Annotated in this window: 46 protein-coding genes (1 of these 46 running past the window's edge); 33 read left to right on the top strand and 13 right to left on the bottom strand. The window is 36.9% G+C overall.

What is annotated here, in order from left to right:
* Together QE109_RS04915 and QE109_RS04910 are read left to right on the top strand one after the other, a co-directional pair.
* Window positions 1–677, top strand: partial view of an MFS transporter gene (locus QE109_RS04915; protein ID WP_281093291.1) — the 3' portion only. The gene continues 538 nt to the left of window position 1, outside the view; only the last 677 of its 1,215 coding nucleotides appear in the window; its start codon lies beyond the left edge, outside the window; it ends in the stop codon at window positions 675–677.
* Window positions 664–1,254 carry a GNAT family N-acetyltransferase gene (locus QE109_RS04910; protein ID WP_281093290.1) on the top strand — a complete coding sequence of 197 codons (591 nt, stop codon included), beginning with the start codon at window positions 664–666 and terminating at the stop codon, window positions 1,252–1,254. Before QE109_RS04915 ends, QE109_RS04910 begins: the two co-directional genes overlap by 14 nt.
* Window positions 1,255–1,302: 48 nt before the next feature.
* Here QE109_RS04910 and QE109_RS04905 read toward each other — a convergent pair whose 3' ends face one another.
* Window positions 1,303–1,602, bottom strand: a complete 300-nt coding sequence (locus QE109_RS04905) for a DUF4870 domain-containing protein (RefSeq protein WP_281093289.1) — start codon at window positions 1,600–1,602, stop codon at window positions 1,303–1,305.
* Window positions 1,603–1,712: 110 nt separating this feature from the next.
* On the opposite strand from QE109_RS04905, the gene QE109_RS04900 reads away from it, so the two are divergent.
* From QE109_RS04900 to QE109_RS04890, 3 genes are read left to right on the top strand one after another with little or no spacing between them, the layout of a single operon-like run.
* Complete coding sequence (locus tag QE109_RS04900) at window positions 1,713–2,168, top strand: GNAT family N-acetyltransferase (RefSeq protein WP_281093288.1); 456 nt, start codon at window positions 1,713–1,715, stop codon at window positions 2,166–2,168.
* The gene (locus QE109_RS04895) at window positions 2,155–2,874 is read left to right on the top strand and encodes an AzlC family ABC transporter permease (RefSeq protein ID WP_281093287.1); all 720 of its coding nucleotides are present in this window, start codon (window positions 2,155–2,157) and stop codon (window positions 2,872–2,874) included. The genes QE109_RS04900 and QE109_RS04895 overlap by 14 nt, the downstream gene beginning before the upstream one ends.
* Window positions 2,867–3,178, top strand: coding sequence for a branched-chain amino acid transporter permease (locus QE109_RS04890; protein WP_281093286.1), 312 nt, complete (start codon window positions 2,867–2,869; stop codon window positions 3,176–3,178). Before QE109_RS04895 ends, QE109_RS04890 begins: the two co-directional genes overlap by 8 nt.
* A 147-nt stretch (window positions 3,179–3,325) precedes the next feature.
* On the opposite strand, the gene QE109_RS04885 is transcribed toward QE109_RS04890, so the two are convergent.
* The 4 genes from QE109_RS04885 to QE109_RS04870 are packed head-to-tail and all read right to left on the bottom strand — an operon-like array spanning window position 3,326 to window position 7,912.
* Window positions 3,326–4,753 carry a monomeric [FeFe] hydrogenase gene (locus QE109_RS04885; protein ID WP_281093285.1) on the bottom strand — a complete coding sequence of 476 codons (1,428 nt, stop codon included), beginning with the start codon at window positions 4,751–4,753 and terminating at the stop codon, window positions 3,326–3,328.
* Window positions 4,754–4,774: 21 nt separating this feature from the next.
* Window positions 4,775–5,932, bottom strand: coding sequence for a SpoIIE family protein phosphatase (locus tag QE109_RS04880; protein ID WP_281093366.1), 1,158 nt, complete (start codon window positions 5,930–5,932; stop codon window positions 4,775–4,777).
* A gap of 10 nt (window positions 5,933–5,942) precedes the next feature.
* On the bottom strand, window positions 5,943–7,670 hold the full coding sequence (locus QE109_RS04875; protein ID WP_281093284.1) for a [Fe-Fe] hydrogenase large subunit C-terminal domain-containing protein: 1,728 nt from the start codon (window positions 7,668–7,670) through the stop codon (window positions 5,943–5,945).
* Window positions 7,667–7,912, bottom strand: coding sequence for a (2Fe-2S) ferredoxin domain-containing protein (locus QE109_RS04870; protein WP_281093283.1), 246 nt, complete (start codon window positions 7,910–7,912; stop codon window positions 7,667–7,669). The genes QE109_RS04875 and QE109_RS04870 overlap by 4 nt, the downstream gene beginning before the upstream one ends.
* 375 nt (window positions 7,913–8,287) lie before the next feature.
* Here QE109_RS04870 and QE109_RS04865 point away from each other — a divergent pair, with 375 nt between their 5' ends.
* Window positions 8,288–8,986: a lysoplasmalogenase family protein gene (locus QE109_RS04865; protein ID WP_281093282.1), complete on the top strand. Its 699-nt coding sequence runs from the start codon at window positions 8,288–8,290 to the stop codon at window positions 8,984–8,986.
* A 57-nt stretch (window positions 8,987–9,043) separates the two neighbouring features.
* Here the strand turns inward: QE109_RS04865 and QE109_RS04860 are convergent, their stop codons facing one another.
* On the bottom strand, window positions 9,044–9,898 hold the full coding sequence (locus QE109_RS04860) for a DUF4438 domain-containing protein (RefSeq protein WP_281093281.1): 855 nt from the start codon (window positions 9,896–9,898) through the stop codon (window positions 9,044–9,046).
* A gap of 252 nt (window positions 9,899–10,150) precedes the next feature.
* On the opposite strand from QE109_RS04860, the gene QE109_RS04855 reads away from it, so the two are divergent.
* The 8 genes from QE109_RS04855 (at window position 10,151) to QE109_RS04820 (ending at window position 18,384) form a co-directional block, all read left to right on the top strand.
* The gene (locus tag QE109_RS04855) at window positions 10,151–10,930 is read left to right on the top strand and encodes a formate/nitrite transporter family protein (RefSeq protein WP_281093280.1); all 780 of its coding nucleotides are present in this window, start codon (window positions 10,151–10,153) and stop codon (window positions 10,928–10,930) included.
* Window positions 10,930–11,763 carry a deoxyribonuclease IV gene (locus QE109_RS04850; RefSeq protein WP_281093279.1) on the top strand — a complete coding sequence of 278 codons (834 nt, stop codon included), beginning with the start codon at window positions 10,930–10,932 and terminating at the stop codon, window positions 11,761–11,763. The genes QE109_RS04855 and QE109_RS04850 overlap by 1 nt, the downstream gene beginning before the upstream one ends.
* A gap of 50 nt (window positions 11,764–11,813) precedes the next feature.
* Complete coding sequence (locus QE109_RS04845; RefSeq protein WP_281093277.1) at window positions 11,814–12,971, top strand: DEAD/DEAH box helicase; 1,158 nt, start codon at window positions 11,814–11,816, stop codon at window positions 12,969–12,971.
* Window positions 12,972–13,020: 49 nt separating this feature from the next.
* Entirely contained in the window at window positions 13,021–15,282 is a 2,262-nt protein-coding gene (locus QE109_RS04840) for a DNA topoisomerase (RefSeq protein WP_281093276.1), read from the top strand.
* Window positions 15,283–15,609: 327 nt separating this feature from the next.
* Window positions 15,610–16,824 (top strand): MFS transporter, encoded by a 1,215-nt coding sequence (locus QE109_RS04835; RefSeq protein ID WP_281093275.1) that lies wholly within the window; start codon window positions 15,610–15,612, stop codon window positions 16,822–16,824.
* Between the two features lie 97 nt (window positions 16,825–16,921).
* The gene (locus QE109_RS04830) at window positions 16,922–17,356 is read left to right on the top strand and encodes a rhodanese-like domain-containing protein (protein ID WP_281093274.1); all 435 of its coding nucleotides are present in this window, start codon (window positions 16,922–16,924) and stop codon (window positions 17,354–17,356) included.
* Between the two features lie 61 nt (window positions 17,357–17,417).
* A complete protein-coding gene (grxC, locus tag QE109_RS04825) occupies window positions 17,418–17,675 on the top strand; it encodes a glutaredoxin 3 (RefSeq protein WP_281093273.1) in 258 nt (85 codons plus the stop codon).
* A gap of 1 nt (window position 17,676) precedes the next feature.
* On the top strand, window positions 17,677–18,384 hold the full coding sequence (locus QE109_RS04820) for an MBL fold metallo-hydrolase (RefSeq protein ID WP_281093272.1): 708 nt from the start codon (window positions 17,677–17,679) through the stop codon (window positions 18,382–18,384).
* A gap of 81 nt (window positions 18,385–18,465) precedes the next feature.
* Here QE109_RS04820 and QE109_RS04815 read toward each other — a convergent pair whose 3' ends face one another.
* Window positions 18,466–18,858 (bottom strand): DUF2871 domain-containing protein, encoded by a 393-nt coding sequence (locus QE109_RS04815; RefSeq protein ID WP_281093271.1) that lies wholly within the window; start codon window positions 18,856–18,858, stop codon window positions 18,466–18,468.
* 190 nt (window positions 18,859–19,048) lie between these two features.
* Here QE109_RS04815 and QE109_RS04810 point away from each other — a divergent pair, with 190 nt between their 5' ends.
* Both QE109_RS04810 and QE109_RS04805 read left to right on the top strand, forming a co-directional pair.
* Window positions 19,049–20,065: a pirin family protein gene (locus QE109_RS04810; RefSeq protein ID WP_281093270.1), complete on the top strand. Its 1,017-nt coding sequence runs from the start codon at window positions 19,049–19,051 to the stop codon at window positions 20,063–20,065.
* 50 nt (window positions 20,066–20,115) lie between these two features.
* The gene (locus QE109_RS04805; protein WP_281093269.1) at window positions 20,116–22,701 is read left to right on the top strand and encodes an EAL domain-containing protein; all 2,586 of its coding nucleotides are present in this window, start codon (window positions 20,116–20,118) and stop codon (window positions 22,699–22,701) included.
* On the opposite strand, the gene QE109_RS04800 is transcribed toward QE109_RS04805, so the two are convergent.
* Both QE109_RS04800 and QE109_RS04795 read right to left on the bottom strand, forming a co-directional pair.
* Window positions 22,647–23,456 carry an alpha/beta hydrolase fold domain-containing protein gene (locus QE109_RS04800; RefSeq protein WP_281093268.1) on the bottom strand — a complete coding sequence of 270 codons (810 nt, stop codon included), beginning with the start codon at window positions 23,454–23,456 and terminating at the stop codon, window positions 22,647–22,649. The two genes, QE109_RS04805 and QE109_RS04800, sit on opposite strands and share 55 nt — an antisense overlap.
* A 15-nt stretch (window positions 23,457–23,471) precedes the next feature.
* Window positions 23,472–24,137: a helix-turn-helix transcriptional regulator gene (locus QE109_RS04795; RefSeq protein ID WP_281093267.1), complete on the bottom strand. Its 666-nt coding sequence runs from the start codon at window positions 24,135–24,137 to the stop codon at window positions 23,472–23,474.
* Between the two features lie 201 nt (window positions 24,138–24,338).
* On the opposite strand from QE109_RS04795, the gene QE109_RS04790 reads away from it, so the two are divergent.
* Window positions 24,339–25,718, top strand: coding sequence for a tryptophanase (locus QE109_RS04790; RefSeq protein ID WP_281093365.1), 1,380 nt, complete (start codon window positions 24,339–24,341; stop codon window positions 25,716–25,718).
* Window positions 25,719–25,796: 78 nt separating this feature from the next.
* Here the strand turns inward: QE109_RS04790 and QE109_RS04785 are convergent, their stop codons facing one another.
* Window positions 25,797–26,924, bottom strand: coding sequence for an HD-GYP domain-containing protein (locus tag QE109_RS04785; RefSeq protein ID WP_281093266.1), 1,128 nt, complete (start codon window positions 26,922–26,924; stop codon window positions 25,797–25,799).
* Between the two features lie 197 nt (window positions 26,925–27,121).
* On the opposite strand from QE109_RS04785, the gene QE109_RS04780 reads away from it, so the two are divergent.
* Window positions 27,122–29,119 carry a methyl-accepting chemotaxis protein gene (locus tag QE109_RS04780; RefSeq protein WP_281093265.1) on the top strand — a complete coding sequence of 666 codons (1,998 nt, stop codon included), beginning with the start codon at window positions 27,122–27,124 and terminating at the stop codon, window positions 29,117–29,119.
* A 72-nt stretch (window positions 29,120–29,191) separates the two neighbouring features.
* On the opposite strand, the gene QE109_RS04775 is transcribed toward QE109_RS04780, so the two are convergent.
* On the bottom strand, window positions 29,192–29,788 hold the full coding sequence (locus QE109_RS04775) for a hypothetical protein (protein WP_281093264.1): 597 nt from the start codon (window positions 29,786–29,788) through the stop codon (window positions 29,192–29,194).
* A gap of 135 nt (window positions 29,789–29,923) precedes the next feature.
* Here QE109_RS04775 and QE109_RS04770 point away from each other — a divergent pair, with 135 nt between their 5' ends.
* The 12 genes from QE109_RS04770 (at window position 29,924) to QE109_RS04715 (ending at window position 47,280) form a co-directional block, all read left to right on the top strand.
* Window positions 29,924–32,008, top strand: a complete 2,085-nt coding sequence (locus tag QE109_RS04770) for an efflux RND transporter permease subunit (protein ID WP_281093263.1) — start codon at window positions 29,924–29,926, stop codon at window positions 32,006–32,008.
* Window positions 31,989–33,515, top strand: a complete 1,527-nt coding sequence (locus QE109_RS04765) for a hypothetical protein (protein ID WP_281093262.1) — start codon at window positions 31,989–31,991, stop codon at window positions 33,513–33,515. The genes QE109_RS04770 and QE109_RS04765 overlap by 20 nt, the downstream gene beginning before the upstream one ends.
* Window positions 33,516–33,768: 253 nt before the next feature.
* Complete coding sequence (locus QE109_RS04760; RefSeq protein WP_281093261.1) at window positions 33,769–35,592, top strand: alpha-amylase family glycosyl hydrolase; 1,824 nt, start codon at window positions 33,769–33,771, stop codon at window positions 35,590–35,592.
* Window positions 35,593–35,702: 110 nt separating this feature from the next.
* Entirely contained in the window at window positions 35,703–36,947 is a 1,245-nt protein-coding gene (locus QE109_RS04755) for an ABC transporter substrate-binding protein (protein ID WP_281093260.1), read from the top strand.
* A 157-nt stretch (window positions 36,948–37,104) separates the two neighbouring features.
* The gene (locus QE109_RS04750) at window positions 37,105–38,010 is read left to right on the top strand and encodes a carbohydrate ABC transporter permease (RefSeq protein ID WP_281093259.1); all 906 of its coding nucleotides are present in this window, start codon (window positions 37,105–37,107) and stop codon (window positions 38,008–38,010) included.
* Entirely contained in the window at window positions 38,010–38,870 is an 861-nt protein-coding gene (locus QE109_RS04745; protein WP_281093258.1) for a carbohydrate ABC transporter permease, read from the top strand. Before QE109_RS04750 ends, QE109_RS04745 begins: the two co-directional genes overlap by 1 nt.
* Window positions 38,871–38,923: 53 nt before the next feature.
* Complete coding sequence (locus QE109_RS04740; RefSeq protein WP_281093257.1) at window positions 38,924–39,943, top strand: LacI family DNA-binding transcriptional regulator; 1,020 nt, start codon at window positions 38,924–38,926, stop codon at window positions 39,941–39,943.
* A gap of 2 nt (window positions 39,944–39,945) precedes the next feature.
* The gene (locus QE109_RS04735; protein ID WP_281093256.1) at window positions 39,946–40,884 is read left to right on the top strand and encodes a carbohydrate kinase family protein; all 939 of its coding nucleotides are present in this window, start codon (window positions 39,946–39,948) and stop codon (window positions 40,882–40,884) included.
* A gap of 18 nt (window positions 40,885–40,902) precedes the next feature.
* Entirely contained in the window at window positions 40,903–41,988 is a 1,086-nt protein-coding gene (locus QE109_RS04730) for an ABC transporter ATP-binding protein (RefSeq protein ID WP_281093255.1), read from the top strand.
* A 37-nt stretch (window positions 41,989–42,025) separates the two neighbouring features.
* Window positions 42,026–44,932 carry a beta-phosphoglucomutase gene (gene pgmB / locus QE109_RS04725; protein ID WP_281093254.1) on the top strand — a complete coding sequence of 969 codons (2,907 nt, stop codon included), beginning with the start codon at window positions 42,026–42,028 and terminating at the stop codon, window positions 44,930–44,932.
* 193 nt (window positions 44,933–45,125) lie between these two features.
* Entirely contained in the window at window positions 45,126–45,848 is a 723-nt protein-coding gene (locus QE109_RS04720; protein WP_281093253.1) for a response regulator transcription factor, read from the top strand.
* A complete protein-coding gene (locus QE109_RS04715) occupies window positions 45,829–47,280 on the top strand; it encodes a sensor histidine kinase (RefSeq protein ID WP_281093252.1) in 1,452 nt (483 codons plus the stop codon). The genes QE109_RS04720 and QE109_RS04715 overlap by 20 nt, the downstream gene beginning before the upstream one ends.
* Here the strand turns inward: QE109_RS04715 and QE109_RS04710 are convergent.
* Complete coding sequence (locus QE109_RS04710; protein ID WP_281093251.1) at window positions 47,263–48,315, bottom strand: YeiH family protein; 1,053 nt, start codon at window positions 48,313–48,315, stop codon at window positions 47,263–47,265. The two genes, QE109_RS04715 and QE109_RS04710, sit on opposite strands and share 18 nt — an antisense overlap.
* Window positions 48,316–48,499: 184 nt before the next feature.
* On the opposite strand from QE109_RS04710, the gene QE109_RS04705 reads away from it, so the two are divergent.
* The 3 genes from QE109_RS04705 (at window position 48,500) to QE109_RS04695 (ending at window position 56,859) form a co-directional block, all read left to right on the top strand.
* On the top strand, window positions 48,500–51,532 hold the full coding sequence (locus QE109_RS04705) for a ligand-binding sensor domain-containing protein (RefSeq protein WP_281093250.1): 3,033 nt from the start codon (window positions 48,500–48,502) through the stop codon (window positions 51,530–51,532).
* Window positions 51,533–51,571: 39 nt separating this feature from the next.
* Complete coding sequence (locus tag QE109_RS04700; RefSeq protein WP_281093249.1) at window positions 51,572–55,060, top strand: hypothetical protein; 3,489 nt, start codon at window positions 51,572–51,574, stop codon at window positions 55,058–55,060.
* Between the two features lie 89 nt (window positions 55,061–55,149).
* Window positions 55,150–56,859, top strand: a complete 1,710-nt coding sequence (locus tag QE109_RS04695) for a methyl-accepting chemotaxis protein (protein ID WP_281093248.1) — start codon at window positions 55,150–55,152, stop codon at window positions 56,857–56,859.
* Window positions 56,860–56,973: 114 nt separating this feature from the next.
* Here QE109_RS04695 and QE109_RS04690 read toward each other — a convergent pair whose 3' ends face one another.
* Window positions 56,974–57,582 (bottom strand): 50S ribosomal protein L25, encoded by a 609-nt coding sequence (locus tag QE109_RS04690; protein WP_281093247.1) that lies wholly within the window; start codon window positions 57,580–57,582, stop codon window positions 56,974–56,976.
* Window positions 57,583–57,671 lie beyond the last annotated feature (89 nt).

Here is a 57,671-nt window from a genome sequence, read left to right as displayed (position 1 = left end):
TAGTTACTATTTTCTTAAAAGGTGATAAGAAACCCGAAAGAAGAAAAACTTCCGTGATCAAAGGGAGTAGTAAATGGAAAGAGATTTTTGCAGTTGGGATAATGCTATTGATGGCAATGCTATTTTTACAAAGAGTGATTAGAACCGTATTTTCACCATTTATTCCCTTATATGTACAAGAATTGACGCATACAACAGTAGGAGCAGCTTCAACAACTGGTAGCATCAATGGATTGATTGGTTTTGTGACTGCAATAGCTGCAATTATGATTAGTCGATTGGGCGATAAGTACGATAAGATGAAGATGATTCGCATTATGTTATCATTGGCACTTGTTGATGTTCTAATTCTCAATTTGACAAGTGGGATGACTAGTTTTGTAGTTTTTTACACACTTTTATTTTTTATTATTGGAGGTATAGAGCCGCTTATCACTTCACAAACCGCTGAGATGACAAGTCCTGATAAGAGAGGAACACTCTTTGGAATTCAAGGTTTAGTGGGGTCATTGGGGTGGATGGTGTCACCAGTACTTGGAACATATGTATCAATACAATTTGGAATCAAACAAATTTTCTGGGTACTTTTAACTTTTATATGTCTAAACCTGTGTACTGCTTTTATCGTTAAAAAGTATCGAAATAAACAGGAGGTATTCAATAATGATTCATTATAGATTAGGGAATATAGCGGATCTTATTGCCATTTATCCGAGTTATGCAAGTGAGTTTCCAGAAGCGGAAAGGAAGAGTATCGAGCAGTTAAGTCTTTTGTTAGAAAGAGGTGATTATAAACTCCTTATTGCTGAAGATATACAGTTTGAACAGTTAGAGCGACTTGGATTCGCCATGATCTATCATCCGAAGAATCAGTCGTTTATTTGGCTAGATTACTTGGTGATGGAGAGAAAGTTTCAAGGAAAAGGCTATGGATCTATTTTCTTTCAATATATCATGCAGTGTTTTAACGGTGTGAAAGGGATGTATATCGAAGTTGAAGTGCCTGATGGCAGTGATATAAATCAGTCTCGAAGAATAAGCTATTATGAAAAACTTGGTGCACAAAGACTAGCCATTCAATATTTTCTGCCAACGCCGACTGATATGATGCCGATGTACCTTTATTATTATAGCAATGAAGGCGCTAAACCTGTCTTTTTGTTAATTGAAAAACATATAGAAATGGCTTTAACCTATATACATTATGATCATCCATCACTGGCTCGTGTTTTTGATGCTATTACGTCATTATAAGTAAAAAAAACACCAATAATGGTGTTTTAATTGTATAAGTGCTTTAATTTATTTAAGAAGTTTGATTCCTCCAATAATTGGTAATTCCTTTTGTTCACCATTAAGTGCATTGATGATCCCCATAATAGCAAGCACAAGTACCAATAAGCCACCGATTGGTGCAATGATAAACCAACCGAGAAATGGTATAATAGAACCAACAACACTTACTGCAATTGATAGTAGTAATAGAACTAAACCTTGATTGGCATGAAACTTACCAAATTCTGAATCTTTATCTACCAATAAAGGAATAAAGAATAAAATATATGCGACGGCACCAATTAGATTATTATTTTTATTTTCCATGTTTTTACCTCCTAAATGTTTATAATTCTTATATACCACATTTTATTATGTTGAAACTATATTTATATTAAAAAGGAAATCAAGTGTGCGAATCTGAGGAGGAGTTGTATATGATAAAATTAAAAAAAGCACAAATCGAAGATGCTGAGATGTTGACAAAGATCGCAGTTGATTCAGAAGCCACTTGGGGGTTTGATGATGAGTTTATGAATCTTTTTGAGATATTATATGATGTAACACCTGATTTTATCTCATCACAACTTGTCTATGAGCTTTATGATGAAGACCAGTGTGTTGGATTTTTTGGAATTGTCAAAGAAGAGTTAATTAGCATTTTAGAATTTTTCTATATTTCCGCTGATTTTATCCGTAAAGGATATGGAAAAATAATGTGGGAAAAGTTAGTAGAAGTTTGTAAAGAAAATCAAATTTCATTAGTTGAATTTGTAACAAGTCCTGAAGCGATGCCTTTTTACCAATCGCGAGGTGCAATCTTGATGGAAAACGTCATTTCGATGGTAATGCCAAAGAGAGAGATTCCTAAAATGAGATTTGAAATCAGATAAGGGAGGGGTCTATATTAAACGCATCCTAAAAATTGCGATACCATATACAATTCCTGTAATGTTGGGTTATATATCAGTCGGAATGGCCTATGGCTTATTAATAGTTAAATCAGGTTTATCACTGTGGGCAGGCCTAGCAATGAGTGTTTTTTTATATGCAGGAGCGATGCAGTTCGTTGCGATTCAAATATTGATTGCACCTATAAATTTGATTCAAGTCGCTTTGATGACTTTATTTGTCAACATCAGACATTTGTTTTATGGCTTGTCTTTTGTTGATACGTTTAAATCATATGGTTGGAAAAAACAATATTTAATATTTGGAATGACTGATGAAACATATTCATTATTATGTGGTGTTTCAGCGCAAGAAGAAATAGAACAAGAGACTTTGTTTTTTACAATATTGATTTTAAATCAATCATATTGGATCGTTGGCACTGTATTAGGTGCTTTGGTAGGAAATATGATCCACTTTGATACAACAGGGATCGATTTTGCGATGACTGCACTTTTCGTTGTAATTTTTATTGAACAATGGTTGGCAAATAAAAACCATCTTCCTGCAATAACTGGGGTTCTATCTGCCATTATTGCAATCAAAATATTTGGACCATCACAGATGGTACTACCAGCGATGGTCATGATGTTTAGTTTTTTGCTGGTAGTTCGAAGATATAAGAGTGGGGGTGATAACCGTGGTTAAGTGGTATGCAATTGCGGTTATGGCAATTGTGACATATTTGATTCGTCTTGCACCTTTTGTGCTTTTTAGAAAAGGTAAAAAAACCCCAAAATGGGTAGCCTATATGGGCAGTGTTTTACCACCTGCTGTGATGGGCATGTTAATCATCTATAGTTTGAAATCAGTGAACATTAGTGCGATAGATGAAGTTATACCAGTAGCTACTGCAATAACAATAACAACTGTTCTTCACCTTTGGAAACGCAATAATCTTGTAAGCATCTTAAGTGGAACCGCAGTGTATATGATGTTGATTCAGATATAAAATGAAGATTTAGATGTTAATGTAAAATGTTAAAGGAGTTATACAGTATAGATATAACCACAGGGATGAGGTGGTATCTATAAGTGTAACTCCTTTTTGTATGTAGACTTGGGGACGCCTACATGTCCTTCATCTTAAAGATGAGTTCTATATTAATGAGATATTTGCGGTGTTAAAGATGCGTAGTGCATCATCTGGTGTGGGCTCAATTGCAAGTTTAGCATAGCTTTCTATAGACTTTATATCCTTTGGACCATGATGCATGGTAACGGGACCTTTGATACAACCGCCTTTACATGCCATGCCTTCTATAAAATCCACTGTATGTTTCTTGAATTTTAGCAATTTCAAAGCTTTTGAACATGCTGCAATACCGTCACAAGTTTCTACTTGTAGGTCTACACAACCTTGTTCTGATAAATGGTTTAAAACAGATGAAGACACGCCGCCTGATGATGCAAACTTTCTTCCATAGTAGGAAGCGTTGTTGAGGGGTTGTGGGGTTAAGGCGTTCAAATCGATAGATTTTGCATCGATCATGGCGGCTATTTCTTCAAATGTTAGTACAAATTCGGTATCTAGCGCTCTTTGTTTTTCGAGCTTTTTACCGATGCAAGGTCCAATGAATACAACTTTTGCTGTAGGATCAATACTTTTAATCAAACGAGCAGTTGCGGTCATAGGCGACACAGTATGTGAAATGTTGTCTATAAGCTCAGGAAATTTTTTGTGGATGAATTCCACAAAGCTAGGACAACAAGAACTGGTAAGTGTTTCTCCGTTGATTTTCATCTGTATAAGTTCGGTAGCTTCATGTCTTGTGACTAGATCGGCACCGAGGGCAACTTCTACTACATCTCTAAAGCCTATAAGTTTTAAACCAGTAATAACTTGACCAAGATCTACATAGTCAAACTGAGAGGCAAAAGCTGGAGCTAGCATGGCATATATGTTTGATTCTTTGTCACTGAGTGCTTTAATAACTTCGGTGATTTCTGATTTATCTTGAATAGCTCCGAAAGGACAATTGTAAACACATGCCCCACAAGAGATACATTCATCATAATTTATAACAGCTTTCTTTCTACTATCTATATGGATTGCATCGACTGGACAATCACGTCTACAGGGTCTCATCACATCAGCGATGGCATTGTAAGGGCAGCTTTCTTTACATTTGCCACACTCTATGCATTTATGGTGGTCGATTTCTGCTCTACCTTTATTGATACTTATCGCATCTACCGGACAAGCTCCTTGGCAACGATGTGCCAAGCATCCGCGGCATGTTTCTGTGACGACATATCGGTCGACAGGACATTGATCACAAGCGGATTCTAAGACTTCAACAACACCTGGCACAAATGGATTTCCACCCATTGCGAGTTTAACACGATCAGCAGTAATTGCGCGTTCGTGAAAAATACAGCAGCGGTATTTCTCATCCGGACCAGGGTTTACATTGACTGGTATGAGTGCAACATTCTCATCCAAAGTACCTTCAAAAGCATACTTTGAGACTTCTTTTAAAACTTCGTGTTTAATCAATTGTACTTGGTTTTCGAACTTTCTCATAAATTCACCTGCTTGTTCATGTTAATCGGTATAAAATATTTGAACAAATTTCCCCATTTTTTTTAATTCTTTTTCTATATCTCTAATGATGTTGATTTTTATACTTAAATCCTTTGGAAAATCAGGATTTTGATGTGCTGGATTAATAGCTCTACCAACCCAAAAATGAACGTGTGTGCTTTCTTCGATTAATAGTTTTAAGAGTTTAGTGACACCATCTTTTTTATTAAAGATAGGCTCTTCACAGCATTCGTTGATCGATTGTAACTTTGTAAGTGCCATCTTCAGTGTTAGAACACCTTCAGTTACGAGATCAATGCCCTTTATTTTTGCAGTTGGTGGTATGAATGGATCAATATATTCAATATCAGTAACAATCTCTCGATCGAGTTCACGAGATAGAATATTTGCAGCTGTTCCTCCACATACGATTTTACGACCTGATTGATTCATAAAGTTTTTAATCGTAATGGTATCTTTTGCCTTGTGATCAGGTGGTCCAGTTAAAATCTGAGCAATTTCTGGCTTTCGAACGCGCATGGTGACAACAGTTGCATCATCTCCAGGTCTTCCGTCATAAAGCCGATTACACGTTTCAAGAAGCCTTCTATTTAGCTTATCTGCAGAACTAATTTCCTGCTCTGCAATGAAGCTACCAACATGCTCCCATTCCCATCCATGGTTTAGCATCACACCAACCCCTGCATGGATCACACCGTCAGAACAAAGTGTTATTTCATCGTTTAACTTAAGTTCGAATTCTGTAACCCAAACGTTTTTATCTCCAGATCGAATCATGGATTTTTCTGGTGATATCAATTCGCCATCTCTTACGATAAAAGCTGGTGGGTTGTCATATTCAATAATGCGCGCATTGAGACAATCGTCAATATCTAAAATTGAAAAAGTAGAGTAACCAATTTTTCTCACATTACAGATGGGTAATGTATTGGTAATTGTATCTATTGTCTCTTTTAGATCTGCCCCATGTTCGAGCATAGTAATCATAATTTTACTTGTAAGTGTTGCTAAGATATTTGCCTTAACACCGCTCCCCAAGCCATCTGCTAGCACGACAATGGTACGTTTATTTCCTTTGACAACTTCTACTTTATCACCGCATAATTCTTCGCCATATTTGTTGAGAGAATGTGAAGATATATCGATGTAATGAGGCATACCCTCCACATTAATCACCTCCACTTAAGTCGCTGTTATTGGTGATCACAAGTTTCTTTAGTTTGTTTAGTCCAACTTTTGTTTCAGCAGTGGTTTCACCTAACAAACTAGCTATTTCCTGTGCAATTCTCATCTGTTTATCGATGACTTGCTGACATGTTATCAGGGTTTCTGATTTAACACGCTCAAACTCTTCACGGCTGTTTTCATATTCAGTAATATCAGTAAAGATACCGACATAGATTTTTCCGTTTTGGATCTTAACGACGTTAGCATAAAAGGTTCGCTCGATACTTTCGAGATATATTTTTTTCCCTATATGCTCATGCATAGAATTTTTAATATCATCAAATATTGAATCTTCTACTAGAGCTGCGATTGGCCAATGCTTCAATCTAATCTTTGAAGCATTGAGCAATCGGTTGAAGGATGGATTAACTTCTTGTATTCTAAACTCTCCATCTAAGATACAGATGGCATTGGGACTATTTTCAAAGATAATACTTTGTAAGCTTTCAGCTTTTTTTCGAAGACTATCTAAGCACATGTTGATATCAGAAAGTCCTCTAGAAATTGCAATTGCTTTATCATAACAAGATGAGTAACCACAAGCGCCGCAATTTAACTGATCTGTTTCGCTGTATTTTTCCATCTTGATCAAAATTTCAGAAATTTGATTGTCATTAACAGGTGGAAACAAGTTGTTCTTTGGAACAAAGGTTCTCATCAAACTTTCCTGAGTGACATCGCAAGGTGCGTATTCGCTCATAGAACACTTGTTGTTAATATGTGTGTTCATCAAACTCATACGTTTGTAAAGATTGGGAGACTCATCAGGCATATCGGGTCCACCAAGGCAACTCCCAGAGCAGATATTGATTTCGGCACAATATCCCGTTATCTCACCTGCAACAACAGCGCTTAAGAAACTCTTGCAATCGTCAATGCCATCGATATGAAGGTACTTGTATTTGGGATTTATTCTTGATTCTAGATCTCCGCGCCACAAACTTCCCCCCATAGGGTATGCGCGACCGCGTTGTGTGACTGGCGTATCAAAATCAGTAGCATCTAAATTTGAAGGGATAATATGTTCATGTGCAAGCCACTGTGAGAGCTCTTTAAAGGTAATGACTGCATCGATGCTACCAGGCAGATCAACAGCTTCTGCTTTTTTAGCAAGGCAAGGTCCGATAAATACGACAAAAGCGTCGTTTCCATATCTTATTTTAAGATCTTTACCATGCGCAATCATAGGGGATACAACTGGTATCACCGATGGTAAAGCAGCTTGAAAGTAGTGTTCTATCAAGTAGTTGCTTGATGGGCAACAGCTTGTAATCAGATTTTCACTTTTTCCTTCTATTATATACTTTTCGTATTCTAAAGATGTCATCTCAGCGCCACGTGCAGTTTCTTCTACCACAGAGAAACCTAGACGTTTTAATGCAGTTGCCATTTGTCCAGCTTCATCTAGTTTAAAAGCACCTGCAAAAGACGGTGCTAGTGATGCCACAACTTTTGCACCATTGTGGATCGCACTTTGTACTGTTCGCAGGTCGAGTTGTATCTTTAAAGCACCAGTTGCACAGTGCATCTGGCATAGCCCACATTTGATACAAAGTTCATCTATTATATGTCGACTATGGTTTGTAAATGCAATCGCTTTTGTTGGGCACACACGTAAGCACTTAAAACATTCGTCGCATTTGTTGTGATCAAATTCTATAAACTTCATAACTCAGTCCTTTGGTGCATTAATTTCATAAAGCCTTCTGCGGTTTCAGGAGATATGGAGAAAATTTCAGTTGCATTGACTTGAACTGAAACAGCTTCAGAGCATCTTCCTAGACAAAATGCAGACTTAAGTTCGATGGTGTCGCTTAAATTATGTTCTTTTATATAATTTTGACATTTTTTTATAACGTCATATGAGCCTTTTAAGTGACAGGCACTGCCAATACAAATTTTGATTTCCATAGCATCGTCCTCCGTTCGTTGTGTTAATATTATCACAATAAACATAAAAATACAATTGGGAAGCAAGTGAATTTGTAATATGAAATTGTATTAAACAGAGCTACTTTGTTGATAAAATGTAACAAAAGGCTTTTGTAGCTTGGGAAAATAGATTATAAATAGAAAATAATGTCTATTGCATTAACAAAAAGAAACAATTGTTACACAAAAGACGTATTTTGGACACTGTTTTTTCAAATTTCATATTGAGCAAAAAGAGACTTGAAAGTTAAAATATTAACTATCGATAGAATTATAAATTTTACTGAGTTGTTGTAATTATGTTTGGTGAAATGTAAGATATCTTTATACATGAACGCTATAAGGAAGGCTAACATGAAAACAAAATTTATAGTGGTACAACTCTTTTTATATATTGTCTTTATAATACTCGATCTTAGGTCTGGGTATACTTTTGTGAGCAGCAGCCTCAAGTTGTTAACCATAGGTCTTTGCTTGATGTGGTTGATAGGGAATCTAATATTTGAAACTAAGCATAGCGATAATAAAGGTTCTATATTGAAGTTCAAGTGGATGACCACTATCTTATCTTTCACTTTCGTATCGGATATATTTTTACTTTTTACAAAACATTATACCGTTGGGATCGCTACTTTTATAATGGTACAAATACTTTACGCGTGTATGGTACGGAAGGTAAAATTAAAAAGGGCTTTAGTCATAGTGCTTCTAGTTTCAGTATTTGGTGTGATCATTTTTATATTTAGCAAAACCAATACAGTGTTTACAGAATCTTTTCTAATGGGTTTTGAAGTTTTGATTTATGCCATCTTATTTATAAGCAACCTAATCGTATATGGGTCACGCAGTGGATTAAGCGATCGAAACAAATGGCTATTTATAGGACTTTGCCTTTATGCGATTTGTGATCTTCAAGTGGCGATCTATAATTTACCGCCCAATTCTGTAATTCCAAGTAGTGTCATACAATTTGTAGCTATCGGCATGTGGCTTTTTTATTTACCGGGACAAGTGTTGTTGACGCTTAGTACAAATAAAAAAGGCTACTTATAAGTAGCCTTAAATTTAAATAACTTTTTCGATTAACGAGTGTTTATTGGTGTTAAGAAATTATTTTAAGAGGTAATTTGCTATGTTTGCATCTGGATCAATTTTACCTTCTATAGTGCCATTGGCAGATGTCATAATAATAGTAACACCAGGTCCATGACCAGATTTGATACAATCAGAATGAATGATTACGCCTATAGAAGTCGCACCTTTTTTCATAGCGCCTAATCCATAGGAGTTATCGCTATCTTCAAGTAAAACAATATCTCCAAATTTTAGTTGATCTATACCAAGCGTTTTTACAGCTTCAACATCTGAAGTGAGGATGTCATAATCACCTTTTTGGCTATAGGGTGCACCAACACCTGAGCCCATAAATCTTTGTGGGATGCGGTGTGTAACGGGAACGACCAGTTTTTGATCTTCTTCTATAATACCTAGTTTAAGGAAAAGTTCAGGATCAATACTCATGACCTTAACCGTTTTATAGTCTTCTAAAGCAAGACCTTGACCATGACATTTGATCATGATTTTGTCGTCAAGTGAAAGTAAATCTAAGGTTTCTTCATCAAAATAGACCAACACATGCTCAACACCACCATGTGTTCCTGTTACAAAACCCTTACGTCCTTTAGCTTCACCAGTGACGATTTTAGCCTCATTACCAATACAACTAAAAACGTTAAGACCGCCTGAAGTTCCTGCATCGGTATGATAGAGAGATACCCCCGGTTCTACGTGATCACCGACCCATCCAAAAGCTGGATCTCCAATTTTAACGTTGTAAGTGATACCGCCAGTAGCAGGAATAACGTGGACGCTACCTTCAGTATCGACACGATACCCCGAAAAAAGTGGATGTCTAATTTGGCCTTGAACGGATTGTTTAACAAGTTTGTTCATGTTGGTTTTCATATGTAACCTCCTAAATTTCATCTCTATTATTATATCATACCAAAAGGAAAAAACTATTTACTCTTTTGATTTTGTAGCGTCATATCATTATAAATATATGAACAGACGTTTAGAGTCTATTTTTAGTCTTTTTTCGACTGTAATCAAAAGCGAATGTTCGTGTATAGTTGAAAACCATACTCAAATAGCTTATAATTAAGTAGGCATTATGAACAAAGAGTCAAAATAAGAATTAAAATTTTAGGAGACGAAATGAATAAAAGTTATCTTACACCAAAAGAGGTAGCGCAGTCTTGGATAGACATTGGAAGGAACAAGGTTGGGTATTCCTTTAAAAATGTCTTTTTTCTTGCGCTACTAGGCGGTTTCTTTATCGGTTTGGGTGGACATGGTTACCTAGTGGTATCTCAAACCTTATCGAGTATCGATGTTGGACTTGCAAAGTTTATGGGAGCAGCTGTTTTCCCTGTAGGGATCATGTTGGTTGTGTTTGCAGGAGGTGAACTTTACACTGGAAATGCTCTAATTGCAGGTGCTTGGGCAAATGGTGATGTAAAGCTTTCGAAATTTATTAAAAACTTAATCATAGTGTATTTTGCCAATTTAGTAGGAGCTTTATTGCTGGTGTTTATACTTTATAAAACAGGACTCTACACCGGTCACTTAGCAGAGAAAACAGTAGCAATAGCTGAAGCAAAAAGCTCTTTAACGTTTACTACAGCGTTTATGAGAGGCATCTTGTGTAACGTCCTTGTTGCAATCGCAGTATATATACAAGTTGCTGCTCAAGACATAACAGGCAAGATTTTTGCACTATGGTTTCCTGTGATGCTTTTCGTATTATCTGGCTATGAACATAGTGTTGCAAATATGTTTTTTATCCCTATGGGTGCGCTACTTGGCGCAGATATACAGTTTTCTCAGGTACTACTTAACAATGTGATACCAGTTACTCTGGGTAACTTCGTAGGGGGAGCTGGATTCGTAAGTTTAATTTACTGGTTTGTATACGTGAAAGGGAGTAAAAAGTAATGATTATAGGATGCCATCTTTCAGTCGCAAAGGGGTATCATCATATGGGAAAAGAAGCACTTTCAATAGGTGCAAATACTTTTCAGTTTTTTACACGCAATCCTAGAGGTGGTAGTTCGAAGGCAGTTGATCCTTCGGATGCCACCTCTTTAAATCATCTGATGATTACTCATAATTTGGGGCCAATACTTGCGCATGCTCCATATACACTTAATCCATGTTCTATAGATGAGAGAGTTAGGCGTTTTGCCTATCAAGTATTTGAAGAAGATCTAAAAAAACTCGAGATTTTCCCGGGTACTTATTATAATTTTCATCCAGGAAGTCATGTTGGCAATGGGGTTGAAAAGGGAATCGCTCAGATTGTAGAGCTACTTAACCATACGATGACAAGTGAGCAAAGTACTGTCGTGCTTTTGGAAACTATGGCTGGAAAAGGAACAGAAGTCGGCAGCAAATTTGAAGAACTAAGGGCAATCATAGAGGGGGTAGAACATAAGGATAAAATAGGCGTATGTCTAGACACTTGCCATGTTTATGATGCGGGCTATGATATCGTTAACAACTTAGATAACGTCTTAGCAGAGTTTGATCGCATTATCGGATTAGACAGATTAAAGGCGATTCACCTCAATGATAGTAAGAACCCTTTTGAAAGTCATAAAGACCGTCATGAAAAAATAGGACAAGGTTATATAGGGGATGAAGCCATAAAAAGGATCATCAATCACCCTTTACTAAGAAGCCTACCCTTTTATCTTGAAACACCAAATGAACTCAGCGGTTACGCAGAGGAAATTAAATATCTAAAAGAAAATTCCATTCCTTTTTGAAGTTATTTGTGAGACAATAAGAGTATTAATTTACCATTGAAAGGACGACTATGTCTAATTTTTTAAACATGAATATTGAGAATTGGCTCTTAGAAGCGCTGAAAAAACAGCATATTCTAAAACCAACTGAGATACAAGAACACACAATTCCTCTTATCATTGAGGGCAGAGATATCATAGCGAGAGCCCCAACCGGTACTGGTAAAACCTTAGCATACCTCTTATCTACACTAGATAAAATGGATAAAGGTGCAAAGGATGTTCAGATGTTGATTTTATCACCAACGAGAGAGCTGGCTATCCAAATCGCTGATGAAGTCAATAAGCTGATAAAAGATACTGAACTGGTGATGCTACCTATATACGGCGGTGTCGATACACACAATCAAATTAAAAAGTTGGATAGAGGTGTCAATGTCATCGTAGCAACACCTGGTAGATTGATAGATCTTATGAAACAAAGTATCATTAAGCTAGATCATCTTAAAATCATGGTAATTGATGAGGCAGATCAGATGCTTTTATTGGGATTTAAAAATGAAGTTGAGTTTATCTTAAGTGCAGCAAAAGCTCGTAAGCAGACACTTTGTTTTTCAGCAACGCTCGATAGAAATGTAAAAAAACTTGCTTATAAACATATGTCTGATCCTGTTGAAGTTATGGCTTCAGGTGAAGCTATTGTGCTTGATAATATAGATCAAAAGCTAATTGTTACAACAGATCGCTGGAAGACTGAAGCACTAGCTGATGCGCTCACACATACCAATCCGTACTTAGGGGTTATTTTTTGCAGAACGATCAGACGTGTCGACAAACTTGAGGTGGATTTAGCGCAAAGAGGATTTGATTGCGAAAAGCTACATGGCGATCTATCTCAAAACGTAAGACAGCGCATTATGAAGTCTTTCAAAGAAGGTAAGTTTCAGTATCTTATCACTACGGATTTAGCCTCTAGAGGACTTGATATTTCAGGCGTGAGCCATATTTACAACTATGATGTCCCAGATACAGCAGAGACTTATATTCATCGAATTGGTAGAACGGGTAGAATGGGCGCCAAAGGTGTAGCAATCACTGTGATCTCTCAAAAAGATGAAATCTTAGTTACAGAAATTGAAACACGACTAGGCGCAAAAATTGAGCGAAAAGAATTTGAAAGGCCTGCTGGTTTTATTGATAGAACACATCAACAAAACGATAAATTATAACTACAAAATGATAAATTATAACTACAAAACGATTTAAAGGGTGGGTAAGATGAAAGTAATCATCGCAGAAAAACCCTCTGTAGCGAAAAACATCGCTGAAGCCATCGACGCAAAACAAAGGCGTGATGGCTTTTTTGAGGGAAAAGACTACATAGTTACTTGGGCATTTGGACATTTACTCGAGCTCTATGATTCTAAGGACTATGATGAAAAAATGGGAAGTTGGCGTATGGATAACTTTCCCTTTATACCAGAAGTCTTCAAATACAAAGTGAAGCAAGACTCAAATGACCGCTCACAGGTGGATCAAGGTGCCTATAAGCAGATAGAAACCATTAAAAGTTTGATTAACCGTGAAGAAGTAACTGGCGTAATTAGTGCGTGTGACTACGATCGAGAGGGTCAAATTATAGGTGATATTATCTTAGATTACTTAGAGGTTAGCAAACCAGTAGAACGTCTATTGCTTAACGAATGGACCGCAGATGAAGTGAAACAAGGGATGCAAAAGCTTGTGAGCAATACCACCATGCGTCCTTTAAGTGATGCTGGAATAGGTAGACAATGGGCGGATTGGATCATAGGTATTAACCTTACTTCGGTTGCAACACTCAAGTATAAAAGAGGTGGTTCAAAAGCGCTAAATATTGGTAGGGTTTTATTGCCTACGCTTAAAATCATCTATGATCGAGATCTCGAAATCGAGAATTTTGTTAAAGAGGAATTTCACAAGTTAACAGGTAATTTCACTGGACTTTCAGAAGGTTCTGAAGCATATGAAGGTAACTATTATGAAGATGGCAAAGATAAGTTCGAAGATAAAGGTCAACTTGAGAAAATCAAAGAATTAATTGGCAAGAAAGAATTTGAGATTACAGAAAAAATTGTAGAACAAAAGAAAGAATATCCACCAAGTCTTTTTAACTTGTCTGGTCTACAGGGGCATGTAACGGGTAAATTTAAAGGCTGGACTTCTGATAAAGTGCTAAAGGTAGCTCAAGAACTCTATGAGAAAAAGTTGATCACTTATCCTAGAACAGCGAGTTTAGCGCTTGAAGAGTCTCTTTTTGATAAGGCACAAAAAGTACTTTCAGTACACAAAAAAGGACTCCCTTATGAAGAAGAAATCAAGTTTCACAAAGGTAAAAGAGTTTTTGACAATTCTAAAGTAGAAAGTCATAGTGCCATCATCCCTACTTATATGACTGCTAAAGGTTTATCCCCAGATGAGAAGGTGGTTTATGAATCTGTAAAGAATCGTTTTATTATGCAGTTCATGCCGATCGCTGAACATGAAGAAGTGACCCTTCATACGAAACCTAAAGAGCACACAGAAGAATTTCCTGAAAGTGGCGTTTTTATATCCAAAGGTAGAACTCAAAAAGTTGAAGGCTGGCGAAAAGTTGAAAAGATTCAGAGTAAAGAGAAGCTATTACCAGCACTTGAAATTGGTGATGAAATAAAACTTTTGAAGTTAAAAATAGATACTAAAGGGACACAACCACCAAAGCATCACACTGAGAAGACGCTTTTGCGAGTGATGGAAACTTGCGGTAAGAAACTTAAGACAGCAAAAGAGAGTGCCTCTGACACAGAAACTGATGCCGATTCAGATGAAGATGAAAATGAAGTCGATGATGTTGATGATACAAATCAAGATTCTGAGGAAGAAGTTGAACTGTTAAAATCTATCTTAAGCGGCTTTAGTATCGGGACACCAGCAACACGTGCTGAGACGATTACTAAGTTAAAAAGAGTGGGTTATATCACTGCAAAAGGGAAATCTTTGATTTGTTCTGAAATGGGACGCAAATTAGTAGAAACTTTACCTGTCAAAACATTATTTGACCTTGAATATACTGGTAAACTAGAGAAGACGTTATCAGATATCAGTAAAGGAGAAGTACCCAAAAGTGCTTTTTTGGATTTGATTGTTAAGTTTACAGAAGAAGCTGTGGATCAGATCAAACAAGATGCCTTTCACATTATATATGAAGATACGAGTCAGCAGAAACCTAGAGGAGATTCACTGGGAAAATGCCCAGGCTGTGGTGCAGATGTGGTCGAAGGTGAAAAAGGCTATGGCTGTATCAACTGGAAAGGTGGCTGTAAGTTTGTCGTTTGGAAAGAAGACCGTTTTTTAAGTAGTCTAAAAGTAAGTCCAAGTAAACAAACTGTAGTAAGGCTTTTAGAAAATGGAGAGTTATTTAGCAGAAGCTTTGTTAATAAAAAAGGAGATAAATTTTCTGCTTATTTACGCTATGAACTCAACAAAGAAACAGGATATTATAGCTGGAAGATGCATTTTTAAGAAGCATAAATTTATTATGCTTGAATTAAGAAAAGTAGCATGTTAGAATGTTGTTAATATTAGTTATTGGAGAATTTTATGAGTAATTCAAATGGTTTTTTCCCAGAATTAGAAAGATTTTCAGGAGTATTTGGACTTGACGGGAGAGGTCTGTCCAAAATTTATAGTTCCTGATTCACATCTTGATGATACTCAAATTCTATGATTTGATTAAACACGCCTCAAGCATGTGCTTGGGGCTTTTTATATACTCATAACTTCGAGTATAGAGTATGGACCTCGATTAGATGGCACAAAAAACAAACTAATTCAAGCGAGGAGAATCAAATGAAACCAATAAAGCATAACAATCAAAATGATTATAATATAGAACTCAAAAAAAACGTCAATAGAAATTATACGTTTACATTTTTACAAACCATCGATTTAACACGGGGCATATGGATGATCTATCTTGCCACTAAGGGGATGTCCCTAACACAGCTCGGGCTATTGGAGATGATTTTTCATATCACTTCATTTTCAATGGAAGTACCCACTGGTGCTGTGGCAGATCTATATGGTAGGCGAACAAGTCGTATCCTTGGAAGAGCACTTTCGGTCTTAAGCGTCGTTATATTACTGTTTGCAGATTCATTTTTATGGTTTGCAATATCCTTTATAATTGTTGCACTGTCTTACAACATGGAATCCGGAGCTGGAGATGCACTTGTTTATGATTCTATGAAGAGTATAGGCATTGAAAACGAATATATGCGTGTAGGTGGCAATAAAGAAATGGTGTTTCAAATCGCCAACGTGTTTGCATTCCTTTTAGGCGGTTATCTAGCGACACAAAGTTACCAGTGGGCATTTGGTGTTACCATCGTCATGGGACTCGTTTCCTTTTTGTATGCTTTTAAATTTGTCGAACCCAAACTTGGTAGGGTAACAGAACGTGGACACAGAGGACAAAATTTTGTATACCAGCTTAAAGAAAGCTATGCAATCCTGAAAGGGCATAAAAGGTTGGGTTTTCTCATATTATTTTCCCAGTTTGTTATGAGCTTCACGACAACGATTTTCTTTTATCTACAAAATTATATGAAAGCAGATGGCTTTAATGAGGCATTTATCGGCGGCGTATATGCTGTCTCTTCTTTAGCAGGTGCTATATTGGCAACACAGGTATACAAAATTGAAGCGGTTATAAAAGAAAAAGGTATATTGATTTTGATGCCGATTATTACTGCGGCAAGTACATGGGGAATTGCACTTAGCCAGTTTCATTATGCTTTCTATATCCCTATTTCGCTCGCAGAAGGGATGATATTTGTAGCGCTTGGAGATTATATCAACAAAGTGATTCCAAGTGAAAACAGAGCTACGATTTTATCCATGGCGAGTATGATTTTTAGCTTTTTTATGATTACTCTTTTCCCATTGATTGGCTGGTTAGGTGACAGATACTCACTGCAAGGTGCATTTGTATTTATGGCAATTTTAGGGTCTTTTTTGACTTTGATCAACACAATTGTTATTTCATCTAGGAAAGTTAAGTAAAAGTCTCCCTATTTATTTTTGAGTGTAAGAAGGGAACATAAGGGGTATTGATGACTATAGTAAAGGTGTGTCCTTTTAAACTTGAAAGTGAGGAAATATGAATATAAAAAATTATAATAAGTTTATCATTGTTACAATACTATGCTTATCAGCACTTTTGGTAATTTCATCATGTGCAGCTAAAGATGATGAGGTGAGTCAAGTAGAAGATGCTGTAACTACAGTTTTCGAAAAAATTGATTCAGATCGTGCCATTGAATTGATGGCTGAACTTTCAGATTACAGATTAGTAGATGTAAGAACACAGGAAGAATTCGATGAGGGACATATCAAAGGTGCTGAGTTGATGCCACTAGATCAACTTGAAAGTTTAGCAGGTGATCAGCTAAATGATAAAGACCAAGTACTCATCGTATATTGCAGAAGTGGTAATAGAAGTGGTCAGGCGAGTGATCTCCTTAAAGAGTTAGGATATACTCATGTTTATGACCTTGGTGGTATCATCAATTGGACAGGAGAAATTGAAAAATAATCACAATTAGCATACAATCAATAATAGAAAACAACTAAATTTTATAAAGAAGGTGGATAAAATGGAAAAGAAAATAGTCTTATACACAACAGCATATTGCCCTTATTGCCATCGTGCTCTGAAAAGATTGGATGATAAAAAAGTCACTTATCAAAACATAGATGTCAGTAATAACAGAGAAGCATTTAAAAAAATCATGGATCAAACAGGATGGGATACAGTACCTCAGATCTTTATAGATGGAGAGTTTATTGGCGGATGTGATGATCTACTTGCACTGGATGCTCAGGGAAAACTCGATGAAAAGTTAGGTGTCTAGAATGACAATTGACAACCAAAATATCAAAGGAAAATGTAAAGTCTACTTTTTAAAACACAGTGGTGTTATGGTAGAAACTGATGAATTTCAAGTTTTTTTTGATGTGATCTCAAATATCTCAGATATCATCAAACCTGAAAAAAAGCAAGTTTTTCTCATCACCCATGGTCATTATGATCATTTTGATCTCAGCATAGCCAGTTATAAAGAGATGAAAAGCCAATTTATCGTTTCAAGTGACATTACAAAAGAAAAAGTTGAATCACTTGGTGCAAATGTGCACTTTATGAGTCCAGATGAAACAATGGAAATTGATAGTGTTACCATACAAACTTTTAAAAGTACCGATTTAGGCGTTTCTTTTTATGTGACATTGCAAAATTGCAACATTTTCCACAGTGGTGACCTTAACTGGTGGCACTGGGAAAACACGCCAAAATCAACTCAATTAGATGAAGAGAAAGCATATAAAGTGATTATCGATGAAGTCTTAAAAAAGACAATCGATATTGCGTTTATACCTATGGATCCGAGACTAGGCATTGCAACAACTTGGGCAATTGACTATTTCAAAGACCATAATGATGCTAAAATCATCGTTCCGATACACTTCGGAGATCAGTATAAAGTAGTCCGAGACTTAACTTCAGATATGACTCAAAATTCACATCTTGTGATTCCGAGTAAAGAAAATGAACAGTTGCTTTAAGCTGTAAAATTAGTTGACTATAATAAAAGGCCTTCAAAACTAAAATGTTTTGAAGGCCTTTATTGATCACGTGTACAGCAATTATATTTTTTTCTTTAACATTACAAAGAACCAAACAACCGCTACAGCAAAAAATGTATGAGACAATCCAGCAATATAGTTGAAACTTGCAATTTCAGTTCCGTTGACTTGTCCGATACCTCTGATGGTCATGGTTGTAAGTACTCCGAGTAGTCCTGCGTTGTAAAGGATAACCCATTTGTTAAAGTTTTTACTTGATGAAAGCGAAAAGCCCTTATCAAGTGCAAGCACAATTAGGAAAAAGAACATTCCAAGTGTAAAGGCATGCGTGTGAACTGTTGCCAGTTGAGTTATTCCAGTAAAATCGTTCATTTTAGTATATTCTCGGTAAAAGACACCAAATAGTTGACCGAGAATCATATAAAATAATGCACTATAGAACAGTTTTTTCATAAGTCACCTCTTTAAGATTAGTATTCCTACATATATTACCCGTGAAGATACATTGCAAACAATTTAAAAGAAGCAATGTGCCAAAAAAAAGATATTAGTTAATCCGCTTGGGTATAATTCAAACAATTGATATTATTTTCTTAACTAAGTTATTTAGAGGCGTTCGAGTTTTTAGAGAGAGGGGTTATTTATGTCACACCGTATATTAAGAATGCAAAGAATTGGGTTTCAATGGGAAATGGAAAATCCATTCCTTTTTTGTGCACACCATAAAGATGACTATCCAAAAGGTAACGAACAACAAGAACCAGTCGTGTCACTCACAGGAAGACAGTTGGGGGAGGATTTTGCAATAAAGGATGGTTTTAGGATGTATCACGGCACGAAAATACCTGGTTTTCCCATGCACCCACATAGAGGATTTGAAACGGTTACAGTTGTAACTAAGGGGTTTGTAGATCATTTTGATTCCCATGGAGCAAGTGGTAGATATGGCAATGGAGATGTACAGTGGCTTACTACTGGATCAGGATGTCAACATGCTGAGATGTTTCCGTTAGTTTCTATGACAGAAGACAACCCACTTGAACTTTTTCAAATTTGGTTAAATTTACCTGCAAAAGATAAGTTTACACCACCGGATTATAAGATGTTATGGTCAGAAGATATTCCGGAAATTTTAGTTGGACCTGAGTATGGTGCAAACTCCAAAATAAGGATCATCGCAGGGAGTTTTGCAGGACAAGTTGGGCTTAGACCCTGTGAAGCATCTTATGCTGCTAATCCGCAAAGTAAAGTAGGTATTTTTTTGATTGAGATGACACCATATGCGGAGATTAATTTAGAGGTGGTTTCGCCTACTTTAAATAGAAATCTGTATTTTTATCAAGGTGAAGGTAAAATCACTATTGGAAGCAGTACCATTCCATCTTCAACACGTGTAAAACTTGATGGTAACTCTGAGATCAATATTGTAAATGGCGCAGATACAAGCTATATGCTTTTATTAGAAGGTGAGCCTATAAACGAACCCGTCGTCAGCTATGGACCTTTTGTCATGAACACAGAACAAGAAATAAGACAGGCTTTTAGCGACCATCAACATACGCATTTTGGTGGGTGGCCATGGAGCCGAACGGATCCAATTAATCCTAGAGAATCAGGTAGATATGCAAAGTATCTTGATGGGCGAGAAGAAAAAAGATAATCGTGGATAAATAGGAGCCAAATGAGAAAAAGTGAAAGGATGTGGATAATATGCTTATCATAAATAAAAGAACATTAAAATTATCCACAAAACTTTGGATATGGACCATGGGTCTGGTGATTTCGTCAATGGTGATAACTGGACTAGTAAGCTATAATCGAGCAGTCAGTGAGATCAACCATAGAAATGAAATTATCTTAAAAAATGCTGCTGTTATGGCAGTTCAAATTCTTGAGTTACAAGAAAAAAATGTGCTAGAAAAAGAGTCGACTTTAGAGGAGGCTCAAGAAGATGCTGTTGAGATTCTAAGCAATAACCAAGGGGTTGAACTTGGTTTAAATGGCTATTTTGTAATTCTAGATGGACACGGAAATTTTATTTATCATCCAACGCTAACTGGTGAGAATGGTTATGACTATCAAGATATGAGCAAAGAAAAGAAATACTTTGTAAGAGAAAGTATAGATGTTGCTAAGAGGGGGGGTGGCTTTACTTATTATAACTGGATTAATGCGCTTACTGACAAGCAAGATGAGAAAATGAGTTATGCACTTTATTTTGAGCCATGGGGTTGGATTGTAGAGTCAACCACTTTTTTAAGTGATTATAATCAAGCTTTCTTAAGTATGCTTAATGAATTGATTAAAACCTTTGTACTTATCGTAGTGTTGGTTTTTTTTGTGATTCACCTGTTTGTTTCAGATCTTATAGAACCAATAAATGAGACTGTTCTAGCGATGGCAGGCGTGAAAAAAGGCATCTATAATTATATAGATAATAAAGACCGTAAAGACGAACTCGGTAAACTTATTCTAGGCTATAATACTATGGTCGAGTCTATACAGACAAGTCAAGAAAATCTGTTGTTACACAACGAAGAACTTGAAGAAGCCAATCGGGAGATTCAAGCACTTTATGAGCAAATGTTAGCATCAGAAGAGATGCTTCGATACAATTATGATGAACTTGAACGTTTTAGAAAAGAATTAGAAATAGAAAAAGATAATTATCGTAGAATTCTCATGGCAAGTAATGAAGCATATTGGCAATATGACACAGTTAAACAGGAGATGACCATTACTAATTTCTCACGTGATGGTATGTCGTATCAAATTGGTATTGATGAATTTATGACTTCAGTCTTTTTAGAAGATATAACAATATTGCTTAGCTATTTATCTATTGATCCTAAACAGTCTGAAGAGATGTTTGATTTAAAAGTTAGATTACTTGTCAATGAAGAGGAGGGGATATACCACTGGTTTCAAATGCTAGGGATTAGGGAAAATCAATCGGTATTTGGATCAATGACAGATGTCCATCAAGAAGTGATCAACAGAGAGCGAATTGAGTTTTATGCGTTCCATGATCCAGTACTCGGCCTTTATAATATGGATTTTTTAAACGATATCGTGAAAAATACCATCAGCAAAAATTTAGATCATACCCAATATGTCTTATTAGTTATTGGAGTGGTTGGCTATGCGAGAATTCTAAACGCATATGGAAAGAACATCACTGATATTATGTCGTTCCAGCTTAGTGCAGAAATCAGCAGTACTTTTGAGATGGCTGAGTATATATCTGTACTTCATAGCGGCAGGTTTGCAATATGGATGAAATGTACAGAAAGAATTGATTGCGCAATGGAGCAAATTTCGAAGCTAGAACTAGCACTCCAAAATCGTGTAGGTAAATTTTCTAATATTGAAATGCCAATTAATATTGCTTATGGTGCAACGCTTATAGATGGTAGCCATCGAGACAGTACGAGTGCGATTTCAGAAGCAGAAACAGCATTTGAAAATGCAGTGTCAAAAGGAATTTTACACGAAGTAAGATGGTATGATGAATCTCTAAAAGTAAACAAAGAGAGGTCGCTTGCACTTGAGCAACATCTTTTCAAATCTCTTGAAAGAAACGAAATGTATGTTGTGTACCAACCGCAGTATAGCTCTATTTCAAAAGAAGACATTATAGGTTATGAGGCACTTTTGAGGTGGAATAATGATGAGCTCGGGAGTATAGGACCAGATGAGTTTATACCAATTGCAGAAGCCGTGGATTATATAAATGTATTGGGACGTTTTGTGATAGAAGAGTCTATGAAATTTATAAAAAGAAGAAAAGACTCTGGTGATATGATCAGTGTTTCCATCAATGCATCATACAAAGAATTATTACAAAACGACTACGTGAGTTATCTGAGAGAAAAGATTGAGACTTATGATTTAAGTGTGACTCAAGTTCATATAGAGATCACTGAAACAACCATATCAGAGTATATTGATATTGTAAGAGAGAAATTAGATGAGCTAGTAGCATGTGGATTTGAAGTGCATATGGATGACTTTGGCACAGGCTATTCATCTTTGTACCAACTGGGGAAAATGCCAATTCAAGTCCTTAAAATTGACAAAAGTTTTGTCTGGGCAATTGAAACAGATGAAAAAATGGAAGCACTAACAAAACTCATTATAGATTTGGCACATCGTATGAATATGTGGATAATTGCAGAAGGTGTTGAAACGATGAAGCAATATGAGATGCTTTCAGATATGGGATGTGACTACTATCAAGGTTATTTGTTATCAAAACCGCTAGATTTTTCAAAAGAGACTAACCAATCAACATAAGCTTGAATCCAGTTATTGTTAGGGTCGACAGTAGGCGTACCATGTTTCTTAGAGGATACCGAGATTACTTTATGAGGTATTCTCTTTTTATATAAACATTTTTCGTATTGCTTTGCTATTTCCTCAGGACAATAGTGATCATTTTCATATAAGCATAAAAAAGTTGGAGGCGTATCTTCGTTGATAAAACTGATAGATTCCCATTTACTAATTTTTTCTGTAGATGGATGTGGTTGCCCCATGACAGCAGAAAACATCATCTCATAGGTGGTATTTTCTTCAGTAGTACTTAATTCTAAGAGTGGTAATAAGCTCAAAACAGGATAAATTAGGGCAATAGACTTTAGTTTGTATTTTGTGTAAGTGGAGCAAGCGAGATGAGCACCAGTAGATAAACCAAGTATTGAAATTTGACCAGGGTCTATTCCGTAATGATCTGTATGGCTAAAGACATATTCAATTGCATTTTCAAGGTCATTCATAGGTGCTGGAAAATAAGCATATGGTGCGCTTGAAGAGGCATGCAAAATAAAAACCATGAAACCTTGTGCAACAAATTGCATGGCAACATATTCAGCTTCATCTTCATGAATCGTAAGGTACCCTCCGCCAGGACATATGATAAGCGCAGGTCTATACTCGCTCATTGCACCTGCTGAGAGGTTGGATGATATATAAGTGCGTTGGGTTTGACCGATTGCGACGAGTTTGATCTCGGATAAAACGGGATGAAGTTGAATCGTCTCATAAATCATAGTTATACCTCTTGACTACTTTTTCTTGTTGATCTTACTTAGATACCTATAGATTGTAGCTTCAGAACTTTCAAGTACCGCTGCTGTTTGGCTTACGGCACCTTTCATTAAGAAGAAGTTTTCTCTATTTAAAAGTGAGACAACTTCTTGTTTTTCTTTTGGTGTCAATCTATTGGCATCTACACTAGTGTTATGGGTTACCTCAGATATAAATTTTAATATAATTTCTTTTGGTGTGGATTGAAGACGCTCAATATCAAATGGTGCGTTTTCAGCGCTTTCATAATCAGGTAATCGAGCTAAATCTCTCAAAAGTTCAGCAGCTTTTTGAAATTTACTGACATCTGTGTTTATTGTGAGCATTCCTCTAGGATTACCACTTTTGTCTAAGATAAAAAAACTATTTGATCTTAGTGCGAGCCGATCTTTGGTTAGACTCATTTGGTTAAGGTAATAAGGCGGGCTGTCATTCCCTTTGTCTTTGAGTTTCGCTATCGCAAATCCCGAGAGTGGATCTCCAATGGTTTTGCCACTGATATGTCCATTATGAACAGCGATGATGGAATTGTCGATATTATCTAAACTGTAAAGTATAATCTCTGTTTGCGTATCAAAACAACCACCTAAGAAATTAACCAGATGTATGTAGGATGAAAAATCAAACTCAGAAATAGCAATCACCTCTTTTTATTTTCTCATGGTAAGAATTAGTTATCATAAACTTATTTTAGCATCTAGGTGTGATATGTCAACGCAAGTATAGTAACTTCAAAGTTTTAGCAATAGGTCTTGAATAAAAGGAAGGAGTATAGTATATTTTAAGTATAACAAAAAATTATCACAGTGATAAAAATTTTGTATATGGAGGGTATTATGTCTCAAATCAAACATCCAGCAGAACCGTTTAAGATTAAGATGGTAGAGCCACTTTACATGACAACAAGAGCACATCGTGAAGAAGCACTTAAGGAAGCGGGTTACAATCCTTTTTTACTAAAATCAAATGATGTTTACATCGATCTACTAACAGATAGCGGAACAGGTGCAATGAGTGATAACCAGTGGGCAGGAATTATGTTAGGTGATGAGGCATATGCGGGAAGTCGCAATTACTATAATATCGTCAGCGCTGTACAAGATATTTTTCAGTATGAATATATCGTACCAACTCACCAAGGTAGAGGTGCAGAACAAGTTCTTTTTCCAATCCTTTTAAAAGAGGGACAATATGTCCTAAGTAATCATCATTTTGATACAACTAAAGGCCACGTTGAACTTGCGGGAGGTAAAGCAAGAAATTTCTTAATCCCAGAAGCAACAGATACAACGACTTATTATGATTTTAAAGGTAATTTCAACATAGAAGCAGCAGAGGCATTTATTCAAGAAGTTGGGGCAGATAATGTTGCGTTCTTAATCATGACGGTGACAAATAACTCAGCAGGTGGTCAACCTGTTTCAATGGCAAATATGAAAGAACTGAAGAAACTTGCAGATAAATATGGCAAGCTCATCGTGATGGACTCTGCAAGATTTGCAGAGAATGCAATGTTTATCAAACAACGTGAAAAAGGTTATGAGAATGCGACGATTAAAGAAATCATCAGAGAAATGTTTGGATATGCAGATATATTGACAATGAGTGCTAAAAAAGATGCAATTGTCAACATGGGTGGCATGATCGCGATTAAAAACGACGTGGAAATCTTTAAAGCCGCTCAAGTTAGATGTGTTCCTATGGAAGGCTTTGCAACTTATGGCGGACTTTCTGGTAGAGATATGGAAGCCCTTGCTAGAGGTCTTTATGAGGGAATCGAAGAAAGTTTCCTTGAATATAGACTAGGTCAAGTAAAATACCTAGGAGATAAATTAATGGAACTTGGTATCCCAATCCAGTATCCAACTGGGGGACATGCTGTATTTGTAGATGCTAGAAAAATTTTACCTCATATTCCTGGTGATCAGTTCCCAGCTCAAGCGCTTTGTAATGCACTTTATCTCGAATCAGGCGTGCGTCCAGTAGAGATTGGTTCTTTCTTGCTAGGTAGAAATCCTGAGACAGGTGAGCAAGAAGAAGCGGCACTCGAGCTTGTGAGACTTACAATTCCTAGACGTGTCTATACACAAAGTCATATGGATCAAATCGTTGAGGGATTCAAGAAAGTTATGGAGAACAAAGACAAATTAGTTGGTCTAACATTTGATTATGAACCACCTGTATTAAGACACTTTTTAGCAAGACTTAGACCGCTAGATCAATAAAACTAAAATCAATTAATATGCCTATAAAAAGAGCGTGGATAAATCCTTGGTGTAAAAAGGAGTTATTCACGCTTTTGTTTATTCTATTGTAGTTTTACTCATAACTTCAAAGAGAACAACAGCTGTACTGACCACATCTGGGTGAAACTGTTTGCCAGCTTCTGAGCTTAGAATCGAGACAGCTTTCTCATGTGAAAGTGCTTTGCGGTATGATCGTTCTGATGTCATAGCATCATAAGCATCTGCTACTTGAATGATATGTGCACCAATAGGGATTGCGGTACCACTTAGTCCAAGTGGATAGCCAGAACCATCAAAATGTTCGTGATGCATGTATGCCATGGTGACAATTTCACTAAAGTTAGTGATATTTTCTAAGATGCGTTTTGAGTTGGCGGGATGTTTTTTAATTTCCTCGAACTCTTCGGGCGTAAGTTGCCCGGGCTTATTGAGGATATCATCAGAGACACCCAATTTGCCAATATCATGTAGAAGAGCAGCTATTTTGATGTGTTCGATCTCTGCATTGGATAGCTGTAGAGCAGCTGCGATACATTCGCTGTAGTGCATGACTCTTTTAGCATGGCCAACAGTATAGCTGTCTTTGATCTCAATAGCTGTTACAAGTGCCATTATGGTTTCATCGTATAGTCTTTTTTCATGGTTAAACTTAACTTTTAAAGTGTAATAGTTTGAAATTGATTGCGCATAAAATCTCAAAATTTCTTGAGAAGTTTTTGAAAAGGGTTCGTTTTTAAATCTTTCAAGACTAATCAGACCGATAAGAGTATGGTCATATAGCAAGGGGGCATACAGTGTTGTAAAATTTTCATATGTTCCTAGTTGCTTGAAAATATCTAGATTATCACTTGTAAATTGTCGGTCATCACGTCTTGCTATGTAGTTTTGATAGGATTGTATTTCTGAAAACTCGGTGCATTCAAAACCAATAAAAAGATCCTCTTTAGTAAAGTGGATATGGTTTAGTAATTCCATACTATAACCTTTAGCACAGATAGGTTTATATAAACCATGATCTTCGACATATATTGAACCCTTCTCAGCTTCAGGGATTAATTCAAAAGCAGAATTGAGTACCTTTGCCAAAAAGGCCTCTTTGCTAAGTGCATGTGTATCAGCAAAAGCGTTGACAAGCAAAGAAATTTTGCTATATAAAGTAAGTTCATCTAAATTATTAAGAATCAAATTTATCCTCCAGTAGTATCTTGTTAGAATTATATCACTAACATATACAACTTAAAATAAGCAATAAAGACCATTTTATTAAGAGAACAAATCATATGATTGAAAGATTTGTTACATTTGATTGGGGTAATAGTGTCTATATAAATAAAACAGAACACATAGCTCTAAACTATGTGTTCATTATACAAGGAGGAAAAATGAAACTAAAATCTATTTCGAGTAAACTGCTCCTTGCTTTTTCTGTGATTATACTCAATGTTTTAATTGTTCTTAGCACAATTACATTGATTAATGCAGCAGACTTAAAAGCCAATGCACACAGCGAATTATTGAAGTCTACTAATTTGTTGATGGAGCTGATTAGTAAAAAAGCTGAAGATGCTCAAGGATTAGCAACTACATATGCAAAAGATGAACGGATAGTAAGTGCACTGAAAGAAAAAAATAGAGATACACTAGCTAACTTGATTGTTCCAATGTATACCGATCTACATAGTGGCCTAGGACTTGCCGTATTTGAAATTGGTGATGACAAAGGTATTGTTTTTTTAAGAGGACACAGTCCTGAAAAATATGGTGATGACAAGAGTAGCCATGAAACAATCATTAATGCGTTAAATGGTAAGCCAAGTCATGGCACAGAAACTGGTTCTTCTGGAATTGCTATTCGCGCATTTGTACCTATCATGGATGGAAGCAAAGTTATAGGAACTTTACAAACTGGTTTTTCAGATGATTTTTTTGAAAGTTATAAACGCGTTTCTTCGTTAAAAGTGGAATTGTTTGATAAGGAAAAACTGTTATATACAACAGATTCATCAAATCTGATTAAAGTTGGAACTGAGATTAAAAACATCGACCCACAAGATGTTGAAAATTTGCAACTTGCTTTCACAGGTAAGGAACAAGACATTTCTCAGAATAAGGAACTGCATTATTATATACCACTTTACAATCCAACACGCTCAGAGGTGATTGGCGCATTTAAACTCACGTTTGATTTGTCATCAATAAACCAGATGATTATAAGAACACTTTTGATCAATGGTGCCTTATTAGTTGTTATCTTAGCAATTATCATTTTTATATTGTCAACGTTTAATAAAAATTTATCTAAACCAATTAAAGAATTTACTGGTATCATCAACCAAATGGCAGACAATGATTTTACAGAAAAAACGATCATCAATCAGTTTGCATTAAAGCAAAAAGATGAAACTGGACAACTAGGACGTGCCATTAAGGAACTTAGTTTTTCAATTAGGGAGATGATTGTTTCTTTGGTAGAAACATCAAATTCTCTTGCAGAAAAAGCTGAGGCTTTAGGTGAAAATGCAGAAGCGGGATCTGCTTCTATTAACGATGTGAACATAGGCTTCGCAGAATTTACGACAGGGATTCAAGAACAAGCAATGGACGTCAGTCGTAGCGTAGATGCCCTGTATAATCTTGCGAAGTATTTGGATGAAAATCAAGCGATTTCAAAGCAAATCTTTGAGAATACTAAAATAGTTGGTCATAATAAGGATACTTCAGAGAAAAGTGTCAAAGAGATGACTGAAAGATTTAATAGTTCAATAGATGCAACAAATCATTTAATGGGCACTGTAGATAGGTTGATGGATCAATCTCAAGAGATTGGTGGTATCTTAAGTGTAATTACTAGCATTGCTGAACAGACGAACTTACTTGCCTTAAACGCTTCAATTGAAGCTGCAAGGGCTGGTGAACATGGTAAGGGGTTTGCAGTTGTTGCAGATGAAATCAGAAAACTTGCAGAACAAACCTCTAAATCCACTGGAAATATCTACATGATTACTAACTCTATAATAGAGAGTATAGGAGAGGTCAAAAGTGGCATGGATTTATCAACTGAAAAATTAGGAGAAGCAAATCTTAAACTTGGTGAGGTAAATCAAGCGCTGGTCATGATTTCTAATAGTGTCGAGGTAACATATAATGATGTCAGTAAGCTAATTCAGCTGAATGATAAGATCAGTGAGTCAGAAGGGGAGACTTCTGGTTCTTTAGAATCCATATCGGCAGTTATAGAAGAAAGTGCTGCAGCTGCTGAAGAGATTTCTGCAAGATTAGATGTTCAAGATGATATGATAAAAGTGATTGCATCAGAAGCAAATGCACTAGAAGAAATTGCAAATCAACTAGATAGAAGAACTAAACTCTTTAAAATTTGATGTTTAAAAAATGTTATACAGGCTGAGTGCTTGAAGAAAATACATGATAGACTCAGCCTTTTTATCGTGTCATTAATTATATTGTTCAGCCATCTTAAGAAGGTATTTATCTATCTCCATTTGATGCTGAAATATATCATATAGATTCTCAGGTGACTCTTGTCGATTAGTTTTAACCCATTGCGAGAGTAACGCAATCGATACAGCAGCGCGCATTTCAATAAAATACTCATAATGGGCGATGTCTATCTCTGGATATTCACCTCGAAGATCATCTACCATTTTTACAAAAGCATGTTTTAAGATATCTTCTCTCTTGGCACTAATGAGTAGTTCAATAATTTCAAAATTATAATACCAGTATTTAAAAAAAGGCAGGAAGAATAAACGCTGTGCACTTTTATTTTCATCAGATGAACGTGCCATTTCAAAAATAGTTTTGATAAGGTGTTGACCACATAATGCGTATGACTCATCTGCTTTGTAATGGAGTACATCTTCTAAAGTATCAAAGTTACGATAAAACGTAGACCGACCAAGTTTGGCTTTTGTCACTACTTCTGTGACGTTGATTTGAGAAAAAGCTTTTTCTCGCATTAATTGTTTTAGCGCTTCATATAACCATTCACTGGACTGTATTGATCTTTTATCATTCTTGATATGATACATATTTCCCCCTTGTGTTTCAGATGATTCAGTTGCATTGACACGTTTACATAACTAGTATATATTATTGAGAGATACGGTACAAGTGTAATGTAAAGTTATATTTGTGGCACATTTGACATGAAAGGAGAACGACAATTGGAACAATTGGCACAATGGATTGTAAAACAAAGGCATAAATTGCTGATTACTTTTGTTGTATTGACGCTAATCGCACTTGTTGCAAGACAATATGTGGGAACGAACTATGAATTATCCCATTATTTAGCAAGCGATATGGATTCTGTCAATGCACTAGATATTATGAAAGACGAGTTCGGACTTCCGACAAGTGTTCGAGCTATGGTAAACAATAAAACACTTTCAGAAGCTGCTGAACTTAAAAAACAAATTGCAAAAATTGATGGTGTTGAACATATTGTTTGGCTTGATGATGTCACAGATATCTATCAACCTATGTATATGATGCCAGAAAAAGCAATTGATGAGTATTATAGAGATGGACACGCACTTTTTTACATCTATTTCACAGAGAGTGACTTTTCTGAAAAGACAGGTTCAGCCATAAGAGAGATAGAAAATGTTATTGGAGATGATGCTTATGTATTTGGAACTGCATCAAGTAGTCAAGATGTGGTTGGTGCAACTGAAAGTAGTGTAGCTTCACTGACTTTTCTTTTTATACCGATTTTAATGATCATATTACTCTGGTCAACAACTTCTTGGATTGAACCTATATTATTTTTAATAACTTTAGGTGTCGCAATTTTATTAAATGGTGGAACAAATTTACTACTTGGAAAAGTTTCTTTTATCACTCAGAGTATGTCTACGGCATTACAACTTGCAATTTCTATGGACTATTCAATATTTCTACTACATCGTTTTGCCCAAGAGCGAGAAGAGGGGCATACAGTAGAACTATCCATGAAAAATGCCATCAGCAAATCATTTGGTTCTATCTTAGCAAGTTCTATCACAACAGTGGCTGGTTTTATGGCATTACTTTTAATGAAGTTTAAAATTGGGACTGACATGGGATTGGTTTTTGCTAAAGGGATCTCTTTTAGTTTAATTACCACACTCTTTTTATTACCTGCGCTTACAATTTTGTTTTCAAAACTAATTGATAAAACGCATCATAAAAGTTTAATTCCATCTTTTAAAGGATTAGGTAAAGTCATCTATAAACTTAGGTATGTCAGTTTTGCAATTGTACTTATAGTTGCTGCACCAGCCTTTTTAGGGCAACAAGCAAACACGTTTGCTTATGGTGGTTCATCAATTTCGGAAGAAGTTGGATCAAAATCCTATATTGCTAAACAGGCGATTGAATCTGTATATGAGCCTTTTAATCCAGTGATCTTGATGATACCATCAGGAGAACCGGTAAAAGAAAGAGAACTAATGAATCAGATATCAGACCTGCCTGAAGTCGATTCAATTCAAAGTTTAGGAACCATGGTCGATGATAAATTACCAATGGAGATCTTGCCAGATAGTGTACGTAAATCGTTTGCTAGTGCAGACTATCATAGGATGATTATTGGACTTAATACGCCTGAAGAAGGCGATATAACCTTTGGTGCAATAGAGAAAATTAAGAATTTGTCAAATGCAATGTTTTCAGAGAAGGCAGCACTTGCTGGTACAAGCGTAAGTTTATACGATATCAAACAAGTTGCTTCAACAGATAATCTTACAGTAAACTTAGTCGCTATTATGGCAGTTGCTACAATTATCTTTTTTACATTTAGATCAAAACTGTTGCCATTTCTTTTAGTTTTGACGATAGAGTCAGCAGTATTTCTAAACATGTCAATTCCTTACTTTACAGGGTATAAGATGAGTTTTATAGGCATGCTTGTTGTATCTTCACTTCAACTTGGCGCAACGATAGATTATGCTATTTTGATGACCTCTCGTTATCTTGAACGACGTCTCGACTTTGCACCAAAAGAAAGTATGATCATGGCAGTTGACGATGCTGGTGGATCTGTTCTCACATCTGGCGTGGTGTTAACTGTAGCGGGATATGCAATCGCAATGACGTCAAGTGTTCAAACGATCAGTGAAATGGGGGAACTAATAGGGAGAGGCGCATTTTTAAGTATCATAATGGTATTTATGTTGTTACCAGCACTATTGGTTATCTTTGATAAATTTTATATCAAACGTCAGTTGAAAAGAGGAGGCATATCACATGAACAAAAAAACGATTAAACAACTTATTTCACTAAGCCTTGTTGCACTTTTAGTTGTGGGCGGCCAGTTTAATATAGAATACGCACAGGAAGTCAAAGGCACAAAAGATGAAACCGTATATTTTGATTTAGAGGCAACAGGTAGATTAAGTAAGGCTATTGTAGTCAACGCTTTTGATACCGAAGGAAATAATGTTAAAGACTTTGGTGTTTATACAGATATCATCAATTTGTCATCAGTGGATGAGCCTATAATAAACGATAATAAAATTGAATTCAACCTAGAAAGTGGGAAGGCGATAGAGCGTTTTTATTATCAAGGAACACTTGTAAATCCAGTGAATCCATGGGTAATAGATATTTCTTATCAAATAGATGGACAACCTATCGAAGCCGAAAAATTATCTGGAGCCAATGGGGAGCTCGAAATAAAGATTCATGTTAAACCCAACCCGATATCAGTAAAAAAGTTTGCAGATCAATATACACTACAGATGATCACGACGCTTAGCACTGAAGTCGCATCCAAGATAGAAGTCGATGGTGCTTCAGTTATTACCGTAGGTAGCGATAAACAAATCGCCATGACAGTACTCCCAAAACAAGAAAAAGAATGTACAATAAAAGCGAGTATCAAGTCCTTTAAAATGGATGGCATCACTGCAACCGGCACGCAAATGGCACTTGGTATAGATATTGATACTAAAGCGATCACAGAAGGTATGGATGAGATGGTTTCAGGATCTCAAGCCTTAGTTTCAGCAGTTAAAAAGCTAAATAGCGGTATCGCTGAGAGTGCGGCAGCTGTGAACTCTTTAGATGCCAATCTCAAATTAATTAAAGCCAATGGTGAGCCACTTCTATCAGGGAGTGAAGCGATGTCAAATGGGCTGACTGATATTGTTACAGGAACGGGTGCTTTAGAGTCGGGATTATATGGACTTAACCAGCAACTAACCGGTGCAGTTAATGAGAGTGCTGATTTAAGTACCCTGGCAACACAGATGCTTCAAAATCCAGATCCCAATATACAAGCGCTTGCAAATGGTGTTTTAAGTCAACAGATGCTTATCAGTGGCACTCAAGGCGCAATTGAGGAAATGTTACAAGGGGCAACAACAGTAAATTCAGGGTTACATGCATTGCAAGCATCTCAGACGCAGTTTCATGTTGGATTAGTAGAATGGATGAATGCACTTGGCAATTATAGCCAAGCAATGACGCGTTTTAATTCGTCTTTTGCTCAATTACCAAACAATACAGCTTCTTTACTTGAGGGGCAAGTGGCGCTTAATTCCGGAATCATTGACGCGAGAGACCAATTGATCTCTATGATAGAGAATTTACCAATCCCACTAGATACCGATCCTTCAGCTGTAAACTCATATGTAGATGTGCTCAACACACCTGATAGCGTACAGTTTATTATGAAGACACCTGCTGTAGAATACGAGGTCGTTAAAAACGTTGAGCCAGTAAAAGAAGAAAAAAAATCCTTCTGGGATCGTGTAAAAGACCTATTCTAAGTTAGATTATTCTAGCTGAAAACTATAATAAATCCATCTTTTTAATGACAAAACCGTTTATGTAGATAATACATTTACGGTTTTTTTGATTTAATAGGAAACACAGGAAATGGTTATTTCCTACAAAGGGGGGTATACATAGTCCCGGGAGGCAAAATAATACTTGACTTTATGAAGCCGGTTTCCTAAAATGGAGATAGCATGAGGAGGTGATGTTACGAGCAAGCTAACGAAAAAGGAAATTACGGAAAATTTGACACTTGTTTTTGATGAAATAGCAACAGATTATTATCGTCTTTACCCTGGTGAAGAAAAAGCTTTTCAAGGATTAAAAGATATAATGATCACTGCGATTTATAAGAGAACAAAAGTGCTGAAGTTGCAGGATGAAAAGGGCATAAGTTGGGTTAATGATGGCAACACAGTTGGAATGATGCTCTATGTGGATTTGTTTTCAGAAGATCTGGCAGGTCTGATGGATAAAGTTTGGTATTTTAAAAATTTAGGCATCACCTTAATACATTTGATGCCAATTTTAGAAAAAAGATCGGGTGAAAATGATGGTGGCTATGCGGTAAAGAACTACAGAGAAATCGATCCGCTTTTAGGCGATATGAAGATTTTTGAAAAATTGGTAGCTTACTATCATCAAAACGGAATAAAGATCTGTATCGACTATGTAATCAACCACACTGCAAACGATCATCAGTGGGCACTTAAAGCCTTAAATGGAGAAGAAAAGTATCAAGCGTATTATTATATGTACGATACTGACGAAATTCCAAAACGATTTGAAGAAACGATGAATCAAGTATTTCCAACTATTTCACCCGGAAACTTCACTTATTTAACACATCTTAAAAAATGGGTGATGACAACTTTTTATCCTTTTCAATGGGATCTCAACTATAACAATCCTCAAGTGTTAAACGAGCTTGTGGATGTGCTGTTATACCTTGCAAACAAGGGTGTAGATATGATTCGTCTCGATGCAATTCCATATGTTTGGAAATCGCTGGGTACACTTTGCAGAAACCTACCTGAAGTACATACAGTATTGGCGATTTTTAGAAAAGTGATTAATGCATGTGCGCCATCAGTGGCTATTCTAGGTGAAGCGATAGTCCAACCTGAAACGATTGTCACATATTTCGGATTGGAAGACGCTTTGGAATGTCATACCCTTTATAACGCTAGTTATATGGTAGAGATATGGAACGCTATTGCAACGCGTGATGCAAGGCATATTGCACATATGCCAAGGTATAAAGTTCCTTCTGAAAGCGTATGGATCAACTATGCAAGATGTCACGATGATATTGGTTGGGGGCTTGATGCTGAACGCATAAGTGCACTTGGTTTTGACCCACATGCGCATAAGATGTTTCTCATTGATTTCTATCTAGGTAGTTTAAAAGATAGTTTTTCAAGAGGTGAGCTCTATGAATACAATCCGGTAACACTGGATGCGCGTAATTCGGGTACACTTTCAAGCTTAGCTGGTTTAGAACGTGCGCTTAATGAAAATGACCGTTATCAACTTGAACTAGCGCTGAAAAGGATTGAACTGATTCATGCAATGTTCATCTTAAAAGCGGGCATTCCAATGATTTATGCTGGTGATGAACTAGGCACATTAAATGACTATAGCTATAAATTAGATGCACATAAGTGTCATGATTCTAGATGGCTTCATAGGAGTAAATTTGATTGGCTAGAAGCTGAAAAGCTTGAAGATGTTCATAATCCAAAAGCATTAGTCTACAAAGGGGTAAAGTCTCTAATCGAGATACGCAAGAAAATTTACAATGATGTTAAAGTTTTAGAGGAAGAAGTGCTTCATTTTGGTAATCATCACCTGCTAGGTTTTTTACAACATATTGAAGGTGAAGCGTTACCTACGTTGCTGATCTATAATTTATCTGAAGATAGACAGTGGTTATATACATCTGACCTTAAAAGATATGGATTATCTGATAAATGGTTGGAAATGCTACAAGGAAAGGTGGTTAATTTTGCAGAGGATACAATAATTTTGGGTCCTTATGAATATTTTTTGCTAAAGTACAAAAAATAGTATTGCAATTGTGAAACCGGTTTCCTATAATAGAATTAACAGATTAATCAGAATATTGTCTGGGTATAGTATCAAAAGGTGAACTTAATAAAATCCAAAGGGGGATTAAAATGAGAAAGAATTTAGCTTTATTATTGGTAATGGTGCTAGTTGTTTCAATGTTCGCAGGATGTGCCAAAAAAGAAGATCCAGAAGAGGTAGTAATTTATCAAAACAAGGTTGAGATCAATGATCAATTGACGGCTTTCGCTGCTGCTTATGAAGCAGAAACTGGTGTGAAAGTAACTGTCAAAACTGCTGGTGGTGATACACCTTATGCAGATGCACTTAAAGCGGAATTTCAATCAGACCGTCAACCAGATATCTTTGTCATCGAAGGTATGGGCGGGTACAAAGTTTGGGAGAGCAAACTTTCAACTTTTGAAGGTGATGCTTGGATTGATTTAACTGATCTTGAGTTTAAAGTTGATGGTAAAGTTTATGGTTTCCCTGTAGCTGTTGAAGCGTGGGGGATGGCATACAATGTAGACTTATTGGCTAAAGCTGGCGTAGATCCGGCGTCATTAAATTCTCAAGAGGGCTATCGTGCAGCTTTTGAAAAAATCGATGGTATGAAAGATGAGTTGGGCATTGATTCAGTAGTTGCTATGGCAGCTGGTCCTGATATGAGATGGGTAACTGGTCTACACAACTTTAACGGTTATTTATCTGCTGGTCTTCCATATGGAGATACTACTGTTTTAGATAAGTTACTTAAAGGTGAAGCAGATATGCAAAGATTGACTGAATATGCTGATTGGGTTGAACTTTTATTCCAATATGCAGACAAATCTGTTTTATTAACAGGTAACTATGATGCACAAGTTGGTCAGTATGCAACTCAAAAATCTGTATTTATCCATCAAGGCAACTGGATTGATCCGTGGTTGGTAGACAACGGCGTTGACTTCCCAATGGCATTTGCGCCACATGCATCTGTAAAGGGAACGATGGATAGTATCTTTATTGGCGCACCTTCTTTCTATGTCATCAATAAAGATAGTAAATTCTCACAAGCTGCTAGAGATTTCTTAAATTATATGGCAACTAATGTTAAGGGCCATGAGTACATGGTAAATGAAGCGAAGATGGTACCTGCATTTACAAATGTTACACTTAAGCCTAGTACGCCACTTTCAGCGAATGTAGCTGAATGGGTAGCAAAAGGTAAAGCGTATACTTGGTTACAAAATGACATGCCTGATAATTTTGGAATGGGAACTATTGGACCAGTATATGAAGGCTTTGCAAAAGGAGACCTTACTAAGCAAGAATTCATTGATCAAATAGCAGCTAAGATTGCTGAACTTAAGTAATCAATGATGATATTAAATTAAAAAAGGGTGTTAATTAACACCCTTTTTTTTATCAAATAGCAGCACAGTTGTGATAAAAGAACGTACTTAATGTGCGAATCTTGTTCTAGCTTATGAATTAACATTTGTTTTTATTATATCGTGAGAAGGAGAAACTATGAAAAAACAAGCTAAAGATAAACTCGTGTTTTGGTTGTTTCTTGCTCCAGCTCTCATTTCGTTTATCGTCGTAGTAATTTTGCCGTTTTTTATGGGACTTTATTATTCGATGACAGATTGGACTGCTATTGCAGGGGTTAAACCAAATTGGGTCGGACTCAACAATTACAAATCGATGTTTTCCAACTTAGCATTTCAGTATTCATTCATAAGGACTTTTATTTTTACATTAATCAGCGTGATTTCTATTAACCTCGTTTCACTTACTTTTGCATTTTTAGTAACACGTGAGATTAAATTTAAGAACTTTTATAGAGCTGGTTTTTTTGTACCAAATCTAATTGGTGGGCTTGTACTGGGGTATATTTGGCAATTTATCTTTAAAAGTGTCATACCAGCGATTGGTGGCTTGTTTGGTATCAATTTCTTGGAAGAATTGTTATTGCTTGCTGACCCAACGCTTACACTTTTTGGTTTAATATTAGCATTTACATGGCAGTATGCAGGTTATATTATGATGATCTATGTAGCAGCACTACTCAATGTACCTCAAGAACTTCTTGAAGCTAGCGAAATTGACGGCGCGAATTTCTGGCAGAAACTTTGGAATATTACGATTCCAATGATAGCACAAGCATTTACAATCACATCATTCTTAACACTTGTTACTTCATTTAAACAATACGATATTATCGTTGCGCTTACAAACGGTGGACCGACGGATATTTATCAAGGCACGGTGGTAAATTCCACAGAACTCTTAGCGATGCATATCTATAACGTCGCCTTTAAGTACAACAATATGGCTGAAGGTCAAGCAAGGGCAATTATCTTTTTCTTAGTCCTTTCAGTAGTATCTATCGCACAGGTTTATTATAACAAGAAGAAGGAGGTGGAAATGTAATGAAATCTAAAAAGAAGTTTGTGAAATGGTCATTAACGTTCATTACTTTATTGCTTTTCTTAATCACCATATTTCCATTTTTTATCGTTGTTATCAATTCTGCAAAATCATCACTTGAGATTATCACAGATCCAATCTCATTTCCGCAAAAATGGTCGCAACTTTTTACCAATATTAAGACCATTTGGACAAGTCCAAGTGTAAAATATGCATCAAGTGTTTATAATTCGGTGATTATAACAGTGTTTTCATTGATATTTATATCTGTGTTTTCAGCGATGGCAGCATGGGTGTTGGTAAGAAGAAAATCAAGAAGTTCTACAATTATTTTTCTAATATTTATCAGTGGACTTATCATTCCTTTCCAAGTTGTTATGTTTCCACTGGTCTCATTGTTTAGAAATATTTATGAGGTTTCAGGTGTTAAGATGCTCAGAACTTTGTATGGAATGATTTTCACCTACATTGGATTTGGTGCGCCTCTTGCGGTTTTCATGTTCCATGGCTTTATAAAGTCGATACCATTTGAACTTGAAGAAGCAGCACTGATTGACGGATGCTCTAAACCTCAGATCTTTTTTATGATTATATTACCGATTTTGAAACCTATATTTGTAACCATCAGTATTTTAAATGCAATTTGGATCTGGAATGATTTCTTGTTGCCATCCCTAATTTTAGGTATAGGTCAAGATGTTCAAACGATTCCACTAGCTATTGCAGGATTTGCTGGTTCCTTTGTCAAGAAGTGGGACTTGATTATGACCGCAGTACTTATGGCAGCTGCTCCTATTGTCGTAGGTTTCATCATTGGACAAAAACACATCATCAAAGGTATGGTATCAGGCTCCATCAAGTGATATAGTCTATATTAGTAAAACTAATTTAGATGAGAATTGTTATGGAGGTATATGTGAAAGTTACTATCAATGAGATTGCAAAAAGAGCCGGTGTATCAAAAGCAACGGTCTCGAGGGTTTTGAATAATTCTAAACCCGTAAGTGAAGAGATAAAAAAAAGAGTCCTTGCCGTGATAGAAGATACAAACTTTAAGCCCAATGCAGTTGCTAGAAGTCTATCACTGAAAAAATCTCATTTGATCGGAATTATCATCCCTGACCTATCAAATCCAGTATTTTCTAGAATTATTGCAGGTATTGAATCTTATATTAGAAATTTAGACTATTCACTACTGATTACAGCAACTGATTTTGACATTGAGATGAAGATACAACATATACACATATTAAAAGACAAAGGAGTCGATGGTCTAATTCTAGTTACAGATCATGGTAATTCAGAGTTTTATGAGGCCATGTTAGCGTTTGGTAAGCCAATCGTCATGGTAGGCTCGGATAGCTTTGCAGAGTCGATACCATTTGTTAGGATAGATAACTATAAAGCTTCATGTGAAGCGACACAGTACCTTATAGACCTTGGACATGAAAAGATCGGCATGATTAGAGGACCATTAACGGATCCACAGTCAGGTAAAGAACGTTTCGAGGGGTATCGGGATACGCTTGTTAAAGCAGGACTTTATGAAGAAAACCTCATCGCAGAAGGGTGGTACTCCTTTGATGACGGTTACCACGGGATGGAGATGCTTCTTTCCAAGTCTCAGAGAGTAACTGCAGTGTTTTGTGCTTGTGACCTTATGGCTGTTGGCGCAATTAAGTATGCATCAGAGCAAGGGTTGAAAGTTCCTTTAGACCTATCAGTTATAGGGTTTGATGATGTTGAGATCGCAAGGATGTATTCACCTTCAATTACAACTGTCAAACAACCTTTTGAAGAAAATGGTCGTATAGCGATTGAGACGCTCGTACAGATGATAGAAGAAGCAGAAGATCTCGCCCCATTTCACCAGCAGATTCTTAAACATCAATTGGTGGTAAGAGAGAGCACAATCATTAGAAAAAGCGAGGAGTAATTATGGATAATGTCTTATGTATCGGTGAATTATTAATCGATTTTATCGGTGAAGCAAATGATACCGACATAGAAGGGCAAAGTAATTTCCTTAAAAAAGCAGGTGGCGCACCTGCTAATGTAGCATGTACCATTGCAGCTGTGGGAGGGAATAGCCTTTTTTGTGGCAGTGTTGGAAAAGACGGATTTGGAGATTTTCTTGAAAATACATTAAAATTTCACCGAGTAGATACCCAGTTCCTAAAACGATCTGAAAAAGCAACGACGTTAGCATTTGTTTCAATAGAATCAAATGGTGAGCGAGATTTTATATTTGTAAGGGGTGCTGATGCTGACCTTTGTAGCTCAGATTTGCCCTCAGAAGGTCAGATGAAAGAAACTAGTATCGTCCATTTTGGAGCGGCAACAAGTTTCTTAGAGGGTGCACTTAAGAACACATATAAAACATTACTAGAGCAAAGTCTTAAGAGAGCTGATTGTATCACTTTTGACCCTAATTATAGAAGTGCATTTTGGCATGAGCGGAAAGATGAGTTTGTTAAAGAGATTCATTATTTTATGGAAAGTGCTGATTTGATAAAATTAAGTGACGAAGAAGCCTTTTTAGTAACACAAAAGAGTAACGTAGAAGAGATGGCGGCAAACCTAAAAGAGAGGTATGATGCAACCATCGCCATCACCTTAGGCGCAAACGGGGCCTTACTCTTCAATAGAGAGTGGCAGATCCATGTACCAGCAGTAAAAGCAGAAGTAGTGGATACAACAGGTGCTGGCGACGCTTTTATAGGTGCTTTGCTTTATAAATTAAGTTTAACAGGGTCACCTAAGATCAGTGTGAAAAATGAAAGTTTTATGGAAGAAGCGGCTACTTTTGCAGCGAGTATAGCAGCAAAGGTTTGTTCAAAGTACGGTGCATTAACAGCACTGGAAGAATTATTATAGAATTTTGGAGGGTTGAGAATGGCTAACGTAAAAATTAGTAACTTAAACAAAAAATACCCCAATGGATTTCATGCAGTTAAAGATGTCAATCTTGAGATTATTGATAAAGAATTTATGATCTTAGTAGGACCGTCAGGTTGTGGTAAAACAACGACACTTAGAATGATCGCTGGGCTTGAAGAGATAACAAGTGGCGAGATGCAAATTGGTGATCAAATCGTAAATGATGTTTCACCAAAAGATAGAAACATAGCAATGGTGTTTCAAAATTATGCACTTTATCCTCACATGACTGTATATGATAATATGGCATTTGGTTTAAAACTTAAGAAAACACCAAAGGCTGAGATTGACGAACGAATTACAAAGGCTGCGAGGATCTTGGATATAGAGGTTTTATTAAAAAGAAAGCCAAAACAATTATCAGGCGGTCAAAGGCAACGTGTTGCACTTGGAAGAGCAATCGTTAGAAAACCAGAAGTATTCCTTATGGATGAGCCACTTTCAAATCTAGATGCGAAACTTAGGGTGCAGATGCGTGCAGAACTGATCAAACTTCATAATGACTTGAAAACTACGTTTATCTACGTGACACATGATCAAACTGAAGCCATGACTATGGGTACGCGAATCTGTGTCATGAACAATGGTTTAGTGCAGCAAGTTGCTGATCCTAGAACGATTTATAATTCTCCTGCAAACTTGTTTGTAGCTGGATTTATCGGTGCGCCTCAGATGAACTTTTTCCCTGGAAGAATAGTAGATGGTAAGTTTGTAGAAGTAGAAGACCACACATTTAAACTGAGTGAGAAAATGATGAAAGCCGTTAAAGAAAAAGGCAAAGAATCTGCAGAAGTTACAGTGGGTATAAGACCTGAAGACATCAAAATTAGTAACAGTCAAGAAGGTATTTCAGCAAAAGTTGAAGTTACCGAACTATTGGGTAGTGACCTCAATGTGTATTTCAAAATTGGACAAAGAAGCTATATTTTAAAAACTGAAGCTGCAAGCGGTATTAAGCTTGGAGATGATATATATACAGTATTTGATTCTGAAAAATTACACTTATTTGATCTAGAAACAGAGGAGTCTCTGGTTTATTAAGTCACTACTTTACAAGTAACACGTTTAGGAGTTTTACATGTGGAAATTGAAATCCAATATTTATAATGTTTCAAGACAGGCACTAGAAGAAAGTCTATATATGATTGGGAATGGTTATCTAGGGGTGCGTGGTAGTTTTGAAGAAGGCTATGTCTCTGGAGAAAGTGTACGCGGCACATATATCAACGGTCTTTATGACCGTATCCCTATGATTCATGCTGAAATGGCGTATGGTTTTCCCACGGAACAAGATCGTCAACCTAGGGTTCTAGATACGCAAACTTGTGAGATCTATCTGGATGGTGAACGCGTGCACTTGTTAGATGGTAAATTTACGGATTATCATAGAACACTAGATTTTCAAACCGGTGAGACAACACGTACTTATCGTTATTTTACAAGCATAGGTAAAAGTGCTGAGATAAGCTTTAGACGTTTAGCATCACTTGAACATGTTAACTTTTTACTTTATAAAATCGAAGTTGAATATGATGGTGAAATAGAGTTTATCAGCCTTTGTGATACAGAGGTCGAGAACTATAGCAACCCCAAAGATCCACGTATAGGTCAAGGTCATACTAAGCTTATGTCTCTTTTATCACTAGTTGGTTATGACCAAGTAGTCTATGCTTCGATGCGAACAGCAACGACCAATATAGAGCAAGCTGTTGCTATATCACACAAAATTTTACACACCTTATATGGTACACTTGAACACCATAAACACGAAGGTAAGCTTTTCACACATGTAAAAGCGTATGGACATGTAGGGCTTGAGAAAAAGTGTGTATTTACAGATGGACTGAGATTTTCTTCACCACTTGACCGCGCTAGAGAGCTTTTAGAAAAATATGATTCATACGATTATGATTATTTTTTAGAGCTTCAGAAAGAATTTCTAGATAATTTCTGGTATCATTCAGGAATTGAGATTCAAGGGGATTCAGAAGCACAACTGGCACTTAGAATGAAACAATTTCATCTTTTACAGTCAGTTGGTGTGGATCGCTTTTCAAACGTAGCAGCGAAAGGTTTATCAGGTGAGGGGTATGAAGGTCATTATTTCTGGGATACAGAGATCTATATCTTACCAGTACTTCAGATGAACCAACCTGAAAAAGCAAAAGCACTTCTAAACTATAGACATAGTATTTTACCTTTTGCGAAAGAGAGGGCAATACAACTAGGGCATATTAAAGGCGCCGCTTATGCTTGGCGTACAATCTCAGGTATAGAGTGTTCGGGTTACTTTCCAGCTGGAACTGCGCAATATCATATCAATGCAGACATTGCATACGCTTTTATCCAGTATTATCTTTATACAGATGACGAACTATTTATGGCTGAAAAAGGTTTTGAAGTGATCTTAGAAACAGCAAGACTTTGGATGGACCTTGGTGACTATCACAATGGTACTTTTCAGATTCATACAGTAACCGGTCCTGATGAATATACTGCTTTAGTCAATAACAATTACTATACAAACGCCATGGCGAAGTATCACCTCGAGTGGACTTATAAGATGTACAAGTTACTTGATAGTAGTAAACACGAGTCAGTAAAACATCTTTTTGAGGACCTGGTAAATCGACTTAATATTAACTATGCTGAGCTAAGAGCCATGAAGACAGCTTCTGAAAAAATGTTTTTTCTCTATGATGAAACACATAAAATGTATGCACAGGATGATACGTTCTTGACTAAGCCAATGTGGCCAGTAAATGAAGAAGCTTTTTCTCATCGGCCACTGCTTTTAAACTATCATCCCTTAACGATTTATAGACATCAAATCCTTAAGCAGGCAGATACCTTACTTGCGCATATGCTCTTAGAACAGTATGTTACAGAAGACGATATCAAAAACGCCTTTAACTATTATGAGCCCATCACTACTCATGATAGTTCGTTATCGACATGCATCTATGGCATCATGGCATCTAGATGTGGTTTTAATGATAAAGCTTTTGAATATTTTAGTGAATCTTTGATGCTTGATTTAAAAGATACCCATAAGAACACCAAAGATGGGCTTCATATGGCAAATATGGCAGGATCGATTTTAAGTGTAACAGCGGGCTTTGCTGGTCTTAGGATTTGCCAAGATTGCATCATTTTAAGACCTCAGAAACCAACGAGTTGGGATGAGTTTAGTTTTAAGCTTAACTACCAAGGACGACTACTCAAAGTCACGATTGGTGATGAAACCAAACTTGAACTATTAGAAGGTGAGGGGATTTATGTGAAGATTTGGGACAGAATGCACTATGTAGAGACTGTAAAACCACCTGTAAAAGCAGTGGTGTTTGATCTAGATGGTGTGTTAACAGAAACAAGTAAAGCACATTTTGAAGCTTGGAAGATGCTTGCAAGTGAACTTGGTTTTGAGGTGCCCGATGAGCTAGAAGATAAGGTCCGTGGTATTTCACGACTAGACTCACTTGAAATTGTACTCACTTACGGCAATCTTAACGAGGTCTATACTGATGAAGAAAAAGTCGATTTGGCAAATCATAAAAATGATCTCTACCTTGATTTGATCAAAGGATATACGCCTGAAAATTTATCGCTCGGTGCTGTCTCGCTATTGACAGAACTTAGAGAAAAAGGCATCAAAATTGCTTTAGCATCCGCAAGTAAAAATGCACCTTTTTTATTAGAAGCGATGGGTATAACCGCTTACTTTGATGTAGTAGTTGACCCTGCTAGCATAGAGAATGGCAAACCAGAACCGGATATCTTTTTAAAAGCGAGTGAGCTTTTAGGAATCACCCCTGGTTACTGTATCGGAGTAGAAGATGCATATGCAGGAATTGAAAGTATCAAAGCAGCGGGGATGACACCTATGGGGATTGGTTCAAAAACAGTATTAAGTAACTGTGACACAGTGTTTAGTGGCTTAGAGTCATTTCACAACTTCTTACTGGACCATTCAATTATCAAATAATCATTCTAAAAATTAATACTACAACTAAGGCTACAACTCCTATCAAAAAGGGCTTTTCAAAATCAAGGAATATGGTTTTGAAACGCCCTTTTTTTCTATAAACTTGTGGCAAACCATAGGGAAATCAGCATGAACAATTGAGAATGTGGTATGATATTTTCATAAAAGGATTTAGAAGGTAAGGAGGGCTCTAATGAATGATACCGCTCAAAAAAAAATATACGTTGCAGATGATGAATACAATATACGGGAACTGATAAAATCATTTTTAAAAAATGCAGGTTTCGAAGTTGAAGTTTTTTCAACAGGTGATGCGCTTTATGAAGCCTTTCTGATAGCCCCTCCAGACCTTATTGTGCTTGATATAATGATGCCTGGTACTGATGGATTGATGCTTTGTACAAAGATAAGAGAAACATCAGGAGTACCAATTATCATCGTATCTGCAAGAGATAGTGAACTGGACCGGATCACAGGGATCACCATAGGTAGCGATGATTACCTTGTAAAACCGTTTTCACCTATAGAATTAGTAGCAAGGATTAACGCTCTTTTTAGAAGGATGAGTTTTGACCAATCTGCAATAAAATCGATAAAGGAGCAAGTAGAGTTCGCAGGGATGTCGATTTTAACTAAGACGCGAGAAGTTCAGTTTAAGGGCAATGCTGTGGATATATCTCCTACAGAATACGCTTTTCTGCTATATCTTTTTCAACATCAAGATAGAGCTGTTTCAAGAGATGAACTGCTTAAAAATGTTTGGCAATTTGAGACACAAGTTGACACGCGTGCAACTGACGATGTTGTAAAACGTCTAAGAAAAAAGTTATCGAAGACAAATGTAAGGATAGAAGCGGTTTGGGGGTTTGGATTCAAACTTGAGGAGGCGCCTGAACATGAAATCGAACCATGTTAATATAAAGCGAAAACATAAACCATTAAGGCAACAGATATTGATCCCCTTTATTGTACTGATTATTGCCATGTCATTAGTCGTACTTGTAGGGTTTAATGTTGCAATGCGCACCTATGTAAAACGGGTCTCAAATCAGCAAATACAAGATAGCCGTGATACTGTGATCACTTTATTAAAAAAAGATTTAAGTGAGATTCTCATAGGCGATGCCAACTCTGAAGACACCTTAAACACAAAGACGAGAGCGGTAATTGCAGCTTTAAACTCATCAATTAGATTGACACAAAATACGTCAGAGACAGAGATCGCTATTCTTGGCGCAACAGGTAACACCATACTCCCAAGAGAGAATGAGTTGACACTTGAAGTGATACAGGCTGCTGAAGAAGCAAGAAAAAAAATAATATCCGGTGCCTCTACAGCAACTTTTACAATGAAAGTAGATGGCATAAATTACTGGGTAAGTTATGAAAAGCTCAATGAAACTCAAGTCGTTGCGAGAAAACAGTTCTTGCTAATTGTCGCTTCACAAAAAGGGACAGAACTTTTGATTAGAAGGATAAATCTACTACTTGTAGGGATCATGGCAGTTGTCACTTTGATCGGTGCGATGCTTGCTGGTCGCGTAGCTAAAAGCGTAACGATGCCAATCCAAGGGATCTCCCAGTACTCAAGAAAGATTACAGAAGGTGATTATAGCCCCATAAACATAGAGACAACGGCTATAGAACTCGAAGCACTGTGTACTGATCTTAATATGATGAGTTTGTCTTTGCAAGAGAGAGAGCAGTCGAAAGTAGATTTTCTTCAAAATTTCTCGCATGATTTAAGGACGCCTTTGATGTCGATACAGGGATATGCAGAAGGGATTGTAACGGGGGTTTTTGAAGAGGCGACGAAACCGGCTTCAATTATTGCTAGCGAGAGTATCAGACTGAAACACCTTGTAGATCAACTGATCACACTTTCGAGGCTTGAGTCCACACAGATGAAACTTAAAAAAGAATATTTAAATCTATTTGATTTTTTAAATCTATTGATAGAACGTTATGAGGGACTTGCAAGAAAAGAGCATAAGCAAATTTCGTTAAACTGTGATAAAACACTTTCTATCTATACAAATGAAGATCACTTAGAAAAAATCATAAGTAATCTTCTGAGTAATGCTATAAGATACGCACAGATGCACGTGGTTGTAGATGTTACAGATAAGGGTAACACTGTTGAGATACTGATCCAAGATGATGGACCAGGTATACCTAAAGCATTATTAACTCATATCTTTGATCGGTTCTACAAAGGTGAAGATGGGAACTTTGGTTTAGGGACTGCGATTGCACATTCTGCGGTAGAGCGATTAGGTGGCACTGTTGTAGCTCAAAATCACAGTAGTGGTGCACTTTTTAAGGTGACACTAGATAAAATTCATTGAAACCTGAACGATAAGTGAAACGATAGCGACAACAAACCAGCAACAAAGTCCTAGGAGAATCGGTTTAAAACCATTGGAGATCAATTTCTTTAGATGTGTATTGAGACCTATCGCAGTCATCGCCATCACGATCATGAATTTGCCTACTTGACCTAGACTTTTTAAGCGTTCAGGTGAGAACCCTAAGAATGTGCCTATCACAGCAGTACCGATAAAACCTATGATAAACCAAGGAAAAATTTTCACGAAACTAAAATGATCAAGAGCGTCTCCAGATTGGGAACGCTTTTTCTTTTTAGAGGTATAAATAGCAAGAACAAGTGTTATAGGAACGATCATCAGTGTTCTTGTGAGTTTGACTATGGTTGCAAAAGTAAGTGCGGTATTGTTGCCTGCTGCACTAGACCAAGATGCTGCTGCAGCAACGACCGAAGATGTATCATTGATTGCTGTACCGGCCCACATGCCAAAGCCAAGATCAGACATCCCTAGGAGTCTGCCTAAAAACGGAAAGATAAATACTGCGATGATGTTAAATAAAAATATAGTGGAAATAGCGTGTGCGACTTCATCATCTTCTGCTTCTATAACGGGTGCAGTCGCTGCAATTGCAGAGCCACCGCAGATTGATGTGCCAACACCTATGAGTACTGTAGTATTGGCCTTGATGCCTAGTTTATTACCTACGAAGTAAGCTGTAATAAACGCTGCACTTAGGGTGAAAATCATAACCAAAAGTGACTGACCACCAACTTTGATGATGTTAAATAAGTTCATCTCAAAACCTAAGAGTATGATTGCGTATTGTAAGATTTTTTTAGATGTATATTTTATCCCAATCCCAAGAGGGTGATATGCTTTCTTCTCAGCAATGTTTGGAAGGAGTAGTGTCAATAACATACCAAAAAGGATACCGAAAACGGGTCCACCTATGATAGGATATGCTTTACCTAAAAACCATGCAGGTAATGCGATGATCAAACAAAGCAAAATACCTGGAATTGCTTTTGTAAAATTAGAAATTGAGATACTCATAAATTAAATCCTTTCTTTTAAGCGGAAATTTTTAAAACTTTAATTAAATATAGCGCGAAAGCGTATATAATCTATAAAGGGGTATTATATTCGATAACCATTAACAGTTTATAACGTTTTAAGAATAATGTAAATTATCATATAAGTAAATTACATAAATGTAGTCTTTATATTGGAGGTTTTGATGAAGCAAAAGCAAAAGATCAATAAGTCAATTATAGCTATAATACTGAGCGTCATACTTATAAGCTTAAGTCATATTTCATATGGCGCAAAATTAGATGTCATACGTGAAGGAACGACACCATCTTTTGAAGTTTTAGACCGCAGTAGTGGGTTATCCAACCTTTCTGTGTCAAGTATCGTACAAGACAAAGATGGTTTCTTGTGGTTTGGAACGCAAGGTGGACTTAACCGTTATGATGGTAGAACCTTTGAGGTATATACCAATGACCCATATGAAAGTAATGGGTTGGTACACAACTTGATACAAACGATGTTCTACGATGCGGAGCAGAATCAATTATGGATTGGTACTTATCAAGGCATTTCAAGGCTTGATATAGATACAAATCAGTTCACCAACTATACAGTTGCGACAAATGGTATCTCAAATCCTGTGATCGTTGCAATAGATATGGACAGTGAAGGCTATATATGGGCAGGCACCTTAGATGGTCTTAATAAACTCAATCCAGAGACAGGAGATGTAAAGGTATACGACGTACCTGGGAAAGTAATACGCGATATTTTTTGGGATACTCAAGGTACTATGTGGCTTGGTAGTTATCAAGGATTGCTCTATTTTGATGTAGAAAAGGAGGAAGTTGTGCCATCGGGTTACTACCTTCCAAGTGAATCGGTGATGACTGTTGGCGAGTATACACCAGGTGAACTGACCCTTGGAATATGGGACGGTGGCATTGTAACCATTAATTTAGAGACCAAAAAAATTGTAACCCGCTCATATGACGATAATCGCGTCTATGCATATGCGATGAGCTCTGATGAAACTCAGTGGATAGGTACATGGGGTGGTGGACTTTTTGCAAGGACTAAAGAGGGAGAGGTTCACCATTTTACCAGTGATGGTAAAGTCGGAAATCTATCACATTCAATAGTGTATTCCTTGTTTCAAGACAGTTCTGGTATCCTATGGGTAGGAACCAACGGTGGCGGTATCTGTAAAGTAAACCCCCTAAAGCGAAATTATGTCGTTTTTGCACATGATAAAGAGGACCCTACTTCGCTTTCAGCAGGGAAAATCAATTCTATCCTTCGAGACGATGCCGGTTACTTATGGGTTGCAGTTTATAATGAAGGGCTTAATAAAATTTCTCCAGATAATAAAACCATCACCAAGTATACTGCTGATGAAAATGGTATCGGAACATTAACGGATCCCAATGTTGTGGATATTTTAAAGATGGATGATGGTACGTTATATTTTACAGTAGGCAACGAAGTTATGAAATATAGCCCTGAAATAGATCAATTTACAACCATTGTCTCTTTACCAGATGGCGCAATTGGATATGCGCTTGAGTCAAATGACGACGGCATCCTTTGGTCAGGGACACACAGTGATGGCCTATATAGACTGAATTTGAAAACGGGAGAAAATATACATTATATGACTACTGATCCCGATCATCAAATTTCGGATGACTTAATATATGATATAAAATATGACCACTTGGGACGTCTTTGGATTGCTACCAATAATGGGCTCAATTTACTTGAACCTGGAGCGTCAGCATTTAAAGTATTTAAAGCAACAAAAGGGGATATCACGCAACTTGCTTCTAATACGATCCATGTTATCTTTGAAGATCAATATCAAAACATGTGGTTTGGGTTAGTGGGTGGTGGGCTAGCTAGATATAATGAGGACGGTACTTTCAAAAGCTATCTAGAACGAGATGGTATGCCGAGTAATGTAGTGCTGGGCATTTTAGAGGGAAGTGATGGTAGGATCTGGACTTCTACTCAAAATGGACTGGCTATAGTTACACCTGAAACTGGCGATATATTTGTTCTGACGCCTGATGACGGTATCGGTGGCTATGAGTTTAACGCAGGGCATTATGCAGATACAGATGGAACCATGTATTTTGGTGGAATTCATGGTATAACAGCTATCCCGGGAAATATCAACGAAGGTGTTTTGAAAGCGCCTAAAGTATATATTACGGATGTGGATATATTTCAAAAGCCTTTTGAAGAAAATAGAAACTATTTCAACGGACAAAGTCTAAAACTTAAACAAGATGAAACTTTTCTTGGTTTTAAATTAGTAGCGCTGGATTATGATTCTCCTGATAAAGTTAGATTTACCTATAGACTTAAAGGATTTGACCAAGGTTGGATTTATTCTGGAACCGTAGATTATGTGACGTACTCAAAATTGCCATCTGGGGTATATACACTAGAAGTATTTGCTGAAACAGCAAGAGGGATTAGCTCGGATGTGGTCAGTATGCACATTGAGATCGCTAAACCGTGGTATAAGACTTCATTTGCATATATGGGATACACTGTGGCTCTTGCACTTGTGATTTTTGCAATCTTTAAAATTTGGCAAGGGACAGTTATTAAACGCAGAAACACAGAACTCGGAACTTTGAATATCAAACTTGAAGAAGCCAACAAGATGCTAGAAGCTTTGTCTACAAAAGATCCACTCACTGGTGTTTATAACAGACGCTATTTTAACGCACGTTTGGATGAAGAACTGCAACTTGCAATCAGAAGTGAAATTGAGCTTAGCCTAGTGATGCTTGACCTTGATAACTTTAAAGAAATCAACGATCAATATGGGCACCACTATGGTGATAGATACCTTGAAAGACTTGGTGAAGTCCTTGTGAGTTCATTAAAGCGAAGCACCGACTTTGTAGTGAGATATGGTGGAGATGAGTTTTTAATCGTGCTCTTTGATACCGATGCTGAGGGAGCGAGTAAGTTGGCAACTTTGATTAAGGATAATGTCGAAGCAACATCAGTTATCGATCAAAAGACCAACATCACTATCAATACAACTTGTAGCCTAGGTGTTTTGAGTTTTATCCCAACAGCTGGAACGATGTCAAATCAAGTGACGAAGTTAGTGGACGAAGCACTTTATATCGCGAAAAAGGAAGGTAAAAATAGAATTGTAGCTTATAATGGTTCTGAAAAATTATTTGAAAACAATATCCTAACTGATATAGAATAGTTATATAGATAGTTTAATTATGAACAAGGAGGTAGATTTATGAGCCGGAAGACGCTCGGAATGGAACTTGGGAATATAAATCCTCTTACGTCAAGTGAGGATCGTATCAAGTATATCAACTTTAAACTTGCGGCTCTTGGACTACCAATCTATAAGTTGTTAGACTCAACAGAAGCTGATAAAACAACAGGCGCATATTTTATCAACTTGTTTGGAGATATCATACAAGATTATAAAGAAAAAACACGTATGGTAGATGTCAATGAAATAGGGATTCATAAAAGAATTAACACTTTTTTTGAGAAATATTTTAAAGAAGATGGACAGACTTTACGTGTAGTAACAGACTATTTTAACTTGGATCATTATGGTCTTGCAAGGGAGTTATCTTTACCGCCAGATGGTGAAATGTTTTCAAACGAATATATACACAGTTACCGTATTAAGCAAGGCATTCTCAACAATCCTAAAAATGATAGACGCACAACAAAAGGCTCGTTTCATATCGTAGAAGGTGATCTCGCAATACCATATGATAAAAAAGAAGTGCCTAAAGAAGCTTTTATAAAGCTATATAGAGCAGCTGTTAACCCGCCTGAATCACTTCAAATCTTACCATTTACAAGTAAGCAAAGTGGTAATGACGAACAAGCCAAAACTTTTGTGGCCTTGTCAGTAAAACCTGTGGTCTCCCCTGAAGTAAAAGGGATTTCTAGTGAAAAAACAATGGAAGTTCTTTTTGTCGCGCCAGGGAGCTTGGTGTCAAATCTGGATTTTCTTGAATCAGTTTTTGGAAATTCAGGTGACCCTAGTTACCATGCTAACGACTCGGGGCTTGACGTTGAAGGTTGGTCAGGACATACGGGTTACATCTTGTTAGCGCCACATCTTTCAAAACTTAGGAAAATCGATCTTGGTTTACCAAGTTATGATGATGCATCAGAAAGACAACGTAGAGATGGCATGTGCTACAAATCACCGGATGAACTTTATAACGACGGTCAAGCTTTTAAACTCACTTGTCGTGATGCATCTGGTGTGGCTGTTACGCTGATAGCGGACAACTATTTTGGTTATTCTAAAAAAGAAATCAAGACACAAATTAGCTTTGCGTCCAATTTGTTTGGTGGTGTTGAAGAAGAGCATGCTGGAGGTACCATCGCTTTTCCAAGGCGAAATGTAGGCGAAAATTTCAATGCCTGCGAAGATAAACGCATTGGAGACTATACATTTGAAAGTGTAAAATCACTCTTCGGTGCGAATATGACATTACAAAACACCAACTATGGCATCGATAAAAACTATCCTCAGATCAATTATTTACCAGAAAATATAGAAGTCGATCTTAACAAAACTGAGATCAAGTGGCTATATGGAGGACAAACTCAAACCCTTAAGCTACGGCCAGGTAATGTCTATATATTGCCAAATGGCGAGAAACTTCATATGGAACAGCATCCAGCTGCACCCGCTTGGAAACTTATCAGTACTGATGCTGAAGGTACATTTTGCCATAAACCTTGTACGGTGTCTGGTGGTGGAAAATCCGAAATATCTAAACCAATAAGCAATGCAATCATCTATGGTACATACTATGTCAACAACTTGGAATCGGACTTAGACCAAGTAGAGCAGATATTGAACTATGATTATAGACAGAGATGGAAAGCGTATCCAGATAGAACACGCGCATCTAGGCCTATATTATCGAAAGACCGCTCGCTGGGCTCGGTGATCAAACTACTTTCACCTTCACCGGCCTATTCAGATGAATTTAACAGATACTTAGATGCTATTCCTAACTATATTAAATCACTTGTATTTATGGTTAAAAGGTTCTATAGACAATCTTGGGATGGCAACTGGCGTAGCCATTTTACGGTGGATATCATCGATGGGAAACCGGGCAATGAAATTAAATTTAATGGACGAAAAATAAGACCAAGCTTTTTACGTGTTGGTTTTGAGACCGATAAAGCATGGCGTATATTTAAGCTGAGAATGGATTTTATGCCAAGTGAAAAGCTACAGATGGAAGATGATGTAACTGCATCTATCATGATCCCCGCTTCAAAACTAGCATATCTCAATCCCCAGTATCATAATGCCAGCTATAAGTTTGTCACAAACTGTGAATTTAGATTTTTCCAAAGGCCTGATGATGCAATACACAAAGGCTATGATAAACGCGCAGAGCTTGATCTATCCAGTGACAACCTTTTTGCAACTAATTTTCAGCCGCTAACAAAAGATGATGTCATCACTATACGAGAAGATGTAATGGGATATATTGCTTATTCGAAACCTGTAAAAGAACATATAGAGGGCTTTCTTGAAAGTGATGCTAGTTACTGCGTCGTTTCATCTGAACCGAGGTTGGTATCGGGATTGCCAAGTAAAAATCCAAGGTATTTAGAGCATCGATCTGACTATATCAACCCGATTAAGAGCTATATAGCAGAAGTTGGTGTGAGACTTTCAAGACGGATTCCCCTAGAGGTTCCAGTGTTAACACCTGTCAATGCAGTGTTGCCAGGCCGTAGGAACAACCCGCCGGGATTTGAAAATGGCAAGAAAATTTTACCGCTTAGTGTCTATAACCCGATCCATTATCAGGAACTGCCAGAGCTTTTTATGGACTTTATCAGCAGCTTAACAGGTAAATCACCATCGACAACGGGTGCCGGTTCTGAGGGCGCACTTACCAAAGGTCCTTTTAACATGTTGTTACCAATCTATGATCTCAACAATGCGCTGTTATCATATGCACTAGGGGACTATCAAGCCTTTTCTACACCGGCTGGACATATAGGGCCTGATGTAAGGGTTGATCATGATATATCTATCTTAGTACCAGAACTTTGGTCGAGGTTAACACCAAGTGAGCGTGAGCCAAAACAACTGATCAGTGAAGGTTCACTTGAAAAAATTGAAGACTTTTACTACGAAGGAAAGCTAATCCCTGCCAGTAGGTTAGGCTACCGCATGACGAATGTATTTTCATATAAATACCTTGGGAAAGTGTTTGATGAACCACAAACCATCTTTGATGAGAGAATTCTAAAGCCAGAAAATCAAAGTCTTGAAGCCTTTGTTGATGGTGTGCTTAACATCGCGCAGGGACAACAAAAAGCAGCACTAGATTACTTTAAAGATGGCAGTATCGCCCATGCTATTCCGCCGCTTAAAGCGCTACTTTATATTATGGCGTATGGACATTTTGAAGATAAAACGCTATCATCATCTGAAATCAGAGCGCTGTTTCAAAAAGAGGTGATTTTAAAAAGCGAATGGTATCACAGAAGGTTATTAAAAAAACAACAAGCGGATATTGCACTTATTAATAGAAAGATTTCATACCTAAAACAGTTTACTGGTGATATGACGAACTTTGCTATTACGCAAGAATTTGGTTATAAAGAGCGTTTATTACGTGCTGAAAAAGAGCTCGAATACTTTGAATCACAGATGTATATTGATGATTTACTCGGAACTATTGGCCTGGATGAGAATTTACCGATTTCATAAAAATGGTTGTGAATTTGTAAGTAGGAAAGGGTATAAATAAGTTATTAAGACATAAAATTTTGAAAGTCAATAATATTTTGGAGGTTTTTATGAAAAATTTGAAGTTGAAGACAAAGATCATTGTACTTGCAGTTATGATATTGGCAGTCTTCATGAGCTTCATATTGGTTTTTGTGTTACCAAAGGCAAACAATCTTATTGAAGAAAAAACTGTAGAAAAACTTGAACAACTGGTGGATTTGCCGCTAGCAGAAATCAACAGGCAGTACGCACTATATTCAAGTGGTGCAATCTCCGAAGATGAGGCTAAAGCAACAGCCTTAGCTTCAATAGAAAACTTTCGCTATGACGAAATAGAGTACTTTTGGGTAAATAACTTAGAAGGCATCATGTTGATGCACCCCATTAAACCCGAGATGGATAATACCAACATCTTAGGTCTTCAAGATCCAGATGGAAAGTACTTTTTCCAAGCCATGGTTGACATTGTTAAGAAGGACGGCCAAGGTACTGTTGATTACCAGTGGCCTAAACCGGGTAGCGAAGCACCTCAACCTAAGATTTCCTTTGTAAAAGAGTTTGAACCTTGGGGATGGATAGTGGGATCAGGTGTATATGTAGACGATCTAAAAGCAATTGAACGCGGTCTATTGATGCAAGTGGGACTTTCATCTATGGGAATCGTTCTTTTGGCTGTAGTGATTATGCTACTGATTATTATTCCACTTAATAAGAGTTTAAAACATATAACTGAAGGCACGCAAAAGTATGCAGAGCTTGATTTTTCAGAGAATATCTCTTTATTTTCAAAAGATGAACTAGGCGGAATCGCAACTTCTTTTGAAAAAGTCAGAAGTGAACTCATACAAATGATACAAAACTTAAAAGGCATATCAAGTCAATTGGACCAGCGTGCCCAAGTGATTAGCAACAGTGTTGAAAAACTAGAAGAAGCAACTGTGACGACCTCAGAATCGGTTGAAGATATCTCAGCTGTAATTCAAGAGACTAGTGCTTCGATGTTCCAAGTCAACCAGACTGTGGACGAAGCAAAAGATGCAATCGAAGTGGTTGCAACTAAAGCATCAGATGGCGCTTTAAAAGCATCGTCAGTAAGTGATCGTGCACTTAACTTAAAACGCGATGCTGAAAAGTCAAACTTAGATGCTAAAACGATCTATGATACTGTAAAAGTAAGACTTCAAGATGCTATCGAAAAAGCAAAAGCAGTTGAGAAGATCAATGAGTTCTTAGTGGGCATTCTCAACATTTCTTCTCAGACACATCTACTTGCCTTAAATGCATCTATAGAAGCTGCTAGAGCTGGTGAAGCAGGAAGAGGTTTTTCAGTTGTTGCTGCAGAGATTGGTAAACTTGCCGATGAATCTACAGGTATGGTAAGTAATATTCAAGTGACAGTAGACTACATCAAAGAGGCCGTTGGCAACTTGGTAGATGATTCAACTGAGATCCTCAACTTTGTTGAAGGTACGGTTTTGGGAGATTATCAAAAGTTAATCGAGATAGGTGAGCAATATAATGAAGATGCCACAGCTTTTAACGATATCATGTTAGAACTAAGTGCCATTTCAGAAGAGTTAAGTAGTTCAATGGCGACGATCGCTACAAGCGTGAGTGAAGTTTCACAAGCCACTGATCAGGAAGCTTCACAGATCGATCGTGTTCAGACGATGGCGATTACAGTTTCTAAAAGTGCTTCGGAAGTTAGTGAAAGCACAGAAGCAAACCAAGAAGTTGTAAAAGCACTTAATGATATGATTTCAAAATTCAAGATTTAAATGTAAAACCTAATGACTTAATAACAAAAATAAAGGAATCTTCACAGCACTTAAACTGTTAAGATTCCTTTTAATTTTGTAGAGCAATCATAGACTAAAACATACTGCTATACCTTATGAAGTCACTGGTTCAGTTGCTTCTGTTTCACCCTCTTCAGCATCACTTTGAGCTTTAGAATGGATCAGTGTAAACAATGTGAGATCAGGTGAAGTGAAGATTCTAAAGTTCTCATCATTCATAATAGGCAAGTCAGAGACTTTAACCGTATCTCCAAACTGTAAATTAGCAACATCTACATTTAAAGTGTCGATCATTTGATCAGGGAAAGTTTCTACTTCAATCTCTGAAGCCAATTCTTGTGAAATTGCACCAATTGGTAATTTATCCTTACCTACAAAGTTAAGACGAACAAACATCTTGACTTTATCAGTTTTTGTAAGTGCTTGTAGGTCTACGTTTAATAGATTCAAACCAAACACATCTTTTTGAACTGCTTTTACAAAAGCCATAATTTCCTTGCCTTCAAGGTTAACATAGACTTTTGAGCCAACGTTATTTTCAGCTAAAAACTTATCCATCTCAAGTTTGTTGACTGAGATGGCAGTTGGATCCATGTGACCACCATATAAAATACCTGGTACTTGACCACTGCTTCTTAGTTTTTTTAATCTATTTGTTCCGAGAGCATCTCTTAAAGATGCGGTTAAAAATAATTTAGACATATAGTCCTCCTTTGGAATGTAATTTATGTAAACCACATTCATTCTAATCATACCACTTTTTCTAAAAAATAGCAAAATTCTAGAAAATG

Origin of the sequence: Fusibacter bizertensis (genome assembly GCF_029914245.1) — a bacterium.
In the GTDB taxonomy this organism is placed as follows: Bacteria; Bacillota; Clostridia; order Peptostreptococcales; family Acidaminobacteraceae; genus Fusibacter_C; species Fusibacter_C bizertensis.
Note: the sequence above shows the minus strand (reverse complement) of the source record. Positions and strands in the feature narration are given on the sequence as shown.

Bases quoted from the DNA above. Each gene is read 5' to 3' on its own strand.
- QE109_RS04910 (WP_281093290.1), top strand. From the start codon at position 664: ATGATTCATTATAGATTAGGGAATATAGCGGATCTTATTGCCATTTAT.
- QE109_RS04905 (WP_281093289.1), bottom strand. From the start codon at position 1,602: ATGGAAAATAAAAATAATAATCTAATTGGTGCCGTCGCATATATTTTA.
- QE109_RS04900 (WP_281093288.1), top strand. From the start codon at position 1,713: ATGATAAAATTAAAAAAAGCACAAATCGAAGATGCTGAGATGTTGACA.
- QE109_RS04885 (WP_281093285.1), bottom strand. From the start codon at position 4,753: ATGAGAAAGTTCGAAAACCAAGTACAATTGATTAAACACGAAGTTTTA.
- QE109_RS04880 (WP_281093366.1), bottom strand. From the start codon at position 5,932: ATGCCTCATTACATCGATATATCTTCACATTCTCTCAACAAATATGGC.
- QE109_RS04875 (WP_281093284.1), bottom strand. From the start codon at position 7,670: ATGAAGTTTATAGAATTTGATCACAACAAATGCGACGAATGTTTTAAG.
- QE109_RS04870 (WP_281093283.1), bottom strand. From the start codon at position 7,912: ATGGAAATCAAAATTTGTATTGGCAGTGCCTGTCACTTAAAAGGCTCA.
- QE109_RS04865 (WP_281093282.1), top strand. From the start codon at position 8,288: ATGAAAACAAAATTTATAGTGGTACAACTCTTTTTATATATTGTCTTT.
- QE109_RS04860 (WP_281093281.1), bottom strand. From the start codon at position 9,898: ATGAAAACCAACATGAACAAACTTGTTAAACAATCCGTTCAAGGCCAA.
- QE109_RS04855 (WP_281093280.1), top strand. From the start codon at position 10,151: ATGAATAAAAGTTATCTTACACCAAAAGAGGTAGCGCAGTCTTGGATA.
- QE109_RS04850 (WP_281093279.1), top strand. From the start codon at position 10,930: ATGATTATAGGATGCCATCTTTCAGTCGCAAAGGGGTATCATCATATG.
- QE109_RS04845 (WP_281093277.1), top strand. From the start codon at position 11,814: ATGTCTAATTTTTTAAACATGAATATTGAGAATTGGCTCTTAGAAGCG.
- QE109_RS04840 (WP_281093276.1), top strand. From the start codon at position 13,021: ATGAAAGTAATCATCGCAGAAAAACCCTCTGTAGCGAAAAACATCGCT.
- QE109_RS04835 (WP_281093275.1), top strand. From the start codon at position 15,610: ATGAAACCAATAAAGCATAACAATCAAAATGATTATAATATAGAACTC.
- QE109_RS04830 (WP_281093274.1), top strand. From the start codon at position 16,922: ATGAATATAAAAAATTATAATAAGTTTATCATTGTTACAATACTATGC.
- grxC (WP_281093273.1), top strand. From the start codon at position 17,418: ATGGAAAAGAAAATAGTCTTATACACAACAGCATATTGCCCTTATTGC.
- QE109_RS04820 (WP_281093272.1), top strand. From the start codon at position 17,677: ATGACAATTGACAACCAAAATATCAAAGGAAAATGTAAAGTCTACTTT.
- QE109_RS04815 (WP_281093271.1), bottom strand. From the start codon at position 18,858: ATGAAAAAACTGTTCTATAGTGCATTATTTTATATGATTCTCGGTCAA.
- QE109_RS04810 (WP_281093270.1), top strand. From the start codon at position 19,049: ATGTCACACCGTATATTAAGAATGCAAAGAATTGGGTTTCAATGGGAA.
- QE109_RS04805 (WP_281093269.1), top strand. From the start codon at position 20,116: ATGCTTATCATAAATAAAAGAACATTAAAATTATCCACAAAACTTTGG.
- QE109_RS04800 (WP_281093268.1), bottom strand. From the start codon at position 23,456: ATGATTTATGAGACGATTCAACTTCATCCCGTTTTATCCGAGATCAAA.
- QE109_RS04780 (WP_281093265.1), top strand. From the start codon at position 27,122: ATGAAACTAAAATCTATTTCGAGTAAACTGCTCCTTGCTTTTTCTGTG.
- QE109_RS04775 (WP_281093264.1), bottom strand. From the start codon at position 29,788: ATGTATCATATCAAGAATGATAAAAGATCAATACAGTCCAGTGAATGG.
- QE109_RS04765 (WP_281093262.1), top strand. From the start codon at position 31,989: ATGAACAAAAAAACGATTAAACAACTTATTTCACTAAGCCTTGTTGCA.
- QE109_RS04755 (WP_281093260.1), top strand. From the start codon at position 35,703: ATGAGAAAGAATTTAGCTTTATTATTGGTAATGGTGCTAGTTGTTTCA.
- QE109_RS04750 (WP_281093259.1), top strand. From the start codon at position 37,105: ATGAAAAAACAAGCTAAAGATAAACTCGTGTTTTGGTTGTTTCTTGCT.
- QE109_RS04745 (WP_281093258.1), top strand. From the start codon at position 38,010: ATGAAATCTAAAAAGAAGTTTGTGAAATGGTCATTAACGTTCATTACT.
- QE109_RS04735 (WP_281093256.1), top strand. From the start codon at position 39,946: ATGGATAATGTCTTATGTATCGGTGAATTATTAATCGATTTTATCGGT.
- QE109_RS04730 (WP_281093255.1), top strand. From the start codon at position 40,903: ATGGCTAACGTAAAAATTAGTAACTTAAACAAAAAATACCCCAATGGA.
- pgmB (WP_281093254.1), top strand. From the start codon at position 42,026: ATGTGGAAATTGAAATCCAATATTTATAATGTTTCAAGACAGGCACTA.
- QE109_RS04720 (WP_281093253.1), top strand. From the start codon at position 45,126: ATGAATGATACCGCTCAAAAAAAAATATACGTTGCAGATGATGAATAC.
- QE109_RS04715 (WP_281093252.1), top strand. From the start codon at position 45,829: ATGAAATCGAACCATGTTAATATAAAGCGAAAACATAAACCATTAAGG.
- QE109_RS04710 (WP_281093251.1), bottom strand. From the start codon at position 48,315: ATGAGTATCTCAATTTCTAATTTTACAAAAGCAATTCCAGGTATTTTG.
- QE109_RS04705 (WP_281093250.1), top strand. From the start codon at position 48,500: ATGAAGCAAAAGCAAAAGATCAATAAGTCAATTATAGCTATAATACTG.
- QE109_RS04700 (WP_281093249.1), top strand. From the start codon at position 51,572: ATGAGCCGGAAGACGCTCGGAATGGAACTTGGGAATATAAATCCTCTT.
- QE109_RS04695 (WP_281093248.1), top strand. From the start codon at position 55,150: ATGAAAAATTTGAAGTTGAAGACAAAGATCATTGTACTTGCAGTTATG.
- QE109_RS04690 (WP_281093247.1), bottom strand. From the start codon at position 57,582: ATGTCTAAATTATTTTTAACCGCATCTTTAAGAGATGCTCTCGGAACA.